A 48243-nucleotide genomic window follows, 5' to 3' on the forward strand; every position below is an offset into this window, starting at 1 on the left:
TGTGCTGTTGAGCTTATTGACACCCAGAGGGCGCTGGAACTTGGCGTAGTTCACTGCAGGCATGCTTGCAGCGTCTTCCACCGGAATGAATGCGCCCGTGAACTCAAACTGCCATTTCGGGATGCCTTTGGCGTCAATCACGGCCTTGCAGTTGCCGCGTGCGCCGCTCATCTTGTAGACCAGTTTGTCGAGCGTGGCGATGATGGTCAGGCTCTGCAGATTGTCCGTGACCGGGGCAAACACAGTGCCTGCCGTAGGGCTGGGCGCAGGCGTATTGGTGGCACTGGCTGCGCAGGCGCGAATCAGCGCTTCGTAGCCAGGCAGATCGCCTGCCACGCCCACACCGGCCAGGCCCACGCTGAATGCCACCTTGCGGTAGATGGTGACCAGAACTTTCTCAGAGGCACCAAAGTAAGGGCGGATCACGCCCTGGCTGGCCTCGTCGCCTTCCAGTGGCGTCAGCGTCACATCGCTGACTTCAATGGCGTGGGCAGCGGTGGGAGCGGCCAGGGTGCCGGAAACGGCTTCGATCATGGCCAGGATGGCCAGCTTGTTGATGTACTTCGCCATGTTTACTCCTCGGAAGTTACGGGCTTGTCGGCAACGAGCTGGCGTTTGCCGTCAATGATTTGGTAGAGGCCGCCCTGGCCATGGAACTCGTCCGTGGCGTTATTCGTGGCGGTCTGCGTGGGCTGAACCAAGGCCAGGGAGGCATCGGCTCCTGCGGCAGTGCTGGGCGTTTGCCCTTCTTTGGCTTTGCCATTGGCGGTACTCATTTGCTGCTCCAGTAATGCTCGATGTGGAATTCATCGCCCCACCAGACCCGGCCGTTGTCCAGGTCGATGAGCTGGCCCCTGCCTGCGGTCAGTGGGCTGTCAACACCGTCAGGTGCCCAGCCAAGCAGGGCTTTACGGATCTCGCCTCGCAGCCGCTCCAGCTCGTCGTTGGCAGCGCTGCCTGTGCTGTCGCGCTTGTTATCCAGGACCAGCACGATGGAAAGCGTGGTTTCGACGGCCTGCAGCACGCTGCCACTGAAGGCTGCATCAGCACCAGGTCGGTCAGCCATCGGCACCACAAAGGCAGCTGGCGTTGCCACAGACGGGGCTTTCAGCGCGGCCGCCAGCTCCAGAGCCCCATCCACCATGCGCAGGCTGGTTTGAGCTTTCAGGCGCTGTTTGACGGCATTCACCAAGCTCATCGGAAGGCCCCCAACTGGCGGCGGCTGAACACGGGGTCAGGGAAGCTGAAGCGCACGTCCGTATTGGCACCAGCGCTGCCACCGGCCTGCGGATCGTCCGCGCCCAGGCTGAACTTGCCCTCGGCCGTGGCCTGCAGCAGGCGCTGTGCGTCGCGGTAGTCGCGGGCAATGGGCGAGGTCTTCTCGTCGCTGATGCCGTCCTTCTGCAGCAGATAGCGGGCAATGGCGCGGGACCAGCCTGCAATCAGCTTTCGAGTGGATGCGGCTGTCAGGTCCATGGGCACGGCATAGCCACGCTTGGCCAGGTAGCCGTCAATCACGGCATCGGCCTCAGACACGGCGTCGTCAATGCGGCGCAGGGCTGCATCGGCATCCGTAATGTCTTCGGCACTCCATGCCCCACGGTCAAGCCCGCGCAGCGTGGCGTCCATCAGATCGTCCGCAATCACGGACTTACCGTCCGGTGTGGCTACCTGGGCCAGCTCACGAGCGCCTGGGCGCTCGGCCAGCTCTGCATGGGAGATGTAGGGCATGGTGGGAGCGACCTTTACAGCCAGGGCGAAACCAGAGACTTCAGGCGGTCCTTCAAGTCGTTGGACTCGGTGGCCGTGCCGTCCGCGTTGGGCACCAACTCAGCTGTCAGCAGCTTGTTCGCAACTCGCTGCAGCGAGGTAGGCACCACCAAGGTCGTAGCCCGCAGGCCCAGCGGACGACCGCCGTCACCCTTGCACTGCTCAATGGCATTGATGGCCGCCCAGACGTTGTCAGCGTTCAGAGGCTGGTTGCTGGCGAAGGCCATCTGCCAGAAGCCAAAGCCCACGTTGCAGCGGCTGTCCACGCCGTACTCGAACTGAGCCTTGCTGTAGACGTTGGGGTCGGTCTCAGCGGTCATTGCCACAAAGTTGGGCTTCTTGCGGTCCTGGAAGATCAAAGGCTTGATAGCGCGGGATGTGTCCAGCACAAACCACAGAGGGCCGTTGCCGCCCAGGTCGGCATTGGCCACAGATTCCAGTTTGCCCTGCGCATTCTTGACCGGGTGATTGGCCGCAAAGAAGGGCTTGCCGTCATAGCACTTCACTGACACGCCGTCCTTGAGGAGACCGAAGGTCAGTTCGTCAGGGTGCGCGGCGGCGGACCGGCCGAGTTCTTGCATCAACGGCGTGTAGGTGCCGTGGGTGTCGTCTTCGATGGCAGTCTTAGGAACTGCCACAGTCAGCTCAAAGGGCTTGTTCTTGATGCTGTAGCCGTGGTTTTCCAGGCCGTGAACAACACGTTCCGCGATCCATTCGCGCATGCCAGGCATCTGACCGAGCCAGCCGTACTCTTCGGTGCCGGTGGTACTGGGAACAACAGTGGCCAGTTGTTGGTACTGGCTGGCTGCCTGGCCCAGAGTGCCGACGAAAGCGGTCTTGTAGCCAATGAATAGGGTTTTCAGATTTGCAGGAGTGATCAGCATTGCTGTGCCTCTATGTTGATTGGGGGAATGGCCTGCGGGTGGGCTTAGGCCGTGGTGGGTACGGCTGCGGTGCCGATGGCCACCCACACGCCAAAGTCGTCGATATCGACGATCTCGCCTGCAATGCAGCTGCCGGTCTTGGATACGGTGTGGTCGTCGGCCACAAAGGCATTGCTCCCAATGTCGGGGCGCTTGATCTCACCCGCCCCCGCGCTGTTTTCGAAGCAGAAGACGGCCCGCTCGCCCTTGACCAGGTCGGCGCCGGCTTCGACACGCTCCACACAGACGGCGCGCACCGGCTTCTTGTCGGCCGCCACGGAGGGCTTGGCCGCGCCTGTGGCGTCCAGCGTGTACATGGCTCCGGCCATGATTGCGGCGGCGACGGTGTCTGCCACCATGAAGGGGGTGCCACGGCGTGGCGTGTTACGGTCTGCGGTCAGGCTAGGCATGTTGGTCCTCAGCGTTGTTGGTCAGGGATGGCGCGAGTTCAGGACTCGGCCTTGGTCTTGGCAAAGGCTTCGGGATCAACGCCCATAGCGCTGCACGCCGCCAGCTCGTCCTGGCTGAGACCGTGTGCGCCGGTGGCCAGTGCTGCAGGAGCCTTGCCCCCGGTCTGGGTGCTGGTGAGCGCTGCGACGGGCTGGGCTGTCTGCAGGTAGGCGGTCAGTGCGGCCATATTGGTTTTGCCCAGATCGCGTGCCCAAGGCTCCATGGCGGGCAGCAGACGGCCATCGGCCAGCGCGGGCTGGATCAGCTTGTCGACCTCTGTGGCATGGGCTTGCGCCGTCAGCGCGGCCAACTGGCCTTGCATGGCGGTGACCGTTTCGACTGGCACAAACTTAGCGGGGTCGGGGGCCTTGGCTGTCAGTGCGCTGCAGGCGGCCGCGACGGCGGTGGCACCGTCTTCGGCCTTCAGAACCAGGGCCGTGCGGGCGGCCTCGGCCACGTCCTTGTGGGTTTGCACGGCCGTCAGAGCGGCCTGTTCGGTGGTGCTGTCGGGCAGGCCGAGAACGGCCAGGAGGGCTTTGAGTAGGAGCATGGGTTCCTCGGTAGGTGCTGTGGTGGTGGAAAACTGCGCCGATGCGGCGGCCTGCATGGCGTTCAGCGCCTGCATTCCGTGGATGGCTGGGTGGTTCGTGAGCGCACCCATGGTCACTTTGAGCACCTCGCCCGTGCCTTCCGCATACAGGAACACGGGGCTGAAGTAGCGGTACTCACCAGAGGCAATGGCTTGCAGGGCGCGGGCGGTGAACTCAACTTCGGCAAACAGGCCAGAGCCCTCGGCCCAGCGCAGCCCATGAATCCAGCCAGCAGCAGGTGCGGGCTGACCGTTTGCTTCCTTGTGCAGGGTCTGGTGCTCGTAGTCGATGACGGGAGGCTGAGTCGCGTCGAATCGGCCAATGACCTGAGTAGCGATGGCTGCATTGATGCGCCAAGCCGGGACATCCATGGCGCGGCCGTCGCTGGGAGTGAAGTCCTGGCCTGGTGTCAGCTGTATCCAGTAGCGGCCATTGGCATTGGCCTGCTGTGTGCTGATGTCACCGAGCGTGAAGCTGCAGGCAGCCACAGCGGCACCGAGGGCGGCAGCGGTCAGGACAGCGAGGCGAGCGGTTTTGGAAGGCATGCCCGCCATGGTCTGCGGGCGGGGCTTCGCGGTCTTTTGGCCGAGGGCACAAGATGTGCCCTCGCTGGGGGATCAGTCGGGGAGACCGTTCATTTTTCGGTGCAGCCAGTCCTGGACGATGGCCAAGACTTCGGCATTGTCCTCGTCGGACACGCCCAGGAACTGTCGCTGCGGCATATTGCCATTGATGCCGCTCCCATTGCCACCCGCATTGTGGATGGCTGCATACACGCGGTTGCTGCCCCAAGCCACGGTATCAGCGGTCAGCACTTGGGCGAGGATGTAGCGCCGTAGATAAGCGTTGAGCGTCAGGATCAGGCTGGTGTTCTTCTTTTTGCGCTTGATGTAGCCAGGCGACAAAGGCTTCCAGGCTACGCCTTGTGGGTCTGTCTGGGTGGTGAATCGCTGTTGGGTGCTGCCCTGGAAGTACTCCCCCATGCGGTACATCAGCGGCGTCGTGTCTGGGCTTTCTGCCAAGTCCTGCAGATTGCGCAGCAGTTGGTCATCGCTGGCTGTGACGGTAATGCTTGCGCCGGTAAGGGTGGCCATGGTGCTTCCTGGCAGTCATCGTAGAATGGGTTCGTCACGTAGAAGGCAGCGCCTCTGTCCACCGACCCTGCGTGATACGGCCAGCCGGAGAGCGCTCCGCTGGCCTTTTTTATTCCTGGTCGTCCTGCAGACGGCGATATAGGTTCACCCCCACACGCCAGTCAGCCTCACTTTGCCCTGTGCCGGGGAATGTGGTCACACCAGCCCAGCCATCGCTGCCGACCTCAAACACGGCCAATGCGGGTGTTTCTTCGCCTTCCACCTGAAACCTTGCGATGTAGCGGCGGCGTACCACGGCCTTTTGCAGGGCGTGCATCCACTCAAGGCGCACCCAGATTTCGTCAGGGTCCTGCAGGGCCTGGGCCAGCAAGGGCATGAAGACCTCGCGGCCGCGCTTGGTGGCCTTGATGTTGCCTTTGGCATCGGTAAACAGCTCTGCGCCTACCGCCAGGCGCTCACCGATCACGTCCTGGTAGACGGCAGGCTGGGTGAGCGTGGCTCCAAACTTGGCCAGGTAGGCGCGTGCGTAGTCTTCGGCAGGGAGACCCGCAGGCAGCAAGTCCGCAGCAGCGAACGGGCGCGCAGCGGGTAGTGGCCAGTCTGGGCGCTGGTTGGGCAGGCCGTGGCCGCCTGCGCTGCCAGGCACGGGAGGATCTGGCCTCTCTGGCGGGATGGCGCTGCGCAGGCGGGCATTGCCTGGCGCGTACTCAAAGCCGGGGTCGATGCCCTCTGGCACTTTGACCGCGCGGGGACCATTGGGGCTGCGCACACCAATGATGTGCTCCGCATACTTGACCTCGGGGGCCTGGTCAGGCCCGGTTTTACCCAGCTTTTCCAGGTCACGGCTCCACAAGCCTTTGACGCTGCACTGGCAGCCCCAGCCATTGGGCGGGAAGTGGGTTTGCCAGAACGGATCGTCCTTGGCCAGGACCAAGCCATTCCAGGACAGGTGCAAGGGGCGCGGATGTTCCACCCAGTCCGCGTGCTGGTACTGCCAGTACGGGGCGTGCTGCAATTGCTCCCAGCGGCCCGCTGCATAGCTGGTGGAGAGGTTGGTGTCGTAGATGACGCGGCTGCGCCAGTTGCGGCCGCCGTTGTAGTCCCAGCCGTGCTTGGCCACGATGCGGTCAAAGTCGCGGCGAAACTCTTCCAGCGTGGTGCCGTCCACGATGGCCTTTTCCACGGCCGCGCGGAAATCGGAGACGATGGCGTCACGGTTGGCACCCGCCACCACAAACGCATAGTCATGCTCCTGGGTGTAGATGTCCGTCCAGGCCGTAGTCGGCAGGTTCAGCTTGCGCTGAAAAAAGCCGATCTGCTCTCTGAAGGGCAAGGCCCCAAACGCGGCGCTGGCCATCAGAGGGCTCCTGCTTCCTGCAACACCTCATAGCGCCCGGCCAGGCGCGCGGCCGCCATGGCCTCGCCCATGGCCAGGGCGAACTGGTCCAGCGTCATGTTGGGGATGAGTTGCTCTAGCCCGTCGCGGATCTGCTCCAGGCTGGTAGCCGACTCGACCAGTTTGCGAATTTGCGCAAACCAGGGGCTGGTGGCTTGCTGCACGTTGTTGGCCAGCTGCGGCTGCATGGTCTGGCTCACGGTCAGAGGCTGAGCAGGAGGGGCAGGCATAACAGCGGTCAGAGCCGCCGTGCCCGTGGGGGCTGTCTGGACCACGGGCGTCACGCCGAGCACCACCTGTCCGGGTTGGGGCATCGGGATACCCAGCTTCTGATTGGCCCAATCCTGCGGAACCTGCACACCGATACCCACCAGCTTGGGCAGCGCTTCCGACAGCACCTGGATGTCTTCAGTCTCGCCCGTGATCAGCCCGAAGCGTGGGCAGCGCTTGATGCCATCGGGTGCCAGGCCGTTCATAGCCGCAATGGCATAGACCAGGTCGCGGGTGATCGTGGCGTTGAGCTGGCGGATATCGCCGTCCCGCAGATCCTTGCGCACTTCGTTGTGCACATTGCCCAGGGCATTGGTGCTGGCCGCGCCATCTGCGCCGCTGGTCAGCGTGCCGCCCAGGATGACCTTGGACTGGTTGCGCTCGCACCAGCTGATCATCAGCTCAAAGGCCTTGGGGTCGCCGGTGGCAGCGTCCTTGAAGTCAATCAGCATGCCCTCGGGGATGATCCCGGCCGCGTTGTGGCCAATGCCCACCAGGGCACGCAGCAGCGTGGCCTTCTCGCGCTCACTGGCATTGGGCGGGTACTTGCCCAGGCGCACGGGGATGCCGTAGATCTCCAGAAACTCGGCCAGGTCGCCCACGCTGTAGTTCTTGAAAAGATAGGTCCAGACCAGCTGGCGGAACAGCGCCGTGCGCTCCAGGTAGCCGCTTTTGGCCTTGTGGATGTGGGTGACCCAGCCAAAAGGCCTGAGGGCCTCGCCCTGGATGCCGTCGGCGTCTGCGGTGTTGGAGCGCAGGCGCAGCTCCTGCCGGTAGCCACGATGCAGCTGGAACCAGGACTGGGGGCGATGCGTCAACGTCTTTGGTAGCCAGAAGCCTTCCACCCGGTGCCATTCGGTTTCAAGGCATGCAAAGCCTTTTCCGATGGCGTCGGTCGCATCAAAGATCACGTCTTCAAAGTCGGGGATGGACTGCACCAGCTCGCCCAGTTGCTCGGTGTTGCGCTTTTCCAGGGTACTGGCGTTGTCGGGGGCGGTGATCTCCCAGTCCAGAATCAGGGCGCGGCGGCGCTTGCCCATCTCGCTGGCAATGTGGCCGTCCTTTTCCTCCATGTCCTCAAACAGGTCGAACTGGGCCGTGAGGTCGCCTTGCTCGGCTGCGTCCAGGATGGCGGCCAGCTTGGAAGGCGTGAGGCCTCGGGTCGGGTGGCTTTGCAGTTCGCGCTGCAGATGGCCCAGCTGAGAGGTCTGCGGTGTGTTCACGCTGGCCAGGTCAATGGGCTGGCCGTCAGCGCCCAGAATCATGCTTTTTGCCATGGCGGCACCTCGCTTTGTGTTTTTGCATTGGGTGAGCTGCAGCAGCACGAGGCGGGGAGGCGTTTATAAACGCCGCAGAGGCCCCGGATGCAGCAAGCCGGGGGCATTGCATGTCCACCGGCTAAAAATCGCTCAAATCGCCGTTTTCGGGCTTGGCGGTTTTGCATCACCAGGCCTCGTGCTCGATGAGCGGGAAGTCCAGGTCTTCGCGCATGCCACCGGCCTGCAGGTTATCGAAGCCTCTGGGGTGCGTTGGTACGGCGATGTAGTCGATGGGCGCGTTCAGGTTGACCGAGGCATACCAGCCGAGGGCCAGCATCACTGCGCTGTCCCCGTGGCGCTGCAGCTCCGGGTCTTTCAAGTCCTTGCGGCGCAGCTTGGTCACCATGGGCACGCCGTCGACCTCTTCAATGGCGCGCAAGTCCATCGCCCAGTTGGCGTCCATTGGCAGATCGGTCAGGCCGTCTTCAAAGCCCTGGATGAACTTGGGCATCCACATGCTGTACCAGGCGCGGTTGAGGATGACCTGATGCACATGGCTGTGGCCAAACTCGTCGGCGGCTTCTTCGGCCAGCGCCTGGCCAGGGCCTGTAGCGTCCATAGCCCCGCCGCAGCGGTTGGGCAGGCGGCGGATAGCGTGAAAGATGATTTGCTTTTGCTGGGCATAGGGCACCTTGTGCATCTCAATGCCCAAGCGTGTTTGTCGGCGCAGTCCCAGCGTGAGCGCGTGGCCGCCCCAGACCGAGAAATCGCGGTGGCGCGCATAGTCTTGGGAAAACACATGGCGCACGCTTGGGTCCAGTTCGCCCAACACGGGGTCCAGCACGCGGGCAATCCAGTCAGCTACCCAGGCTTCACGCTCAGCAGGAGGCTTGGTCACAAAGTCATCATCAAGCGCCAGGCGCACCACCGTGGCCTCGGGCAACACCTGAGCGCGGTCAATCCACACGCCTGGCAGGCACACTCCACTGCCGTCGCGCGGGGTGGCGTCCAGCTCCTCGCGCATGGCGGCCTTGCGCACGCCATACCCGTTGCGAATCTTGGCGTACCACTTCTTCTTGCCCTCGGCCGTGGCTTCTTCACCCTTCATCCAGCACACGCGCTCATAAAGCCCATTGGCCACGGCATCGTCAAACGTGACCGTGAACACTGCGGCGTCTTCGCCATAGCGTCCGGCCTCGATGTCGCGGCAGAACTGTGCAAACGGGTTGTTCTTGCCGTTGTGCGAGCTGATGACCGTGATCTGGCCGCCCCAGATCAGCAGAGCAGTCGCGGCGTCCAGCACGCCCTGGACGTCCGGGTGGAATGCGGCTTCATCAATGACCACATGGCCCTGCAGGCCCCGGATGTTGGCTGGACGGCTGGACAGCGCACAAACCTGGAACCCGCTGGCAAAGCGGATGCGGTAGGCCGTGATGTGTTTGGTCTTGCCGGTTTCGGGGTCCTGGTCTTCAAACAGGAACTCTTCAATATCCGACACGGAGCCCTGAGCGCGGGCAATGATCTGGGCAAACTTGGCCACATAGCCAATCGCCTCCAGGCCCTTTTCGCGGGTGTCACCGATGTAGTAGACGTTGTCGCCGCCCGCCACCTTGCTGGCAGCAGCCACCAGGGTCTTGCGCAGCATGACCGCGAAAGTGATGCCTGTGCGGCGGCCCTTGGGGACGGCCACGATAGAGCGCTGCAGCTTCACCACCTCGCGCTGGTGGGCCATCAGCACGCCTTCGTCCAGCGGGTTGAAACCGGCCGGAATCTCGCGCACACGGGCGGGCAGCTCGTCCCACTCGACAATGCGGACAGTGCTGCTCAAGGGCTGGACAATAGAGGCCATCAGCGCACCCCCAGGAATTCCTTGACCCAGAAGTCCACCTGATCCTGGCTCATGCCTTGGGTCTTGGCGATCTTTTCCAGGTTGCCTTGCTGCTCCTCGAGGAGCCTGCGGCGGGCATGCTCTTCAATGGCCTCGCGCTCTTTCAGGCTCATGGTGCGGGCCTGCATGGCGGCACGGGCAGCGCGGGCCAGCTCGGACACTTCCTTGATGCTGACCTTTTCGTTGCCATGCGCGTTCAACGCCGCATTCGTGGCCAGCGTGGTCACGGCCTGGGCCAAGAGCGCCCCGGCCTTGTCGCCCACGCCTTCGCCCAGCTCGTCCACCAGAGCGGCCGAGGCCGTCTCAATCTCACGCATGCGGCCCATCATTTCGTCGAAGCCAACGCGGTAACGGTGGATGCCGCTGCGGCTGATGTCGGCTGCGGGGTACTTGGCGCGCATTGCGTCCAGCAGCTCGTCCAGGGTGTGGCGATCATCGCGGATGAGCTTTTCGAGGAACTTGCGGGCCTCGGGGTCTAGGCGCGATACAGAAGACTTGCGGCCCATATCAGGCTCCGGGGCGCTTGACGCCAGGCTGGACGACGCGGCCCTTGGCCACATCCATGCCGCGCTCGCTCAGCGTGGCCAGGAGCACCGACTCGACTTCTTCAACCTTGAGCAGCCCTTGCTCTTCCAGCCAGCGCAGATCGGTCTTGACCTGGTCACGGCTGGGCGAGTGGCCCCAGCGCTCCAGCAGCGTGCAGATGATGGAGCTATTGCTCTTGTACGAGGGCAGCTCGGCCAGCGCCCGCAGGATGACCAGGCGGCGGTCTTCGGTAAGGACTTGGGCGTAGTTGCTCATGTCTTGGCTCTATTTCGAGTTGTGGAGTAGATAGCTCTCGACACGCTCCAGCCCGCGTGCCATGGGGTCCATGCGCTGGCTGACGGCTTCAACAGAGCCCGCCAGCCTTGCCAGATTGGTGCCCAGCTCGTGCAGTTGCTGCTGGCTGGGAACCTGTTTCATCTGGGCTTCCAGCGTGGTGATGCGGGTGCGCAGGTCCAGCAGCTCGGCCGCACTGGCAGCTTGGCGGCCCACGAACCAGGAATAGACGCCCAGCGCGGCCATGACCAGCCAACGCACGGCCTCGGAGCTGAATGTCATATCGGAAAAATTCATGGTTTTTGCTGCTCAAAGGTGGACTGGCACTTCACACACCGCTGGCAACCTGGCATTGCCCAGCGGCGGGCTTCGGGGATCTGGGCATCGCAGTCGATGCACTCGGTGGCTGAGTCGGTCATGGTCTTGCCCACAAGACCTGCGCGGCGCGTCTGGTCTCGCAGCGCGTCCTCTCGCAACTGCAGCTCACGGGCCTGGGCACGGTCAAAGAAGTCGGTCAATCTGCAGCTCCTACGGCGGGCTGCAGGGCACGGCCTGCGTGGCAGACACTGGCAGCGAACTGCTGCAGTCCTGCGACCTGGTCTCGGAGCTGGTCAGCCTCTGCAGCCAGGTCGACATACGCTTCTGCGCTTTCTCCGAATAGCTCTCGGGCGGTGGCGGCTTCGCCAGCGCAGGCGGCAAGGCCGGCATCTCCAGCTGGGTAGGGATTGGTGCGCGATTTGAGGCGGGCAAGCTCTGCGCGCAGGCTGCGCAAAGAAGCGGCAGCAGAGTCAGCAGCAGCCTGGCTGGCCGCTGCGCGTTGGGTGTGGTCATGGGCGACTTTCTCGGCATTGCGTTGGCGCAGGGTGTTGCCTGCAGCGGTTACCTGGCTGCGCAGGCGTTCCTGGTCGTTCCAGGCTTTTTGCACGCGGTCTGCGCCCTGGGCATCACCTTGAGCAATCAAATGGTCCTGGTACAGGCCGAAGCCCCAGTAAGCTGCGGCCACCAAGAGGCCCACCAGCAGATAGCGCGCTGTGGGCTTCATAGGCCAGGCCCCCAGCTCAGATAGCGCGGCTGCAGCTCGACCAGGATGCGCTGGGGGTAGCCGAGGTTTTCACGGCAATGGACGGCCGCGCGGCGGGCTTTGCCGCAAGCCGCATCCACTTGCTGCCGTGTGGGCTGGGCGGCCCCGGAAACCGCTGCTTCACGTTGCCAATGGCCAAGCCCGCCGTTGTACCCGCGCAGGGCCACCCACATTCGGTCGTAAGCGCTGTAGTGAGTCGGCGTGCGGTCGTAGAGGTATTTGTCGTAGCCGACCAGGGCGCGCAATGCCCAGGTGGTGTTGTGAGGCTGACAATCGGCCGGGGCCAGCTTGTTCAGCTCGCACCACCAGGAGGCTGTGGTTGGCATGAACTGGGCCAGGCCACGTGCACCGACGCGGCTGACAGCCTCGGGCTTCCAGGCGGACTCCTGGTGCACCTGTGCGGCAAAGACGGCCACTGGAGCGCCCAGGCCCCAGGTGGCATTGGCGGTGCGCACCAACAAGGCCCTATGCGGCTGGGCTGCAGCTGGCACCTGGGCCTGGGCGCTGCGGCAGTAGCCCAGTGCGGCCGAGACCATCGCCACGCCTACCAGGATGGCTGCACGGATATGACGGCTGCGCATGGCTCAACCGCCCAGGCTGATGGCGAGAATGGCGGCCGAAATGATGAGCGCACGACGGAGCATGCAGCCCAGCATGAAGTACAGAGGGGCAGCGTCCGGCCAGGACACAAGCGTGCATGACTCGCCAGGAGAGGCTGGATCAGGGCTGTATTCGGCAGGCTCAGCTGTGCCGGGATGGCTCAGCAGGCGTAGCGCGTCCAGATTGGGGCGCGCATAGGGATAGACGGCGCGATCAATCCAGTAGCCAGCAAGGGCGGCCAGGGAGATCAGATTGAGCTTGTAGAGGCTGACCGGCAGTTGCTGTGGTGCGATCAGAAAGACGGCCAGGGACAGGATCGCGGCAATCAACCACCACGAGGTCATGCGCGGCAGCTTGGATTGGCGGAGGCTTTGGGCAGAAGTGGATGACATGAACGTCCTCGGTGTGAACTTTCGGGTTTGAAAGCCCACACTCTGGACGTCAGAGCGGGATTGGTCTTTTGGCCGAGGGCACTATGGCTAGGCCCTGTATAGGATCAGCTCGCGGTCTGCCTCTTGCAGTCTGCGTCCCAATGCACGATCTGGAAAACGCTGTTTCCGGGCGCAGGCTCAATCTCCAAGGAAAGCAGCTCTAGGTCTTTACTCCCTGCTGCTTTGCCAAGCAGGCCTACAAAGCGGATTCGCCCCTCATAAGCGCCATAGGAATTTTTAGCAGAAACGTCGCCGCATACCCGCCTTAGGTCGCTATAGATAGTGCTTTGCTCTTCAGGAGTGACGACAAAGGCCTCCCCAAATTTCGCAGAGTCTGGGTCCTTGAGCTTCGTTTGCACGGCCTTCTGTGTTTTGCCAATAAGGCCTGACTCGGCGCTGCCACACGCCGAAAGCGCGCAGGCCAGGGTGAATGCAATGATGCTTCTCATCTTGTTGACTCTCTCCTATGCCCTTTGGGTGGCTTCACGTTGAATGCAGGCCTCAAGATAACGGGTCGTTCTAAGGCATTCAAAGGTCGTCAGCTTCTTGACTCTGTCGGTCGAAAACTCGCGCCGCATAAAAACCACTGCTCGCGCCTCATTAGCAGGACTCAAGGCCATGAGCCGTAGCAAGTCGCGCTGAGACGGGGTTGTCTCGGTGGGCCTTTTGGGCAATGTCGCTGGGGCAAGTTTAGGCGTTGCCAAAGAGCTAGGCGGGGCCTTGGGAATCTCTTCAGCAGGGGCACTTTCAGCACTCACCACGACGATGTTGTAGATGGTCTGATTTGTCGTGTTCTGGGTACTGTTTAGATCGCCGTCAACCCGCCCCGCTTGGACATTACCGTCGCCAAGGTCCTGCATCTTCTGCTTTGGCAGCAGCTTGCTAAGCCACTGCAATATCTCCCTCAACTTCACCCTTGTCTCCCCTGCAGTCTGCGCTGTTGGTTACTTGGCTCTTTTTCTGCCGGGTTTTGGCTCGGGGCTGTAGTCGCCGCCGATATGGCCAATCTGCACTGATCCTGACCCGGTGTTTTTCATTACCTGGCCTTTGGCACCTACAGATCCGCCTTGAAGGGCACCGATTGCGGCTGCCTTGACTGACAGGGGCGCAGCACGGAATAGCGCCAGCAATTCACGCTCATCAGCGGTCAGAGTTTCGCCGCTGGCCGATGGCTTTCCGGTCACCACGTAGGCGACATCGACGCCCACACGCGCCCACACGTCAAGAGCCTTTGCATTGGGATAGGCGGTCTCTTTCTCCCAGGAGGCCTGAGAGCTTTTGGATGCCTCGGTCAATGCCGCAAAAGCCGGTTGGGAGAAGCCCAAGCGCTCGCGCTCTTCCTTCAGGCGTTCACCTATTCCAGTTTTCTGATCCATTTATGTTCCATGGCTCAGAATTCTGAGCTATCATTCGTTCACACAAGTTCAAACAAACGCGCACTAGCGCCAACTAGTACGCACTAACCGGGACGCAACATGCCAATCAAAAAACGCTCTGAGGTCCGCGCCGAGTTTGCTCGTCTGGGACTGTCGTACTCGGCCTGGGCTACGCACCACGGCTACAACGTGAACCTAGTGATAGCCATCGTCAACGATGACGACGAGAACCCGGTACGCAAGTGCGCTCGTGGTGCCTCGCACAACATCGCTGTGCAGTTGCGCATCAAGGATGGCGAAGTGCAGCAGGTAGCTGCTCCTCGCATGCCTGTTTTTGCTTGAGTGGCTGTTATGTCGCAACAAGATATTACAGGCAAAACTCGGGCCGATTTGGCCTCACCAGGCAAGGTTTTGGTGCTCTATCGCCTGAGCGATACATGGCTGGCGCACTGCCAGGCTATCAAAGTGCCATTCGCTGACGTTCAGGAACTGGCTGCCCAGGGCGCAGTGGTGGGGGCGTATCTCCGTCTATCAGAGCGCCTTGCTGGCACAGGTACTGGTGCCACTGCAGCTGCACTGCCTCCAGGCGTTCCTTTTGTTCGGGTGGCTCCAGTTGCCACATCTGCTCCAGTCGCTGGGCTGTTGCAAGCAGCGTTGCTCGCGGCAGTTGTCTCGTCATCTCAGTCAGCACCCAGTGGTGCGCCCAAAGCTGGTCTTGAAGCGGCTGCAGTTGCTTTTGCACAGCGCGCTCTACCAGTTTTTCAAGCAGGGAAGTCTCGACGTTTTCGGCCATTGGTTCGCTCCAGGTTGTTGCTGGTGGCCAGTGTCAGCGTGCCGCGGACTTCTATGCAGATTTTTGTTTTGAACCAGGCTCTGGGAGGTACTTCCAATGGCTGCGCGTAACTGGAAACGCTTTCGTGCCAACAACTTGCGTGATGCCATGCGTGCTTGCAAGGACTTTGCGCTGGAAAAGCGCCAGCTGTCTGTGCCCCGCATTGCCGAGTTGATGGGCGATGTGACTGAGGAGACGCTGTATGGCTGGCTGAGCAAGGGCCGCATGCCTGCGGTGCTGATCCCAACCTTTGAGATGGTGTGCGGGGCCTACTTTGTGAGCGAGTGGCTCGCTGCCTCATCAGGCCGGATGGTCATCGCCATGCCCAAGGGCCACAAGGCCAGCCAGGCAGAGCTGATGCAGATCACCACGGACTGCTCCAACGCCATGACCCAACTGGCTGCGTTCTACGCCGACCCTACCAAGGTGGACACCGCTGCGTTGATGGAGTTGCTGCAGCGCCACCTGGAGCAGGTGGCTTTTCAGCACCACAACGTGGGCCAGTTCATTGCGCCAGAACTGGAGTTTGGGTCATGAGCATGTCCCCCGCTACTACCAAGAGCGCCCAGCCTGTGTTGCTTGTGATGGAGGTCTTGTGCGATTTCGCAGAGCAAGGCGTCACCAACAAGGACCTGGCTGAGGCCTGCAAGACCACGGCCGTAGTGATCACCCGCGCTACCAAGACGCTGATCGCCTTCGGCTGGTGCCGCAAATGTGAGGAGACAGAGCGCTTCTACCCCACATCGAAGTTCACCCGCCTGACCTTCAAGGTCGCTGACTCATTTGACCGGGCGCAGCGCCGCTTTGACGAGCGCCGCCAGTCCATGACTTCCCACTAATTCAGGAGAAATGACCCATGCCCCGTGCAGCAACAAAAACACAAGAGCCCGTGACCGATATCGTGCTGAGCCCCAAGGCGGTAGCTCAAATCGAAGGTGCCCAGGACGCCTTGGCAATCGATGACATGCAGATGCAAGCCCGTGTGCGGGCTGTGGCCCTCCAGGTTGGCTACCAGCTCCCTGGTGACTGCATTGACGCCGACCTGATTCAGCGCGATATCGCTGCCAACATGCGTCGAAGCGTGGAGGCTTGCCTGGAGGTGGGCCGTGGTTTGGCAACGCTCAAGGCAGCTTGCCTACATGGCAGCTTTGTGGCCCGTTTGGAGGTCTTGGGCGTCGAGGCACGAGTTGCACAGAAGTTCATGCAGTCGGCGGTGAAGTTTTCAAAAGCGTCGACGTCGACGCTTTTGAAGTCGGTCGACTCCCAATCCAAGCTGTTTGAAATGCTCGTCCTGGAGGATGAGCAGATTGATGAGCTGGCACTCACTGGCGAAAGCGGTGAACTGAAGCTGGACGACATTGCGACCATGTCCGTCAAGGAGCTGCGCTTGGCCTTGCGCCAGTCCAAGCAGGACCACAAGTACGCCAGCGAGCAGCAAACCAAGGAGCGCGAGCGCGCCGAAAAGGCCGAGAAAGCCCTCAAGGCTGGCGGCCCCAAGGCCCCGCCACCGCTGTCGGAGCGGCTGGAAGAGATCAGCGAAGACGTTGACAAGGTGCAAAAGGCAGCCTCTGAGGCCTTGCTGCAGATCAGCGGCCAGATTAAGTCTATCGACCAATGGTGGATGGACGAGATGGTCAAGCAACCAGGCTATGAGCCCGGAGACGCTGTCCCCATGCCCGCCGAGCTGGTGGCCCTGGCGCAGAAGCTGCACGACAACGCCGAGCGCATCGCAGCAGCAGTTGGCAGCCTGCAGCACCTGGTCTTTGACCGCTTCGGCCACGAAATCCAAGCCGCTCATACCTATGTGATGCAGCCCGGCGTGATCCCCGGCCAAGTTGGCCAGGCAGTAGTTGAGTAAGTCATGGCGGAGGACGATTCCATGGCACTCACACCAGCGATTTGTGACTACCTGCGGGAGCTGGCGCGCAAGCTGGATGCGGCCCCCCATGGCGGCGCAGGCCAGTTGCTGGACGACGCTGGCCAGTTTCTGGGCATGAGCAAGCAGACCATCTATCGCCATCTGAAGGCGGTGGCTGGCTGGGAAAGCGGCCGCAAGGCCCGCGCCGACAAGGGCAGCACCAGCGTGGACAGCGATGCGCTGCTGACCCTAGCCACGATGCAGCGCGAGAGCGTGCGCGACAACGGCAAGCAGACCATGAAGACGCCTGTGGCGCGCAGCGTGCTGGAGGCCAACGGCCTGGAGGTTGGTGTGAGCAACGCCCACCTGAACCGCCTGATGCGCGACCGCGCCCTGAATGTGGAAGCCCAGCAGCAGGCAGCTCCTGCGCAGCAAATGCGTGCGCTACACCCGAACCATGTGCACCAGGTGGACCCCAGCTTGTGCCTGGTGTACTACCTGAACGGCCGCCAGCAGATCATGGAGGACCGCGAGTTCTACAAGAACAAGCTGGAAAACTTCGCCAAGGTGAAGTTCAAGGTCTGGCGCTACGTGCTGTGGGACATGGCCAGCGGCGCGATCCAGGTCTGGTACTGCGAGGCTGCAGGCGAGAGCCAAGCCAATATGTTCAGCTTCCTGATGCATGCCTGGGGCCAGCAGGAAGGCCGTCTGTTTCATGGCGTGCCCAAGTACCTGTACTGGGACAAGGGCAGCGCGAACATGGCGACGGCGATCCAGTGCCTGCTGCGCAGCCTGGAGTGCGAGAGCCGCACCCATGAGGCGGGCAACGCCCGCGCCAAGGGCGGCGTGGAAGGCGGTAACAACATTGTTGAGACCCAGTTTGAATGCCGCCTGCGCTTTGAGCCTGTGGACGATGTAGCTGGCCTGAACCACGCCGCGCAGGCCTGGAGCGAGTCCTACAACGCCAACCTGATTCCCGGCCAGGACACCCGTCTGCGCCGCACCGGTCTGACGGTGCCCATGGCGCGCTATGACCTGTGGCAGTTGATCAAGTCCGACCAGCTGCGCCTGCTGCCCCCGGTGGATGTGTGCCAGGCCCTGATGACGGGCAAGGAGGCCGAGCGCAAGGTGGATGGCCACCAGTGCATCACCTTCAAGCATCCCAAGGCCGACCGCTCCATGACATACAGCCTCAAGGGCATGGATGGCGTGAACGTGGGCGACATGGTGGCGGTGCGCCCCCTGGTGTACGGCGAGCTGGCCATCCAGATTGAGCTGCCGCGCTATGACGGCGAGCCTCTGGTGTACCGCGTAGAGCCTGAGCTGGAGTTCGACGCCTTCGGCCGCTCGCTATCTGCCGCAGTGTTTGGCGAGGAAATGAAGTCCCACGCCGACACGCCCGCCGAGAAGTCTGGCAAGGCCATGGACGAGCTGGCTTTCCCTGGCCAGGACGCCGACCAGGCACGCCAGAAAAAGGTGGTGCCCTTCGGCGGGGAGATCAAGTCGCACAGCTACCTGCAGGAAGTGCAACAGCCCAGCTATCTGCAGCGCCCTGGTGTGGATATCGCCACCCCGGCCCACGCCCAGCCTGCAGCGCCTGCGCTGCTGAGCGCGGTGACCGTGATGCTGCGCATTCGCACCGAGCTGGGCCGCAACCTGACCACTGCAGAAAACCAGTTCATGCGCAGCCGCTTCAAGGATGGCGTGCCTGAGGACCAACTGCAGGCTCTCATTGAGCAGTTCAAGAACCCGGCCCATGCCGACCAGGATCAGCCGATTCGCGCTGCCGGTGGCCTGCGTGCCGTCTGAAGGAGGAGCCCAACCCTATGAGCAGTGAGTACGTGAAGTTGAACCTGTATCCCACCTTGGTACAGCTAAAGCAGTCCCAAGCCCACCTGGCCCGGCACTGCCGCGTGTCCCCGGCCACGATCAACTTGATTTGCAAGTTCGGCAAGTGGCCCAGAACCGTCAGGACCAACGAGACGAATTTACGGTCGCTTATTGAAGAGTTCCTGCGGTGCCACGGCGCTACCGAAGAACAGGTGCTTCACGCCTTTGACGAGCTATTCGAGGGAGAACACCCGATGCGTTGCAGCGCACCAGGTGCCCTTCATTCCCACGGCCAGCAGGCCACAACACAAGAGGACCAAGAGATGTATGTTCGCCACCAACGCCTGACCCAAGAGGCCCGCCAACACTTCAAGATTCTAAAGGACCCCTTTATTGACGAGCTGCGCTCCAGCGCTGACGTCTTTGAGAGCGAAGACATCCGCTATGTCCGGGCAGCCGTTCGCCAGACCGCCAGCCATGGCGGCATGCTGGGTGTGGTTGGTGACTCCGGCGCGGGCAAGAGCACCATTCGCAAGGACTTGCAGGAGTGGATCAACACCAGCGGCGCACCCATTACGGTGATTGAGCCCTATGTGGTCAATACCAGCAGCGCTTCCAAGTCGGGCCGTCCCTTGGTTGCCGCCGATATCACTGGTGCCATCATCCGCAACATTGCACCCGGCAAGAGCGCACGCGTTTCGGTGGAAGCCCGCACCGAGCAGATGCACCAGCTGCTAAAGGACAGCGCCCGCGCTGGCCGCAAGCATGTGGTGATCATTGAGGAGGCCCACGACCTGGCCACCCCGACGCTGAAGGCCATGAAGCGCTTCTACGAGCTGGAGGACGGGTTTAGCAAGCTGCTGTCCATCATCCTGGTGGGCCAAAGCGAGCTGGCCGAGAAGCTCAGCGAAAAGTCTGCAGAGGTGCGCGAGGTGGTGCAGCGCTGCGAGCTGGTGACCCTGCCGCCCCTGGATCAGAACCTGGGCGCGTACTTGCAGCACAAGTTCAAGTGCGCTGGCCATGACATGGCGCGGGTGCTGGAGCCTGACGCCATCGACGCTATCCGCACTGCGCTGCGCCGTACCGAAAACCGCACTTTCGGCGGCAAGCGCACCGCCCAGGACGTGTCCAAGTGCCACCCTCTGGCTGTCAACAACCTGGTTACCCGCGCCATGAACCAGGCCGTGCTGATTGGTGCCGAGAAGGTGGATGCAGCCTTGATCCAGGCAGCGTTTCAAGGGGCAGGCGATGCATAAAAAAGTGGCATCCATGGCTGCTTACAAGGCCTTGCGCCTTGTATGGATCAAGCGGCGCGCCCGCGTGTTGCAGCGCGCATTCAGCGCAGACCGGGCCACGGCCGTTCTGGAGGCCACCCAGGACTGGTATCGCTTCAACGGCAAGGCCCTGCCTAACCGCGCAATCCGTCGAGTTCAAGAGGAGGTATCTGCATGAAGCGCTATTTCTTTGAGCCTGGTGCAGTCCAGTGCTACCGCAAGCGCGGCCTACGCGCCCGCTTGGAGCGCGGTCTGCAGGCATTCAAGGGCCTGCTCCAGGCGGCGCTTGGCAGGCATCCCTCTGACTCCATCGGCCAATTTTTGCTGCTGGGAGCGATGGTGGCGGCCGCCGCCGCTTGCCTGGGTTCGCTGGCGGGCTATGTGCAGGTTGAGCTGGGAATGGGGGTGATGTGATGGCACTGAAAAAAAACCGCCTGAGCGAGGACAGCAAGCGTCTGCTGGCGCACATCCTGGAGAACGGCCCTCAGAACCTGTTCCAGCTTCGACCTGTGACAGGTGAGCTGGAGAGCGACCTGGTCAAGCGTCTACGCAATCTGCGCACTGGCGGCTGGCTAGAGCTTGTGGATGACAGGCCGCAGCTGTGCTGGGGTATCTGCAAGGACGCCATTCCGTTGTTCAGTCAAGGCCTGGCAGCAAGGAGGCCAAGCAACGGCGAGCCTAAGCCCATGGGCGACATGCCCGAGCGGCGGCAGATCAATGTGATGGAGGGCGATTACAAGCCCGAACCGTTCACACCGCCCCGTCAGGGATCAATGGATTTCAGCGCAATCGCCAGCCATGGCGTGCGCTGCTGATAGGAAACGTGATGACTCAAATTCTGACTATTCCCCGAGAAGAGGCCTCTAAACGTGTCGCGGCTTTGTGCCAAGGCATCACACAGTTGATTGCCGACAGCGGAGAGCTGGTGGATCTCAGCATGGACGCATTGCTGAGTTCCTACCTAACTATTGCTGAGCAAACAGGACGCATGCATGAGGTCCCCGCGGTGCTCTCTAAGGTCGCCCAGGCGCTTTCCAGCGGCCTGATCTCCCCTCAATCCACCACCAAGCATTGATAAGAGTCACTACAAATGACACAGCAAAATATTCCTGAAATTCCTCTCGGCTACTGGGAGAACGCAAAGGGCAATCTGGTGCCCGAGTCCAAGGTCAAGCCCATCGACAAGCTGCGCGACCAGTTGGTGAAAGACCTGTGCGCCAGCGCCGAAGTCATGAGCCAGGCCATGGGCAAGTTCAAGCTGAAAACGCTTGGCGATGTGCATGCCTTCATTGAAGCGAGCGTGGAGCAATACGACGTCAAAATCGGCGGCAAAAAGGGCAACGTCACGCTGATGTCCTTTTGCGGTAAGTTGAAGGTGGTTCTGCAAATGCAAGACCGCATCACCTTTGGCGAGCAGCTGCAGGCGGCCAAGGTGCTTATCGACAAGTGCGTGACGCGCTGGTCAGCGGGCTCCAACGACAACATCAAGGTGCTGATCACGGACGCATTTCAGGTGGACAAAGAGGGTTTGATCAATACCGGCCGTGTGCTGGGCCTGCTGCGCTTGGATATCAAGGACGACGACTGGAAAAAGGCCATGCAGGCCATTGCCGATAGCCGTCAGGTGGCAGATACCAAGCCCTATATCCGCTTCTACAAACGCGCCGAAGCCAGCGCCGAGTGGAAACCCATCACCATGGATCTGGCGGCTGTATGAGCGAAAAGTCACAGCTCCTTCAATTTGTAGAAGGCATTCAGGAATGGCACGAGGGGCGGCTACAAGCAGCGCGTGGCATTCAATCCAATGCCAATGAAGGCACGTCGGTCAAAGTCATTGGAGACTCAGGCAAGGAGATTCAAGTCGAGCTCACCAAGCGTGAAGCGATGATCTTTTCTATGGGTATGGAGGCCGGCATCGCCCATTTTGAAAAGCTGCCGTTCACCGTATCCACCAATTCAGAGGACGAAGACGATGAAGAGCTTTGAAGCCATTGCCCGTGAGGCTTACTCAGCATTCCAAGATGCCATTCCGCAAAGCTCGGGCTGGACTCTGCCCTGGGAAAAGCTGCCCGATACGACCCAGGAGGCCTGGCGCGTAGCGGCTCGCAAGATGGCCGAAGAGATCCAGCAAGTTCACTGACCCACAGAAATGATGGCCCCCATGCAGGCGAGCAGCCAGCTGGGGGCCTTTTCTTTGCCCAAAGGCCACAAATATGACGACAAAGACCCAGAAAGAATATCGAAACCGCCTGATAAAGCTGATCCAGGTGGCCCGCCGCGACCTGAACCTGGACGAGCCCAACTATCGCGCCATCCTGTTTGCCCAGGGCGGTGATGAATCCTTGGCAGCGCTGCCCATCGACGGCATGCAAAAGGTGCTGGACTACCTCAAGGCACAAGGATTCAAGGTGCGCAAGACCAGGACGGACCGCAAACAGGCCACAGGCATAGACGCCAGAAAAGTGCGCGCCCTGTGGCTGTTCCTGCACGAGCTGGGAGCTGTGCACGACCCGTCAGAAGCGGCGTTGACGGCGTATGTGAAGCGCATGGTCAAGGTGGATGACGTGCAGTGGATGCGCAGCGGCCGACGCGTTGAAACAGTGATTGAGTCCCTGAAAAAGTGGGCCATGCGCTACTTGCCTGGGGCCGTGGCCACACTCAAGGAGGAAGTGCGCGATAGGTATCACAAGGGGCTGATGAGCGAGGCACAGACAGGCTGCGCTGCTCGCGGTTTTGAGCGCTCAACCCAGGGCGAAGGGTTTGATGTGCAGTGGGAAGCATGGGAGAATCTACGCACTGCCGCAGGGCGTCCATTCCCCACCTGAAGACCCGATTTCAATGGCCACTCACGTCGACCGTGACTCCAACATGGCGATCCGCAGGAACCAGTTCCTGGCGGACCTGATGGACGTGGCCAAGAAACACCTGCAGGAGCATGTCTCCGGCCCAGCGGCCGACCTGGTTGCGGGCTCGCTGACAGACCACCTGGCTGATTACTGGGGCGGCCAGCTGATCAACATCCCCAAGGACTACCGGTGGAAGCTCAGCCAGCGCGAAGCTGAGATCTACGCCGAGTTCAACGGCTACAACATCGCGGACCTGGCCCGAAAGTACGACATGCACGAACGCAGCATGCGCAAGCTGCTAGACCGGGTCAGAAAGCGCATGGCGGCGGCAACTGACCGGCGCAACAGAGACCTATTCAACGACTAAGGCCCCATATCTGGGGCCTTTTACTTTTTCTGGCTATTGCCGGGAACTGAGGGCATTCTCAAATGCATGCCTAGTCTCCTAAGAACGTCCTTTGATAGGCGTCTTGTTGCAACTTGAGATTAAGCGGGACCTATCGCTCGTGATATCGATCTTTCTGGATTTGCTCCTCAAGAAGGGCTCGGACGTAGCAGCTCTTAATAATTTTTCCGAAGGGAATTCGTGTACGTACTTCAGGTATCGCATCAATAGGCAAAGTTGCTTGGGCACTCACGACACCGACCAGCCGATCATTGGCCACAACAGGCCCCCCGCTATTGCCTGGAAAGATACTCATATCAACCCAGTAAAACGGTAACTGTTCATGGAGCATTGATACACGCCCGAAGGATGTGACGGGAACGGAAAAATGGCTAGATGACCAGTGAGCCGTCGCAGGATGTTGACTTACTTGACCAATCAATGCTGTTGAGCTGGGAAAGCCCACAGTGATGACCTCCTGGCCCTCTGAGTCGGGCCAATCAGCAATGTCGTCTGACGCTATTGGAGCGAAGCCACGAGCGACGAGTTCGTCCGCAAAGCGAGAATCACGTTGATCGAGAGAGATGAGGGCCAAATCAAGATCCGGACCAGAGAAAGTGTATGGAACGGTAGCGGATGTTCTTGCTCCGAGATTCATCAGAAACTCTTCACCCTTTTGATTGGCCAACACCTCTTCAATTGAGGGCACGCGAAATATGATGTTGAAAATTCGGCTCTGTGCTCGCTCCGTCGCTGTTTGATGCAGGTGTTCGCGCATGTGTTCCGGCCAACCCATCATGCGTTGAGCATCTTCCTCCATCTCTCGCTTAGCCGATCGCTCGTCCCACACGACGTGTCGTGCTGTCAAGAGAAAACGGCGTCCGGCATGGGAGAGGAACAAGGCAGTTCCATGGAATCGGATATCCCTAGATCGGCCCGATAACTCTTCGGCGAACTGCTCATGTGTAATTTTTTCTTGTTCAAGCAGTGCGCGCATCTCATCTATTCGTTTGATCCTGTCATAGAAATGCTCGCTGTCTGTGGCGCACTCTAGGTGAACCACCGCACGCTTCCATTTTTCTAGCATTTGTGCTCCCTCGGTGAGTTGGACGTAGCCTAATGTAGGACCAATCATCCCAAAAGATATGTCTTACTTCTCGTCCCACCGTTGTTTCAACTGATGCAACTCATTTTCAAGTCAGTATTGCGGTACGTCACGCTATGTGCCGCTACGTCTCGATTTATCTCGCCACACCTACTACCTTTATCTCACTCTCTTTCAGCCACAGCCAGCAAGATCGCTGCACCCACGGTCGCCACAGCACTGACGGGCACGCCCAGAGGCTCCAGAACAAAAAAGCCAATCAGAAGCAAGACCAGCACGACCCAGCCGGCCCGGAATGTGGCCCGGTCTTTGATCGCAGCCGAAGGCTGTTTGAGCTGGGCCACGTCGTAGGTGGCAGGAATATCGCGTCGGAAAAACAGCAGCAGCACACCGAGGCTGGCCAGGACCGAGGCGATGTTGACCGGCACCATCACCGATGCGTAGTCGTTGAAGCCGATCTTGAAAAAATCGGCGGAGACGATATTCACCAGATTGGAGACGATCAGCGGCAAGCTCGCAGTGTCGGCAATAAACCCGGCGGCCATTACGAACGCCAGCGTTGCCGCCGGAGAAAAGCCCAGCGCCACCAGCATGGCCATCACGATGGGCGTAAGAATCAGCGCGGCTCCGTCATTGGCAAACAGGGCCGAAACGGCGGCACCCAGCAGCACGATGCAGGCAAACAGCTTGACTCCGCTGCCGCCACCCCAGCGGGCAAAGTGCAATGCAGCCCACTCGAAGAAACCAGCCTCATCCAGTAAAAGGCTGGTGATGATGATGGCGACAAAGGTCGCCGTGGCATTCCAGACGATGTGCCAGACAACCGGAATATCAGCTAAGTGCACGACCCCCAGCAGCAAAGCGACAGCGGCCCCGATTGAAGCGCTCCAGCCAATGCCAAGGCCGCGCGGTTGCCAGATGACCAACGTCAGTGTGAAGATGAAAATCAGGATGGCCGTCAACATGGTGAACTGTTCCTAGCAACGAGCGCTTCAGCACTGGCACAAAGCTGCGGCGTCTGGCGTGCAGGCAGCTCCCTGGCAGCAGTTCTCGGTGAGATATGCGAGCAGACCATTCATGACGGGAAATGCAGCGCGATAGAGCACATTTCGGCCCTGCTTCTCTTGACTCACGAGTTCAGCATGGAACAGTTCCTTTAGGTGAAACGACAGTGCATTGGGGGCAATACCCAACTGTTCCGCCAATGCACTGGGAGTCAGGCCTTCAGGTCCTGCAACCACCAACGCACGAAAAACGCGCAGGCGTGCTTCATGGGCCAAAGCTGAGAGGGAACGGATAACTTGGATTTCTTGCATTAATCAATAATACAAGAAATATTGAATAATTGTGCGATTGAGATGCGGGATCGGGATTGCTGTCGGGCTAAGGGATGACCGCTTTATGGATGCTCGTCAAATGGCTGCTTGTGGTCGATAGCGGCCTGCAGTAGGGCGTACACCCCTCTAGGGTTCGACCATTGAGTCCAGCCCCGGAACACTCCGGGGCATGAAAAAAGCTCTCGCATCAATGCTGGCGCTGCTGGGCATTCACCAGCATCTGAGTGCCGAGCAGAAACAAGACATTGTGGTCGCGGCCGCACAAGCCACGCCGGGGGCAGTAACAGCCGGAGGCTTCCGGCTCGCAGGCCTGCCCCTCAGTGACTGGCTGGTCCTGGCATCGATTGCCTTTATGGCATTGCAGGCAGCCTACCTGGTCTGGAAATGGCGCCGTGACTATGTGCATGAGCAGGTGCGCGGAGCTGCGCGATAGGGCCAAGGCTGCCGTAGGGGGCACGCCATGAGCAAGATTCACCAGCATTGGTGCCTTGCTGGTCTTGACCGGCATTGGTGGCGGCAGCTACTACGTGGATCAGGCCGCGACGGCCGAGGTCCAAAAGAATCAGTACATCCAGGCAGTCGTCGCCGATCCCGATATGCCCGATGGCATGCGTATTGCCATGTCCGCGGTGAATACCAGGAGCCACTTGCCGCCTATGGTGCTTTATCTACCTTCGGTAACAAGGCCATTGAAACCTGCCTCCATATCCCCCAGTCATCGACGAAAATAGGACATGGCCGAGGTGATCCAGGTATGGGGTCCATGAAGGCTCGGATACCAAGCCTGCATTGCCGCCATCGAGCAATCATTGATAGAGAAGTACAGACAAAAGCCATGCTGCGCAGCAAATTGGGAACACTGCTAGTGATCAGTGCGGCACTTTCTTTTGCGGCAGGATTTGCTCTGGATGCCCAGGGCAGCATCGCGAACCTTGAGCTTTGGATAGCTTCGGCAGTCCTGCTACTCTTAAGCGGTGCAGTTCTGATCGTCTTGGGTCAGAACGACTAGCAAGGAACCGGGGAGCGCACCACACTTACCGGGCCTAGCCCGAAATACACGAGGCCATCCTCACGGCTGGTCGCCAGTAGCCATCCCGGGTGGGCTTCGTCTCTCAGTCGCCTTCAGCGAGAGGCATTTCCGTCTCATCGACCGCAAGCATCACGCACCCCATCACTGATGGGGAATTCGTATTAGCCAATCCATAGCAGTGACAGGCCTGCTCCTGTCACCATAGAGGCTAGTCCCAGACTGATTCGTGTTCCATATTTGGCTCCCCCGGTGGTGAACGCCAGTACGGATTTGGCGATTGCGCTGGAAGCAAGAATCACAACCAATCCCCATTGAGCGGTGGACAGGGGCAAACTACCTGACGCAAAAAGCTGGCCTAAGCTCGCAGCAGCGGCATGCAGTTCGGCCAAAGCTGCAAATGCCGCCGCGACCAGCACGCCAGTGCTGCCAAAGACATGCTGGAGCCAGGCGCCTAAAACTAACATCAACGCAATGGTGCCGGCAATCAGCAATGCAGTGGAAAGCTTAAATATCCGTTCGGTCTCAAATTCAGTTTGCGTGGCAGTTTTTTGTCGATTCAGCAATCCTGTGGCTGCAGCCAACACAAGGCAGAGAGCTGCAACTAGTAGAGGGAGTGCCATAGACAGCATCAGAGCTATGGATGTTGTCGAGAGAATTGCTATGAACAGGCATAGCGAGGCCAACTGAGCCAACATGGCACAGCCAAAGGCTTGCGCCTGCTGATGTTCGTCGGACTTGGCCAGCTGGCCAAGGCTGGCTATAGCCGCGGTAGATGACACAAATCCAGAAAAGAATCCGGTCACAGGTAGGCCCCAGTGCGGGCCCAGCACTCGAGTCAGTATGTGTCCCAGCATGCCAACAGCCATGAACAGCACGACCACTTTCCAAAGGGCTGGGAGGCTTAGCACACCCCATGGATCTACAGGCGCTTGCGGCAGAAGTGGCATCACGACCAGCGCCGCAGCGCCCAGCAGAAGGCCATCCCTCAATTCCTTCTCTCTGAGTAACTCACGACTCCAGCGTTGTATGGGGCCTTTGGAATGCACCAGCAAGGCACAAAGAATGCCCAGAGCTGCCGTCAAGGTAGGGCTCTTGTGCGATAGGGCGCCCAGAGTTAGTGAGAAAAGTAGAGTCACTTCACTGGTCAGGCCTGGGTCATTGGGGGCTGAGTGCCAGTAGGCTGCAACGGTCAGTGCCCCGACCAACAGAAGTACAACGGCGAAGGGCAGCACGCCTAACCACCAGGCCGCGCAGCCAAGCAACGCTGCTATGGCGTGGGTACGAGTTCCTGCGATGCTCTCGCGCTCACTCCCGCGACGCTCGCTTACGAGACCGATAAGCAGACCACAGCCTAATGAGACTACCCAATGGTCGACACCGGCCCAACTTAGCTGCATAAGTCTCAACCCCTCGATCTGAATAAGGCTCGTCCGATTGATGGGACTTCGCCTTAGCTACTACGCAGCATAGTCGAGCACGAGATGACGCCGCAAGCAACAAGAGCTGGGACGCAAGACGCTCAAATCTCACCTATCTAAGGCACCCTGTGTGAAGGAGCGTGACAGAGGAGAAGTCAAGTCTGCGCGCTCCCTCAGTAGCCTCGACCAAAGGCATTTCCATCCCATCGACCGCAACCATCACGCCCGTGGTGTTGGGGTCGATTTCTATTGGGACGCCCCACAGCTCATTGGGCTTGCCGAAGGAGTTGACGATGTTGAACTGCCGACATCCGTTTCATGAGCCCGAACGTCAGCAATGCAGCGACTGCTGCCGCTAACGCCCGTCATGCATTCATTTCGTTAATGGACAGGCAGACAACCTTGGTCTACCTTTGGACTGCTCCAGTGCGATAGGCAACTCTAAGCTTCATGCTCGAGCACCCTCAAATTTCCGTGGTTGTCCAAACCTTCATCGCTTGGAGAGCAAGTCAACAAAGCTATGAATTGCTCGGCAGGCAGCGCTTTCGCATAGAGCCACCCTTGGCCAAACTGGACACCTGCATTTTTGAGATAAGTCTCCTGCTCACGTGTCTCGACGCCCTCTGCAATCATGGCCAACTTCAATTCATGCGCCATGCCGATAATGTGGCGCGTGACAATGTTTTGTGCAGCGTCGTGACCAATTGCATCGACGAAAGATTTGTCGATTTTCAATGCATCTAACGGTAGTCCGTCAAGGAGTGCAAGGCTTGAATAGCCTGTTCCGAAATCGTCGACCGCAATCCTGAACCCTGCGTCTCTAGCGGCCGCGATTGTCCTCCTTGCAGCTGGAACATTCATAAAGCTACGCTCCGTCACTTCAAGCCAGATCTGCGATGGATCAATTCCAGCCTTTGCGGTGGCCGCGGTAAGTCCAAGCAGAAATTGCGCACTCTCTATATCGTGAACCGAGATGTTGATGGAGACATGTAGATCCGACTTACTGCGGAGCAATGTCCCCATTTCGCTCGTAACGGTCTCGACCACCAAATTAGTCAACGAAGGGATCAGGCCACTCGCCTCTGCCAGAGGGATGAATTGATCGGGCGGCACCAGCCGACCACCTTGCTGCTGCCAGCGCACTAGCGCCTCAGCTGCGATGCACCGCCGAGTCGAGAGTTCAATGATCGGCTGATAATGAACAACGAATTCGCGGTTTCGTATTGCCTGCTCCAGTGTCTTTGCAGGGGAAAGCTGTAATCTTGAGAACCAGACGATAAATCCAATAAGAGTGAACGAAATTCCACCGCCGACTAGCAGGATGTAACGCCAGTCCACAGAGGTTTTGTATCGGGCATGTTCACGGTCGATGAGTGCAAAGGCAACCAGATCATCATTGACTGCATGTGTCGCATACACATATCGGGAGCTCGTTACGAAAGGTTCGCCAGAGATCAGTGCCTTGATGATTTGCGAATCAGCAGATCCAGAAACTTCCAGTACATGCCCCTGGTTGGTCGCCAGACCTAGCGTCGTGTCGGGATGCCCAACCAAGTCGGTAAACCGCCCAGGCATGATGAGCACCCCGTAGTCGCCGCGACGCAGTTCAATGCGTGGCTTGCCTTTAAACAGTATGGGCTGCTCGGCAAAGTGAAGTGAATATTCGTCGCCGAGATCCAAATCTCCAGCGTGTGCCCTAGCGGGCGGGGAGATCACGCCTAATCGTGTGCAGACCAATTGTCCGCTTCTGAAATAGCCAACGTCCTCAATGCTATGTGCATCTACGGCAACCTGGCCCATTTGACCCATGTGCTCTGGTGAGCAGTCCGCCCCGTCTATCGCTTGAGCGCGGACGAGTGCCTGCTTTGCATTCTCCAATGTCCGTTCACCCCGGAGTGCTGTATAGGATGCGCGGTCATTGACGTAGAGTTGCAGCGTCTCGTTAGCGTTGTCTTGGTCAATCGCGAACATGGCGACTAACGGCAGGGTGCTGGCGAGAATTGCAAACAAGGTGGCAGCACTAATAACTATCCATCTTCTCATGCGTTCTAGCTATACAGAGGGTTCCAAATTAACCCATTGATGCTCTGCGCATGACTATTAACATGCACACATAGTGGGCGCTTTAATGGTTGTTGCTCCCAGCATTTAAACTCAAAAATCTTCCCGCTCGCCTTTAGAACAAGAATTTTGTAATGGCTTTTTCCATAATTCCATGATCAAAAATTCAGATTTCTTGTGTAAGAAACTCATTGATCGGAAAAAAATGATCAGTGGAATGTCTTTGTTTTTTGCTGCATGCGTCATCCAACCGATCCAACAGAAATCGGAGGCAGCGATCATAGGCTTGCCAGATCTCAGCAGCTGCAAGTAGTTTGAAGCCGACACTAGCAATCGTTGGCTGGAATTCCGCTTCTGGCCGAAGCCGGGCCTAGCTACTGGTGAGTACAGCACCGCAAAGCTGACCTTCGGGGCTGTGCCTTGAGCGTCCGGTTCAGGACAGGCAGTCAACGGGTGCAGGGCCGTCGCCAGTCGGCCAGGAGCAGCCGTTCGCGAAGGCTGCTTGGCCAACTGCTTCAAGCTGAGAGCTGACGTAGGGGCTTCAACATCGAAGGTCGGCGGCGATCAACAACTGAACTTGATGGTCTCTGGCTGCAATCTCCAAGAATCGGCATTCAAGGATTTCCGCAGCCCTTGTCGGCGACCACCCCGATCCGGCCCCTTGACGACGAATCACCGTGCCTTCAGGCAAAATCCAGAGGATCGGGGCAAGCCTGGCGTCAGGTCTGCCGGGAAGCCCACCTTGAAGAATGGAACAGCATCAATGGCACTGACGAAGAAGGGCGAGTTCATGTACGGGACGACGTCCGGCGACACCCAAGCCGAGCTGCGCAGCTACAGCGTTGCGAATCGCCATGAGGCCGTCCGGTTTGCCTCGTCCAAATGCAATTGCGGGTGCCGGACTTTTGCGCTGCAGACTGATGAAGAAGCAGGCGTGGCAATCCGCACCTGCACCGACTGCGGGCAGAGACACCTGATGGGCGACAGCGCGGACTACGTTGAAGAGGCCGCCCCCGAGGCGCACGAGTGCGTGTGCGAGAACGAGGTGTTCGAGCTGATGTCCGGCGTCTCCGTGTACGAGGGCACACATGACGTGCGCTGGTACTACATCGCTTGCCACTGCGTGGAATGCAATCTGGTTGGGGTCTTCGCAGACTGGAAGTGTGAAGCGGGTGATGCGGCGGCTTTCCTAGCCAAGGTATGAGCGCGTGCCCTCCGCAGAGATCCTGCTCGCAGGCTCGAGCGGCCGAGTAGTGTCATGAGGTGGCCCGGCGGACTTGGCTGTATCAATGACGGCAATCGCTGCATAGCGAAAGTAGATGTGTGAAGTAGCTTTTGCAGTCGTTAGGGCTCTGCTCGGTCTGCGACGGAACATATCAACGCGGACATTTCCCTGTTTGTTAATTTCCACGCAGAACTGACCTGCAGGGGATGCTGTCGATGCTGGCCGGATCGATGCCTGTTTTCTGCAGTGCAAGTCGGCACAACAATGAATTGGCCGCGAAGGCGAGCATCGCCACCGCAGCGAGAGCGTTTGCAAGGAGGTGCGGCCAGTACGCGTGTCAACCATGGCTCATTACGATGATGGCAGACCAAGACAGCAGCGCGATACCTAGCGGCTTGCTGAGACGCCGGCCCCAGGGGATGTTCTTTTCGATCGCCATCACGGCCGCGAGCAGGAGCATCCAGCCGAGGCTGCCGGTACCGAGCGCAAACATCAACAGCATCAGCGCCCAGCAGCAGCCGACGCAAAACAGGCCGTGGTGAGCGCCAAGCGCGAACGCCTGCCGCGCTGGGTGCTCACCCCCATGCCAGTGCTCGATCACGAAGCTCAAGGGCGTACGACACTTTTCCAGGCATTGGTACTTGAGCTTGCTAAATTGAAAAACACCGGCCAAGGCAATGGTCGCCGCACCCAGCAGCCAGCCATGCCAAGCCAGCGTGGGTACGCTGGAGAGCAAAGACAGCACCGCAGAGTGAAGTGCGTGTGCCAGCAGCCCGAAGCCCCCCCATACCGCCATATAGCCCAGGCCGAGCAGCATGCAGAGGCGCCCATGGTCCGTGCGCCCGGTCGTCAACCGATCAAAGGCGTTGAACAGCGGCAAGGTGGTGGGTAGCATCATGGCCGCCGTCATCAGGATCCAGGCAACGGCGTAAAGCGCCATGGGTACGACCACATCGCCGGCGGGAACGACGCGGCACAGAAACGCTGCCGGCCCTTCCGCCGTCCAGTCACCGTGTTCGAGATAGCGACCGTAAGGGCTGCGCGCCCAAGCCCACAACGTCACCCAGGCAAGCACCACCAGTGCTGCCAAGACCGGCAAGAACACGCGACGGTGACGGGTGGCGCTGGTCAGCGTAGGGCTTGCCTGCGGCGTCATTGGGAAATCTCCGCGCTTGTGCTCCGATCGCTACTCGCCTTGGATTGACCCGGCGGCTCAGGCGTCAAAGACAAAGGTGCTCTGCAGGGCGTTGTGGTTCTTGATATCGAGGTCGATGGCGAGGGCGGCGTTTTTCGATCGGTAGGTCGGAGCCTTGCCCACAAAAACCGGTGCCCCGGGTACCGTCGAGAACACGGTATCGGAAAGCGTGGTCTGCCTATCCATGGCTCCACGATACGGCTCGAGTTCAGCGAAGTAGTCCTTGCCGATCTCCAACTGGCCCTTACCCTCCTTGACCGTGAAGCGGATGGGTGCTCGCTCCACGGATACCACCTCGCCGATCAGCTTGGCGAGATCGGCGACCGGCCCCCCGGCTTGGCCGGTGTAGACCTTGAGCAGCGCTTCCTCTTGTGCCTTGGAGGCCTGGTCGTCGACAAAAATCGCGGCCCTCCAGTTGCCTTCCAGGATATTGCCGGGAACATGGGCTACGGCAGCGATGGTATTGCCGCCCACGTCAACACCATCCACGTTTCCCTTGTCTATGCGCCAAGCGACGATGGTGTCGCAAGTGCCGTAGTCCGGGTCCTCGCCAATCCAGCAGGGGCACAGAACCTTACAGTTACAAACCTCGAGCAGGCGACCTTCCAAGTGATAGCTCATACGAACCTCCATGGGAGCCACAGGAACACGCACTTGTCGTCTTGGCTCGCGGCGGCAAGATGAACAATAATTCTGCGCAGCGTGGCGGATCAGGTCAAACTCGATGACGTGCCAATTGCGAGGTTATTGGGTTATTCAACCTCGGAGGCGAATGAGCACTTCGGCGTTGGCAATCTGCAGCGTCATTGAAAGACGGCCCGTGGGCGACAACGTGAGCTTGGTGTGCGCCCTGACAGCAGTCATTCGACTTGTGATCAGGAAATCGTTCGACAGGCCACTATCGGCGGCCAGTACGAAGTGGTGCTCTCGGCCAGGAGCAGACCTCTAACTTAAGGGCAGAATTTCGGCCATGAGCAACGACTTTAATGAAGAGCTGCCATGGGACGCGACCCTTGCGAACACGCTCCCCGGGCAATTGGTTCTCGTTGGACTTGCCTACTTTGACGTGGGTGCCGAGGAGCCTTTCGAGCAGCAACAACTGTTCGGTCGCGTCGTCCATGCCGATGAGCGCAAGGGAATTCTTTTATCACTGGAAGGCCAGCGAGCCGGCGAGCAGTTCCACCTACCTCCCGATACGCGTTCGTTTCGAAAGGCTGAGCCCGGCGAGTGCCGGCTTCGGACCACTGGCGAAGTAGTGGTGAACCCGGACTTCACGGTGACGTTCTCGATTCAGAAGCAAGCGAAGACTCAGCGCGACAACTGAAGACGGCCAGAAGCGGACTCCGACTAACGACGGCCATGAGGTGACGGAGAATCTGCGCATTGTGAACATGAATCGTTTACTTAGTGAAAGAGACAACACCGTGTCCAACATACGAGAGCTGCTGCGGAACCTAAAATCCTTGCCCGGCCCATATAAGCCTTTCGACATCACGCTTGCGCCCGCCAACCCCGAAGTCCTTTTCGTCGAATGGCTGCAGATGGCCATCGACGCTGGAATCCGAGAGCCGCACTCGATGACCTTGTCCACCGTGGATGCTGACGGACATCCCGATGCGCGTGTCTTAATCCTCAAAAATGTAGATGACCACGGTTGGCACTTCGCCATCACACGCAGCAGCCCCAAGGGCCACCAAATTTCCTACAAGTCCAATGTGGCACTGACCTTTTATTGGCCTGCACTTGGACGTCAAATCCGCATTCGTGGTGTTGCGCACGACATGGGTCCTCAAGCTCAAGCAGCCGATTTCTTGGCGCGACCACATGGCTCTCGCGCCGGAGCTCTACTCGGTCGGCAAAGTGATGTTCTGGACTCTGATAGGGAATTTGAAGATGGGTTGGCCAAACAACTGGAGCGGCTTGAAGAGAACCCGCAACTTATCTCGCCCGAATGGGTTGTCTATGCTGTGCGGCCTGACACCATTGAGTTCTGGCAAGGTCATGAACAGCGACGCCACATACGTCTTCGCTACAGACGCGACGGCGCTGTCTGGACAACCGAGCGCCTATGGCCGTAATGTTACGTAGCTCGGAGCGGGCAGCGGTTAGCTGGCTGCTCTTCGGCGGTCAATTCGCTAGGGCGACGGTCAGCATAGGGTTGTTTACGGACTTGGGTTGTGCCGAGGCTCGCATAAGGCTTTGCGCCAATCCCATGGCGCGATTGGCCCGGCCTCTCGCCAAAGTCCAACTTTTCGAGCCTTGGCCTCTTGCTCTGCAAACTCGTGTTGCCCGCGCTCCTGCGGTGACTGTTCGCGGGCATATGCGCGATACCAGCAGCAAGCAAGCGCGTTTTTGTGCATGGCACCGTCTTTAAAATCAAAGACTTAGGTGATTTTGATGCCGTCAACTGCAGAAAGCAGGGCTGATGGTATCGACGAGGTGGATGGTATTGGCGACGCTCGGTGCCATGCAAAGTGCCATCGAAACCCGCCGACTTCGCAAGACCGGCTAGTTCCAGATAGAGCTAGATAGAAATGAAAAAAGCCCGCGATATCGCGGGCTTGCATGAGAAAAGGTCTAAAGCTTGCGCGTCAGTTCACGACAGCGCTTTATTCCCACTCAATTGTCAATAGCTAAAAAATTGAGCCTTTCTCGAATGCTACAGCACGGTGCTGTACAGGTACTGGGGCTAACTGAGTAGAGCAGTACCGTCACTTCTACCGTCAAAGGAATTGGCTGTAGTCGCATGGTGCTGCACTCATGGCGTGGGCATGCTCATCAATACTGTAGCCTTTATTTAATGGCTTCACGCCTGAGCATACCTTTGAGCAACTGCACATATTCCGTCACTTGCAGCGCTGTGTCCGTGGCCCAGTCGGCCACATCAGCCAGACTCATACCGGAAGGATTCCACAGTCCATCACACCAGCCACAGCTGATTTCCCATTTGACGGGGCTGATGCGCTCACACATTGGCTGCTGGAGCCGGGCTGCTTTCCAGCGCTTGGCGATGTCCAACTGCAGCTGAGCGGGCAGCACGCCTTCGCCTTGTAGAAGCAAACGTAGCCCCAGCCCTGATCCACAACCTTGTTGGGATAGCTGCACCATGGTCAAGTTGGGCCATGCGGGTGCTGCACCAAACGCACGGGGCAGCTGAATCGTCAGCATGGGTTGTCCCTGGCGCAGGTGCACGGCCAGCGACAGCGGCAAAGGCTCTTTGACTCCCTGCACTTGCAGTTTGGCCGCTGTAGCGTTGGTCAGTTGGGTTTGCAAAGTGCGCTTCACGCACCGCCACCACGCCAGCCGTAGCTCTGGCACATCGCCCAATGCTTGAAACAGCCGCTCATGCCACGCTATGCGCCTGGCCAAAGCCTTAGCACTCAGGTTCATGGCTTCGGCCATTTCTTGCACTGCCAGCATGATGTGCCCATACGCCGGGGCTTGACCGAGCACCCGCCTTGCAAACGTCAGCACCCAAGGCACATCACAACGCACGCTGTCCAAGTGCCACAGCAAAGCATTGACCGTGTCTGGCTCCTGATGCGATGCACCGTGCACAACCGCTTGCGCATCTACCGAATCCCGCCACTGCAACCAGCTGGCGGCATCCGTGATGCCCTGGCTTTGCAAGAATGCGACCAGGTGGCGTAAACGCTGCACAGCCTTGAGTGCGGCTACTTGCTGAGTGATTTTTCCTTGCCACAGCAATACAGCCAGCTCAGCATCTTCATCAGGCCCGTATTGCTGCAGCAGTGCCACCAGCCGTGCAAAGCTGCCCAAACCCAACTGGGGCACCGCACACCGTGCAAATGCTTGCCACGCGGCTGTGCGCTGACTGATTGGCTCAACCGCCTGCAAAGCCGCATCGGCCAATTCGAGCACCATGGCCGACTGCGGCTCCATGCATGGCCTTGAAGCATGCACATAGCGGCCAGCTTCGGCACAGCCATTGAAACAGCACGGCCACTGCCCACTGAATTCATGCGGAACAAGCGTTGAGGTATCCAGTGCAGGCAAAGTCATCACCGCCGCCAACAAACGCCGGTAGCGGTACCACCTCAAGTGATAAGGGTGCATGGTCAAACTTTCAAAACAGGCACGCCGCAACGGCACCTGAGTGCAGCCTCCAAAGCCAAGCACCAGGCGCACAACGTGCACAAGGGAAATCAGGTAAGAGAGATCGAGAACTGAAACTCAAGCCAGCGCAATGGCCGTGCCACGGCGGCTGCGCAAACCGACTTGCACCACCTTGTCCAAGGTGGCTTTTTCTGACCAGCGGGCGTTGGTGTTGCGCAGCTTTTTGCTGCCCCAATGCTCCAGCAAGGCATTCCAGGGAGTGAGCGGCACACCTTCCATCAAAGGGTCGAGCACCAGCAAAGAATCTGGCTTGCCATCGGAATACATCACACCCACTGCCAGCACCCAATGGCTGTAGCTGGGCGAAGTGAAGCGCACCAGGCACACATGGTCAGATTCCAATGCAGCCACCGTGCGGGCCTCGACATTACGGCGCAATTGGCGGCACTGCAGTTGTTCAGAAAACGGGGCAAACTGTTCTCTGATGGCTGCGCTGCTACAGCCGCTAAAGTACAGAGCTTGGCCCATGGCACTCACTTCCATCAGCCGTGCATCAAGGTCGCCTTCATACAGGTCATCGCGTGACACCTGGCCCAGCAGCATCAAAGCCATCAACACGCAGTGGTGCCCGCAAGCCATGTCGTTTTCGCCCTGGCGCAGCAGCAGCTTGTTTTGATAGGCCATTGCACCTGAGCGGCCCACGCTCAGCTGCGAGTGCACCACAAAGTGCCGCCCCAGCATCAGTACTCCTCGGGCAACAACAGCGTGGTGCTACTACGGTCAGCTTCCGTGATGATCCACAAGCGTTCTGCCTTGGAAATCACATACACCGACATCAGCCTGTAGCCATACTGCAAAGCGTCAGCATTACTTTGCCGATCTTCTGCACAAATATCGCCCCAATCACCCGACTCATGGCGCAGCACAAACGGCAGTGCTGTCAGTTCATGGGTTTCCAGAAGCTCCAATGCCCCAGGTGTGGCCAGTACCTGGCCCAGGGCAAACAAGGGCGTACCAGCAACGGCCTTGTGATGAGAAGCAGGAGAAGAATCGTTCGGGCATGCGGCGGCCTGACCTGTATCAGTCATAGAAAACTCCAAAGGGGGAAAGTGGAAAAGAAGTGCCCTGTGCTACCCAATTCTTCCCAAGGCTCACGCCCTCAAATTGACAGGCACGGCTACGCCGCACAAGCGTTCAAAACGCATGCGCGAGCAAACTACCTGATCAAATCAGGCGCACAAAACGGGGGGGAAGCTCAGGACGTCGAGCGAGAGAAGCGGCCGATCAACAACCAAGCTACTGGTTGCGCTGCGTGGCACTACTTATGACTATTTTAAATAATATTTAAAATAACATATCAAATATATTTGATATATTTAAATGGATATTAAAAGTAAAGTTGAACCAGTGGCAAATAGGCTAAATAGCCGCTTCAGGCTGATCTGAGTCATTCACCGTCCAGTGCCTAAGCGGCAGCAAAGGCTAACACCAGCCGTTGAACGCAGCCTGTTCATCCTCGGGACCTGCCGCTCGATTGCGTGGTTTGCTGTGTACTGGCTCGAACGACCACTCCTACGTTCTCCGGAAGGCTTGCGTCGACCCAAAACAGCCATTCTGAATCAGCGCAATTGAGCTCTCAGTCTTTTCGCTATGTACTGAGCATCTGGCCCCACACCGCGCAATGTGGCCGATGCAAAGCTGCGCTGCTTGGGCAGCCCAATGAAGTACAGGCCCGGCACCATGGTCGAGACACCGTTTTTATGAGCTACCCGGTTTTGATGATCGAACACTGGCAGTTGCCCGAGTGCCCCCAGGTTCGGGCGAAACCCTGTGGCAAAGATGATGCTTTGAACCGGCTCATGAGTTCCGTCTTTCCAGACCACACCATCACGCGTCACTTGATGGAACATGTCTTTGTGCCGAATCTGCCCAGAGTGCAGCGCACGCCGATAGGTCCCGCGATCGAGCACAGGAGTACTTTGGTCGTTGAGCCATTTCGTCTTCTCTAACCCTGTCCATTTCAGCCAAGCGTGGAAGTCGATACCCAAAGGCCGCTGAGGAAAGAAGCGCACAGGTTCTCGGGTCGCTAACGTCACATTCGCCACTTGGGCCAGCTCATGCGCTATCTGTACCGCAGAGTTTGCAGCGCCTACCACGATGACACGCTCTCCAGAAAACTCTTGGGCTCTTGCATAGCTTGCACTGTGGAGCACCCGGCCTTCAAAGTCCTGCATGCCTGTGATTTCGGGAATGTAGGGTTGGCTGAATGCCCCCGTGCCCACCACGACGGCTTTCGAGAAAAAGATCTGTCCATCTGCTGTCGCAACGCGAAAGCCTGTCCCCTCTCGCTCCACCAGGACGACCTGTGCTTTTTGCTTGATTGGCAACTGGAAGTGATCACTGTATTGCTCCAGGTACTCAACCACCTCATCGCGCAGGGGGTAGCGACCTGGATCTCCCGGAAATGCCATGCCAGGCAATCCCGAGTACCTTGCCGGCGAAAACAGCGTGAGGCTGTCGTAGTAGTTGCGCCAGTTCCCCCCCGGCCTGTCTTGCGCATCCAGAATTACGAAGTCACGCCCTTGGCGCTGCAGGTGCCACCCGCACGCCAATCCAGCCTGACCGCCACCGATCACGATCACCTCGAAGTCATTTCTGTTCATTTGTGCGCACATATACACGTATTGGGTGAAATAAAAACTACCCTTGATTGCCAGGGCAGCAATACGCTGCAATGCCCTTCGTGTGAGAAAGCATGTCCTCAAGCCGCTGGATGATTGAGGGACCGTCCACCTCGTAGAACATCTGTCGGCCCACCTTCTGTGCGCGCACGATCCCAGCCTCAGACAGGATCTGCAGATGGCGAGAAACCACGGATCTCTCCTGCGGCAGCTCGGCAGCGATCTCCGTAACGTCAGCGCTCCCCAACTGCATCACTCGCTTGAGCACTGCAATCCGGGCAGGCTCGCAAAGCGCTTTGAAAAAGCTGCTTTCCAAAGACGCAATGGCGGCGTCAATGGCATTCGTGCGGTTGAGAGGCGAGGAGGACATGCTCCGAATAATACGTGCATTCTCATGCACATGTAAACCAACGCATTAGACGGAACCTACGCAAGCACTTGTGCGGTAAGGTACTGGTCAATCTCGGTTGCAGTTGAGCGCGCCGTGCGCATGACGCCAATGAGAGTGGCTGATGCGGGCCCGGTCCACTCGCCGTAGCCGACCAGCCAGAGACCTGGCACATCGCACGCGCGTGTCCCGTCTACGATGACTTTGTTATCGGAAACCACGCCGAGAGACTCCAGATGCTGGAGTGCGGGCTTAAACCCGGTGCACCACAAGATGGCGTCAACCGTGCGACTGGTGCCGTCCGCCCACTGTGCGCCTTCGGCCGTCAGCCTCTCAAATGTTCCTACGGCATGAAGCACGCCACGTGCGCGGGCCTCCACGACAGGGGGCACCATGACGACATCGCCAAATCCCCCGGGCAAGTCCGTCGGGTCACGGCCTTCTTGGATAGCTTGCCATCGTACAGTTGCGCGTTCAAAGAGCACTCTCCCATCCACATGGTCTGCCAGAAAGGCAGGCGGGCTCAAAGTGGCCCAGGTAGTGGACGCAGCGACCTGCGAGACCTCAGCCAAGATCTGCGCGCCCGAGTTACCGCCGCCGACCACCATGACGCGCAATCCTTGAAATGCGCTGGGCGACACGTAATGTGCGGAGTGAACCTGGAGACCGCCAAACGCGGACCGACCTTCGAGTTCCGGAATAACCGGATTTCGCCAAGTCCCTGTGGCACTCACCACCACGCGCGCATCCCACGATCGATCACCTGCTTTTACGGCAAAGCCGTGGTCTCTTGGTTCCACCGCCGTCACCAGCACAGGCCGCTGCACCGCGAGGCTGTAGCGGGCTTCGTACCGGCGCAGGTAGCTAACAACATGGTCACGGCTGGGGTACTGCTCCCCGGAGCTGGGCATGGGCCAGCCAGCAATGGAGCTCCAATTTGCAGGAGAGAACAGGCGCAGAGAGTCCCAGCCATGCTGCCAGGCACCTCCACCCGCATCCTCAGCGTCCAAGATCAGCACTGAGCGGTTTGTGCGTCTCAGGAAGTAAGCAACGGACAGTGCAGCCTGGCCTCCTCCAACAATGATCACGTCATACAGCGTCATGCTCAATCGACCTCCAAATTCATGATGCACTTGCCGCGCGCGGCTGAATGCGCATGGCCCACAGCGCCAAGAACGCGGTGATGCCGAGCATTGAGGAAAGCCACAATGCTCCCAGCGCCCAATGGGATACAGCCATTCCGAAAAGAAACGGGGAGCCCGCTTGCACGATGCGCGCGGGCACCATCAGCCAGCCTTGCCGCTGCCCATAGCCCTGTGCACCGAACACCCTGAGCGGCAACGTGCCCACGGCAATCGTCAAAATTCCGTTCCCAAGCCCGTGCAAGACGGCAAACAGGCTCACTGCAGGCGCTCCAATCAGATACAGGCACAGCGCTGCAGCGGGATGGGCCAAGATTGCCAGCTTGGCAGACAGCAGAGGGTGTGCGTTTTTCAAGAACCCGTATTCCACCAACCGCCCAGCCACCTGCGCGGGTCCCACCAGTGCAGCAGCCCCGATGGCAACGCCTATCGCAGCTCCGGTCGTCTGCAGAAGCTGCGGCAGATGGGCCGCCATTGCCGTGCTGATGAACCACGAAACCGCAAACACATATGCCATCAGATAGGCAGTGGATCTGTGCGGCTTGCCAACTGAGCTTGAATGGTCGTAGGGGCTTGCGGCAGGTTGTTCATCGCCTTGTGCCGGCTCGGCTGCGCGCGGCAGCAGCAGGTTGAGTGGAAGCCCCAAAAGAAGGTGCAGCAGTGCCCACGCCAGACATGCCTCGCGCCAGCCAAACTCATGCGCGAGATAGCTCGAAAGCGGCCAGCCTACGGTACTGGCGAACCCGGCAAACAGCGTGATGCCAGTGATGGCACGCCGAGCGTCCTGACCATACAGGCGAACGACCGTGGCAAAGGCGGCTTCGTACAGACCGCTGCCCATGGCTATGCCCATGACGGCCCAGGCCAGGAACACATGGCTGGCCTGCGTGGCTAGACTGAGGATCACCAGTCCAGCCGAGAACACCAGGTTGCTGGCGATCAATATCGGACGACCACCGAAGCGGTCAATGAACCGTCCTGCAATGGGTCCTATGGCAGCGGAAACCAAAAGCGCCACCGAGAAGGCCGCGAACACAGTGGGGTACGCCATTCCGACTGCACTGCTGATCGGCTCCGCTAAAACGGCAGGAAGGTAGTACGACGAGGCCCACGACAGCGTTTGAGCCACGCCCAGCATGGCAGTGATCCGGGTGCGGCGCTGCATAGTCTCGGTGCTTTAGATGCTTCGCTGATTGACGCGTTTTGAGAGCGCTTCTGCAGATTCACGCCGCTCGCTGTATCGGTCCACAAGGTAATCTGCAGTGTCGCGAGTCAACAGCGTGAACTTGACCAGCTCCTCCATCACATCGACCACCCGCTCATAGTAGGCAGAGGGTTTCATGCGGCCGGCTTCATCGAACTCCAAGAATGCTTTGGCCACCGAAGACTGGTTGGGGATGGTGATCAGGCGCATCCAGCGACCCAGCACGCGCATTTGGTTGAGTGCGTTGAACGACTGCGAGCCTCCACTGACCTGCATCACCGCCAAGGTCTTGCCCTGGGTCGGGCGCACGGCACCCACAGACAGCGGAATCCAGTCAATCTGGGCTTTGAGGATGCTGGTCATTGCGCCATGGCGCTCGGGTGAAGTCCACACCATGCCTTCGGACCATTGCACCAACTCGCGCAGCTCCTGGACCTTGGGGTGGCTCTCCGGCGCATCGTCTGGCAGCGGCAGCCCACGTGGATCAAAAATCCGAGGCTCGGCCCCTAGTTTGCGAAGCAGCCTGGCGGCTTCTTCCGTCAGCAGTCGGCTATAGGAGCGCTCACGGGCCGATCCATAAAGCAGCAAGATGCGCGGTGCGTGCGTGGCGCGCTGGGCAGGCAGCAGCCGAGTCAGGTCCGGAGTCTCGAAGGACTGTTCGTCGAGGTTGGGTAAATCAGTGCTTTGCAACACGTTGTCCTTTCGCGTCGATGACGGCCTCACCGTCTTCTTTGGTGAATGCGCCTAGCTGAGGGCTGGGCAAGATGTCCAGCACAGCCTCAGACGGCCGGCACAGACGTGTACCCAGCGGCGTCACCACGATGGGTCGATTGATCAGAATTGGATGCGCAAGCATGAAGTCGATCAGCTGCTGATCGGTCCACTTGGGATCGCTCAGACCTAGTTCATCAAACGGCGTGCCTTTTTGCCGCAGGACCTCGCGCACGGGGCGGCCCATATCGGCCAGCAAACGCTCCAAGGTGGCGCGGTCTGGCGGGGTTTGGAGGTATTCGATGACCGTGGGGTCCTCACCGCTGTTGCGGATCAGGGCCAGCACATTGCGGGACGTGCCGCAGGCGGGGTTGTGATAGATCGTGATGGCGCTCATTTTGGCTCCCGTGGAGAGGGATGGTTTACGCAAAGAGGCTTAGGCGCAATGCCAGGGCCGCCAGGGTGGCCAGCAGGACCGGCACGGTCAGCACGGTGCCGACCTTGAAGTAGTAGCCCCAGCCGATGGTCGTGCCTTTCTTGGCCAGCACATGGAGCCACAGCAGCGTGGCCAAGCTACCGATGGGTGTGATCTTGGGACCCAGGTCACAACCGATTACGTTGGCATAGACCATCGCTTCTTTGACGATGCCGCTGGCACTGGAGGCGTCGATGGACAAAGCGCCCACCAGCACTGTCGGCATGTTGTTCATCACGGACGACAGCAAAGCAGACAGCAGTCCCGTGCCAATGGCTGCACCCCATACACCGCCTTGTGCAAAACGCTCCAGCATCGCCGCCAGATAGTCCGTCAGGCCGGCATTGCGCAGCCCATAAACCACCAGATACATGCCCAGCGAAAAGATCACTATCTGCCAGGGCGCACCGTGCAGCACCTTCTTGGTACTGATGACCGAACCACGGCCAGCCACGGCCAGTAAGATGACCGCGCCCACTGCCGCCACGGCGCTCACAGGCACACCCAAGGGCTCCAGGCCAAAGAAGCCAATCAGCAGCAACCCAAGTACTACCCAGCCAGCGCGGAATGTGGCTGGGTCTTTGATGGCATCGGCTGGGCGCTTGAGCTGGCCAAGGTCGTAGGACGCGGGAATATCCCGGCGAAAGAACAGCATCAGCATGGCCAAGCTGGCGAGCACCGAGACGATATTGACCGGCACCATGACAGAGGCGTACTCGTTGAAGCCAATCTTGAAGAAGTCGGCAGAGACGATGTTGACAAGGTTGGAGACGATCAGCGGAAGGCTGGCCGTGTCCGCAATGAAGCCTGCCGCCATCACAAAGGCCAAGGTCGCTGCCGGTGAAAAGCCCAACGCCACGAGCATGGCCATGACGATGGGCGTGAGGATCAGCGCGGCCCCATCGTTGGCGAACAGTGCCGACACGGCGGCACCCAGCAGCACGATAAAGGCAAACAGCTTAGAGCCTTTGCCACCACCCCAACGTGCGAAGTGCAGCGCTGCCCACTCGAAGAACCCGGCCTCATCCAACAGCAAGCTGATGATGATCACCGCGACAAAGGTTGCCGTGGCGTTCCACACGATATGCCACACCACGGGAATGTCGGCCAGATGCACTACCCCCAGCAGCAAGGCGATGCCTGCCCCCAAAGAGGCACTCCATCCGATACCCAAGCCGCGTGGTTGCCAGATGACCAAAATCAGGGTGAAAACAAAGATCAGAACAGCCGTGAGCATCGTGATGGAGACTATGGGTAAGTGATGGGCGTAGAAGGGTGAGGCAGTGGATCAGTGCGCGGAAAGTTCGCGGGCTGTGCCCTGCAGCCGTGCCTTCTCCAGCTTGTCTGCGGGCAGATTCACCAGCAGCTCCAGACGGCGGCGAATCATGTGCATGGTCTGGCGGAAAGCTTCGAGCTTGGCGTCGTCAGCAGCATCGCCTTCCGAAGGATCGGGGTAGCCCCAGTGTGCAGTAGCGGGGTGTCCGGGCCAGATTGGGCAAACTTCGCCTGCGGCGTTGTCGCAGACGGTGATGATCAGATCCATCTTCGGCGCATCGGCCACGGCAAACTCGTCCCAGCTCTTGCTACGCAGCCCCTCTACGGACACGCCTGCGCGTTGCAGCACTTGCAAGCCCAGCGGGTTGGGCTGCTGATTGGCTCGTGGGCTGCTTCCAGCCGAGTAAGCCTTAAAGCGCCCCTGACCCATGTCGTTGAGCAAGGCTTCCGCCAGGATGCTGCGCGCCGAGTTGTGGGTGCACAGAAAAAGAACATTCAGGGGCATTGTGGTGTTGGTCATATCGTCTCAGCAGCAAGACTTGGAGTTGGAGGTTTGGGTTTGGGGTGCACAGCATGAAGACGCCGTGGTTGTCGCCGCTGCAGCAGGAGTGCAGCAAGCGCTGGCCTTGGGCGCCGACTGCGCCGCTTCATTGAACACAGGGATGTTTTCAAGGGAATGAAAGTGCTCCCAGGCGATGCCTTGGGGGTCGGTGATCCAGTGTTTGTCACTACGGGCGTAGCAGCAGGTGGTAGTGCCTTCATCAAGCAGCGCCATGTCAGCAGCCTCGGCACGCGCCTTGAGCTCTGCCAGCTCCTCAGCTTCATCCACCTGGAAGCCCAAATGATCCAGTCCAGGCTTATTGCCACGGGTCGAGATGGCGAAGTTCACCCGGGGCTCATCAATCATCCACTTGGCGTAATCGCTTTCCACGCGGGCAGGTTCTGCACCAAAGAGCTGGGAGTAGAAGGCGATGTTCTTGGCCAGATCATCGACATGCATGTGGACGTGAAAGCGTTTCATCGTGTGCTCCGTTAGCAGTTGCAGGAAGAGACATCTGCCGGAGTGCACACAGCGCCCTGGCAGCAGTTTTCGGTGAGGTAGGCCAAGAGGTTGTTCATCGCAGGGAACACAGCCCGGTACAGCACGTTGCGCCCCTGACGCTCCTGGCTGACCAGCTCAGCATGGGACAACTCTTTGAGATGGAAGGACAGCGCATTGGGAGCGATGCCCAACTGCTCGGCCAAGACACTGGGTGTCAGCCCTTCGGGGCCTGCCACCACCAGGGCGCGAAAAACGCGCAGGCGGGCTTCATGGGCCAGAGCAGAGAGGGAGCGTATGACTTGGGCTTCTTGCATTTGTCAATAATACATCAATTGTTGAATAAATGAATTTATTTGATAGAGTGACATTCGCAAATGACTGCTGATGCGCCGCAAGTGCTCCAGAAGCTCCTTCTTCATGGCCCCGCGTGTTTGGACGAAGAGCGTGCGGTAGATGGCTTCGTGAGACACCTGCAAATCCTTTTCGCCGGGGTAAGTGCGTTGGAGCCACCCCGCTATTTGCTCGTGCAACCACTGACTCTGTAATTTAACCGCCACGATGTGAGCCAATGCCGGATTGCTGGCTAACTTGCATGTCTTGGGGCGGCGTGCTCGCGTCCAAGCTGCCTCATCTGCTTTGGCTGCTCGATAGCCAGCCTTGCCTCGATTGCCCAGGAGCTCGCGGCTGATGGTCGACGCAGCTCGCTCCAAGCGGCTGGCAACGCAGCGGATAGATTCACCTGCGGCCAACGCCCTGGAGATTTCTTGTCGCTCAGACATGGTCAATGCCCAGCGAGACCGACGGCTCGCTGTTGGCCGGATGCCACCCGTCGCACTCAAGATAGTGTGAATGGAGGTGTGCGGTCGGTCAAACAGCTTGCCGATTTCGTGCAAGGTATCGCCAGCTTTCCAGCGATCCCACATCAGGGCCTTCTGGGCTTCGGTGTAGTAAATCCGCAGTCTTTGCCTCATGCCAACACAATGACCGCCAGAGGCGGTCATTGTGTTGAATCGACTGGTTGAATCCACAACCAAAAGCAGCCATCCAGCTCAGCTATCCCCGGTCACATTAACCATTGCGCTTTGCATCAAACAACTTCTTGTTGACCTCAGGCTTTTGCGACTTATAGATGCTGGTGTTTCCTGATAACAGGTAGCTGACTGAGCAGGCCAGTGCTGCAAACACACCAATGTCAGCACCAAACAATTCCATGGCCATCAGTGTGCAGGCAATCGGGGTGTTGGCTGCAGCAGCAAAAACAGCCACAAAGCCAAGAGCTGCCAGCATTGGGAATGGCAAGTTGAGCAGTGGCGCGAGGGCATTTCCCAGAGTTGCTCCCACAAAGAACAAAGGCGTGACTTCACCACCTTTGAAGCCACTAGCAAGCGATGCAATGGTTAGTCCCATCTTGGCGGCGAAGTCCCAATGAGCTACAGGCTGCTCAAACGCATGGACTATGGATGGAAGTCCCAAACCAGCGAACCGCCAAGCGTCTGCGAACCAGACTACTGCCGCGATAGCGATGCCGCCAAACAACGGGCGTAGGGGCGCATATGCAATACGTTGCTTGATGAACGCACCAGAGACTTGCAAGCCTTTTGAGAAAACCATGCCTGCCAAACCAAATACCGCTCCGGCCACCACCACGGCTGTGAGGTTCAAGGCTGAAGCAGTCGGAATCGAGGCAACTGCGTAATGGGTGTGATGGACGCCCAATAAGGTTGTCACCCTGTCAGCCCAAATTGCAGCGATAAAGCAAGGTAAAAGCGATTGGTAGCGGATGCGGCCTAGCATCACGACTTCAAGGCCGAACACCGCTCCAGCAATGGGTGTCCCGAAAACTGACGCGAAGCCTGCACTGATACCCGCGAGGAGCACTGTGCTCCGCTCCTCCTGAGATAGTTTGAAAGGTTTTGAAAGCTGGTCAGCAATTGAGCCGCCCATCTGGACTGCCGTTCCTTCTCGGCCAACAGACGCTCCAAATAGGTGAGAAATCACTGTTCCCAGGAGAACCATGGGAGCCATGCGCAATGGCACAGTACTCTTTGGCTGGTGGATTTCCTCAATCAGCAAGTTGTTGCCTGCTTCCACGGAGCTGCCAAATTTGAGATACAGCCAGCCGACAGCGAAGCCTGCGAATGGGAGTCCCCATATCAGCCAATGATTGGCGTCCCGCGTTTGGGTGGCCCACTCCATCGAGTGCAAAAAGATGGCGGATGCACTGCCAACCAGCATGGCAATTGCAATGCAGATAACAAGCCAGCGACCTAGATAGGTCAGCGCAGCAAGCTGGTCATGGAGGTGGAAACGTGGCTTCATCTGTACAACGAGTTAGATCATGAACCCGGACGATGAAAGCTGGAGGCGAACGCACCTACACAGCCCAGTCTCCGGGGCAATGTAGGCATCATTAGCGTCACTTAGTGAGGCGGTTTAAGGAGGAATGCCATCTCCTAAAGAATGATTGTAGTCCTCACACCACTCCAACGTCTGCTTATGGCGGCGGATTCAACCGGTCGATGCAACACACTATGACACGGCCCAGGCCGAAGGAGTGCTGCAGATGGCCGCCGCCTTCGAGCACTTCAACGAGGTGCATCCGCACTCGGCGCTGAAGATGAAATCACCCGGAGAGTTAAGGCAGCATCGTGCCTCCCCACAGCCTCTTGCTCAGAACGGGCAGGCGCTACATTGCGAATAGTCCGCGTCCTGAAATACGGGGGCAAGATCACCGGGGATTCAGGGGGCTAGCTCACCCGGCTGCCAAAACCTTATGACTGTCAATTTCCTGGCGGAGCCATGAATTCAACATCTCGGCCAGAAGCTGACCTTGAGCCACAACTTAAGTAGTCCGCTCTAGGCTCTTAACTTAATGAAGTTGTACGTTGCTAGTGCTTTCACTTTT

General features: G+C 59.2%; 62 protein-coding genes, 4 pseudogenes and 1 riboswitch (1 of these 67 cut by a window edge). Of the genes and pseudogenes, 22 read left to right on the forward strand and 44 right to left on the reverse strand.

Annotation, left to right across the window (positions count from 1 at the left end; translation table 11 throughout):
• The 20 genes from CSE6_RS20805 to CSE6_RS20900 form a co-directional block, all read right to left on the reverse strand.
• Positions 1 to 570, reverse strand: partial view of a hypothetical protein gene (locus CSE6_RS20805; protein ID WP_059441360.1) — the 5' portion only. The gene continues 369 nt to the left of window position 1, outside the view; only the first 570 of its 939 coding nucleotides appear in the window; the start codon lies at positions 568 to 570; the stop codon falls past the left edge of the window.
• A gap of 2 nt (positions 571 to 572) precedes the next feature.
• Positions 573 to 776 carry a hypothetical protein gene (locus tag CSE6_RS20810; protein ID WP_059441361.1) on the reverse strand — a complete coding sequence of 68 codons (204 nt, stop codon included), beginning with the start codon at positions 774 to 776 and terminating at the stop codon, positions 573 to 575.
• The gene (locus CSE6_RS20815) at positions 773 to 1198 is read right to left on the reverse strand and encodes a hypothetical protein (protein ID WP_059441362.1); all 426 of its coding nucleotides are present in this window, start codon (positions 1196 to 1198) and stop codon (positions 773 to 775) included. Before CSE6_RS20815 ends, CSE6_RS20810 begins: the two co-directional genes overlap by 4 nt.
• Positions 1195 to 1731, reverse strand: a complete 537-nt coding sequence (locus CSE6_RS20820; RefSeq protein WP_059441363.1) for a phage protein Gp36 family protein — start codon at positions 1729 to 1731, stop codon at positions 1195 to 1197. Before CSE6_RS20820 ends, CSE6_RS20815 begins: the two co-directional genes overlap by 4 nt.
• Before the next feature lie 14 nt (positions 1732 to 1745).
• A complete protein-coding gene (locus tag CSE6_RS20825; RefSeq protein WP_059441364.1) occupies positions 1746 to 2654 on the reverse strand; it encodes a Mu-like prophage major head subunit gpT family protein in 909 nt (302 codons plus the stop codon).
• A gap of 44 nt (positions 2655 to 2698) precedes the next feature.
• The gene (locus tag CSE6_RS20830; RefSeq protein ID WP_083994776.1) at positions 2699 to 3103 is read right to left on the reverse strand and encodes a hypothetical protein; all 405 of its coding nucleotides are present in this window, start codon (positions 3101 to 3103) and stop codon (positions 2699 to 2701) included.
• Between the two features lie 38 nt (positions 3104 to 3141).
• Positions 3142 to 4278: a phage protease gene (locus CSE6_RS20835; RefSeq protein WP_059441401.1), complete on the reverse strand. Its 1137-nt coding sequence runs from the start codon at positions 4276 to 4278 to the stop codon at positions 3142 to 3144.
• Between the two features lie 72 nt (positions 4279 to 4350).
• Positions 4351 to 4827: a phage virion morphogenesis protein gene (locus tag CSE6_RS20840; protein ID WP_059441366.1), complete on the reverse strand. Its 477-nt coding sequence runs from the start codon at positions 4825 to 4827 to the stop codon at positions 4351 to 4353.
• Positions 4828 to 4936: 109 nt separating this feature from the next.
• Complete coding sequence (locus CSE6_RS20845; protein WP_059441367.1) at positions 4937 to 6184, reverse strand: PBECR2 nuclease fold domain-containing protein; 1248 nt, start codon at positions 6182 to 6184, stop codon at positions 4937 to 4939.
• Positions 6184 to 7770: a DUF935 domain-containing protein gene (locus CSE6_RS20850; RefSeq protein ID WP_059441402.1), complete on the reverse strand. Its 1587-nt coding sequence runs from the start codon at positions 7768 to 7770 to the stop codon at positions 6184 to 6186. The genes CSE6_RS20845 and CSE6_RS20850 overlap by 1 nt, the downstream gene beginning before the upstream one ends.
• A gap of 166 nt (positions 7771 to 7936) precedes the next feature.
• The gene (locus tag CSE6_RS20855) at positions 7937 to 9601 is read right to left on the reverse strand and encodes a hypothetical protein (RefSeq protein ID WP_059441368.1); all 1665 of its coding nucleotides are present in this window, start codon (positions 9599 to 9601) and stop codon (positions 7937 to 7939) included.
• Positions 9601 to 10146: a phage protein Gp27 family protein gene (locus tag CSE6_RS20860; RefSeq protein ID WP_059441369.1), complete on the reverse strand. Its 546-nt coding sequence runs from the start codon at positions 10144 to 10146 to the stop codon at positions 9601 to 9603. The genes CSE6_RS20855 and CSE6_RS20860 overlap by 1 nt, the downstream gene beginning before the upstream one ends.
• Position 10147: 1 nt before the next feature.
• Positions 10148 to 10441, reverse strand: a complete 294-nt coding sequence (locus CSE6_RS20865) for a hypothetical protein (RefSeq protein ID WP_059441370.1) — start codon at positions 10439 to 10441, stop codon at positions 10148 to 10150.
• 9 nt (positions 10442 to 10450) lie between these two features.
• The gene (locus CSE6_RS20870; protein ID WP_059441371.1) at positions 10451 to 10756 is read right to left on the reverse strand and encodes a DUF2730 family protein; all 306 of its coding nucleotides are present in this window, start codon (positions 10754 to 10756) and stop codon (positions 10451 to 10453) included.
• Positions 10753 to 10977: a TraR/DksA family transcriptional regulator gene (locus CSE6_RS20875; RefSeq protein ID WP_059441372.1), complete on the reverse strand. Its 225-nt coding sequence runs from the start codon at positions 10975 to 10977 to the stop codon at positions 10753 to 10755. Before CSE6_RS20875 ends, CSE6_RS20870 begins: the two co-directional genes overlap by 4 nt.
• A complete protein-coding gene (locus CSE6_RS20880; RefSeq protein ID WP_059441373.1) occupies positions 10974 to 11501 on the reverse strand; it encodes a DUF2514 family protein in 528 nt (175 codons plus the stop codon). Before CSE6_RS20880 ends, CSE6_RS20875 begins: the two co-directional genes overlap by 4 nt.
• Positions 11498 to 12121 carry a transglycosylase SLT domain-containing protein gene (locus CSE6_RS20885; RefSeq protein ID WP_059441374.1) on the reverse strand — a complete coding sequence of 208 codons (624 nt, stop codon included), beginning with the start codon at positions 12119 to 12121 and terminating at the stop codon, positions 11498 to 11500. The genes CSE6_RS20880 and CSE6_RS20885 overlap by 4 nt, the downstream gene beginning before the upstream one ends.
• Before the next feature lie 3 nt (positions 12122 to 12124).
• On the reverse strand, positions 12125 to 12532 hold the full coding sequence (locus CSE6_RS20890) for a putative holin (protein WP_059441375.1): 408 nt from the start codon (positions 12530 to 12532) through the stop codon (positions 12125 to 12127).
• Between the two features lie 104 nt (positions 12533 to 12636).
• Entirely contained in the window at positions 12637 to 13020 is a 384-nt protein-coding gene (locus CSE6_RS20895) for a hypothetical protein (RefSeq protein ID WP_059441376.1), read from the reverse strand.
• Between the two features lie 495 nt (positions 13021 to 13515).
• The gene (locus CSE6_RS20900; RefSeq protein WP_059441378.1) at positions 13516 to 13947 is read right to left on the reverse strand and encodes a helix-turn-helix domain-containing protein; all 432 of its coding nucleotides are present in this window, start codon (positions 13945 to 13947) and stop codon (positions 13516 to 13518) included.
• A 99-nt stretch (positions 13948 to 14046) separates the two neighbouring features.
• Between CSE6_RS20900 and CSE6_RS20905 the strand changes: the two genes are divergently transcribed.
• The 16 genes from CSE6_RS20905 to CSE6_RS20975 all read left to right on the forward strand — a co-directional run bounded on the left by CSE6_RS20905 (position 14047) and on the right by CSE6_RS20975 (position 22954).
• The gene (locus CSE6_RS20905) at positions 14047 to 14289 is read left to right on the forward strand and encodes a hypothetical protein (protein ID WP_059441379.1); all 243 of its coding nucleotides are present in this window, start codon (positions 14047 to 14049) and stop codon (positions 14287 to 14289) included.
• Between the two features lie 9 nt (positions 14290 to 14298).
• Positions 14299 to 14850: a hypothetical protein gene (locus CSE6_RS20910; RefSeq protein WP_152668617.1), complete on the forward strand. Its 552-nt coding sequence runs from the start codon at positions 14299 to 14301 to the stop codon at positions 14848 to 14850.
• On the forward strand, positions 14837 to 15316 hold the full coding sequence (locus CSE6_RS20915; RefSeq protein ID WP_059441381.1) for a hypothetical protein: 480 nt from the start codon (positions 14837 to 14839) through the stop codon (positions 15314 to 15316). The genes CSE6_RS20910 and CSE6_RS20915 overlap by 14 nt, the downstream gene beginning before the upstream one ends.
• The gene (locus CSE6_RS20920; protein WP_059441382.1) at positions 15313 to 15618 is read left to right on the forward strand and encodes a hypothetical protein; all 306 of its coding nucleotides are present in this window, start codon (positions 15313 to 15315) and stop codon (positions 15616 to 15618) included. Before CSE6_RS20915 ends, CSE6_RS20920 begins: the two co-directional genes overlap by 4 nt.
• A gap of 17 nt (positions 15619 to 15635) precedes the next feature.
• Positions 15636 to 16637, forward strand: coding sequence for a hypothetical protein (locus CSE6_RS20925; protein WP_059441383.1), 1002 nt, complete (start codon positions 15636 to 15638; stop codon positions 16635 to 16637).
• 3 nt (positions 16638 to 16640) lie between these two features.
• On the forward strand, positions 16641 to 18446 hold the full coding sequence (locus CSE6_RS20930) for an integrase (RefSeq protein WP_238585754.1): 1806 nt from the start codon (positions 16641 to 16643) through the stop codon (positions 18444 to 18446).
• A gap of 344 nt (positions 18447 to 18790) precedes the next feature.
• A complete protein-coding gene (locus tag CSE6_RS20935) occupies positions 18791 to 19723 on the forward strand; it encodes an ExeA family protein (protein ID WP_059441384.1) in 933 nt (310 codons plus the stop codon).
• Between the two features lie 13 nt (positions 19724 to 19736).
• Entirely contained in the window at positions 19737 to 19919 is a 183-nt protein-coding gene (locus CSE6_RS20940; protein WP_152668618.1) for a hypothetical protein, read from the forward strand.
• Positions 19916 to 20155 carry a hypothetical protein gene (locus CSE6_RS20945; protein WP_059441385.1) on the forward strand — a complete coding sequence of 80 codons (240 nt, stop codon included), beginning with the start codon at positions 19916 to 19918 and terminating at the stop codon, positions 20153 to 20155. Before CSE6_RS20940 ends, CSE6_RS20945 begins: the two co-directional genes overlap by 4 nt.
• Positions 20155 to 20556 carry a hypothetical protein gene (locus CSE6_RS20950; RefSeq protein WP_059441386.1) on the forward strand — a complete coding sequence of 134 codons (402 nt, stop codon included), beginning with the start codon at positions 20155 to 20157 and terminating at the stop codon, positions 20554 to 20556. Before CSE6_RS20945 ends, CSE6_RS20950 begins: the two co-directional genes overlap by 1 nt.
• A gap of 11 nt (positions 20557 to 20567) precedes the next feature.
• Positions 20568 to 20816: a hypothetical protein gene (locus CSE6_RS20955; protein WP_059441387.1), complete on the forward strand. Its 249-nt coding sequence runs from the start codon at positions 20568 to 20570 to the stop codon at positions 20814 to 20816.
• Positions 20817 to 20831: 15 nt separating this feature from the next.
• Positions 20832 to 21458, forward strand: coding sequence for a DUF3164 family protein (locus CSE6_RS20960; protein WP_059441388.1), 627 nt, complete (start codon positions 20832 to 20834; stop codon positions 21456 to 21458).
• Positions 21455 to 21727 (forward strand): hypothetical protein, encoded by a 273-nt coding sequence (locus CSE6_RS20965; protein WP_059441389.1) that lies wholly within the window; start codon positions 21455 to 21457, stop codon positions 21725 to 21727. The genes CSE6_RS20960 and CSE6_RS20965 overlap by 4 nt, the downstream gene beginning before the upstream one ends.
• Complete coding sequence (locus CSE6_RS26205) at positions 21714 to 21881, forward strand: hypothetical protein (protein WP_193751154.1); 168 nt, start codon at positions 21714 to 21716, stop codon at positions 21879 to 21881. Before CSE6_RS20965 ends, CSE6_RS26205 begins: the two co-directional genes overlap by 14 nt.
• Positions 21882 to 21954: 73 nt before the next feature.
• Entirely contained in the window at positions 21955 to 22566 is a 612-nt protein-coding gene (locus CSE6_RS20970; protein ID WP_059441390.1) for a gp16 family protein, read from the forward strand.
• Between the two features lie 13 nt (positions 22567 to 22579).
• Positions 22580 to 22954, forward strand: coding sequence for a Mor transcription activator family protein (locus tag CSE6_RS20975; RefSeq protein ID WP_059441391.1), 375 nt, complete (start codon positions 22580 to 22582; stop codon positions 22952 to 22954).
• A gap of 130 nt (positions 22955 to 23084) precedes the next feature.
• On the opposite strand, the gene CSE6_RS20980 is transcribed toward CSE6_RS20975, so the two are convergent.
• From CSE6_RS20980 to CSE6_RS20990, 3 genes and pseudogenes are all read right to left on the reverse strand, one after another.
• On the reverse strand, positions 23085 to 24059 hold the full coding sequence (locus CSE6_RS20980; RefSeq protein ID WP_059441392.1) for a serine protease: 975 nt from the start codon (positions 24057 to 24059) through the stop codon (positions 23085 to 23087).
• A 188-nt stretch (positions 24060 to 24247) separates the two neighbouring features.
• A pseudogene (gene arsB, locus CSE6_RS20985) lies at positions 24248 to 25042 on the reverse strand (arsenite/antimonite efflux transporter); the annotation flags it as partial.
• Between the two features lie 27 nt (positions 25043 to 25069).
• Positions 25070 to 25393, reverse strand: a complete 324-nt coding sequence (locus CSE6_RS20990; protein WP_059441393.1) for a helix-turn-helix transcriptional regulator — start codon at positions 25391 to 25393, stop codon at positions 25070 to 25072.
• Positions 25394 to 25583: 190 nt separating this feature from the next.
• Between CSE6_RS20990 and CSE6_RS26210 the strand changes: the two genes are divergently transcribed.
• Positions 25584 to 25847, forward strand: a complete 264-nt coding sequence (locus CSE6_RS26210) for a hypothetical protein (protein WP_052087157.1) — start codon at positions 25584 to 25586, stop codon at positions 25845 to 25847.
• Between the two features lie 27 nt (positions 25848 to 25874).
• Positions 25875 to 26423, forward strand: coding sequence for a hypothetical protein (locus CSE6_RS26215; protein ID WP_165571926.1), 549 nt, complete (start codon positions 25875 to 25877; stop codon positions 26421 to 26423).
• A gap of 182 nt (positions 26424 to 26605) precedes the next feature.
• Here the strand turns inward: CSE6_RS26215 and CSE6_RS21000 are convergent, their stop codons facing one another.
• The 3 genes from CSE6_RS21000 to CSE6_RS21010 form a co-directional block, all read right to left on the reverse strand.
• Positions 26606 to 27526 carry a DUF4010 domain-containing protein gene (locus tag CSE6_RS21000; protein WP_238585755.1) on the reverse strand — a complete coding sequence of 307 codons (921 nt, stop codon included), beginning with the start codon at positions 27524 to 27526 and terminating at the stop codon, positions 26606 to 26608.
• A gap of 777 nt (positions 27527 to 28303) precedes the next feature.
• Positions 28304 to 29872 (reverse strand): EAL domain-containing protein, encoded by a 1569-nt coding sequence (locus CSE6_RS21005; RefSeq protein WP_193751155.1) that lies wholly within the window; start codon positions 29870 to 29872, stop codon positions 28304 to 28306.
• A 144-nt stretch (positions 29873 to 30016) separates the two neighbouring features.
• The gene (locus CSE6_RS21010) at positions 30017 to 30442 is read right to left on the reverse strand and encodes a hypothetical protein (RefSeq protein WP_152668619.1); all 426 of its coding nucleotides are present in this window, start codon (positions 30440 to 30442) and stop codon (positions 30017 to 30019) included.
• Positions 30443 to 30686: 244 nt separating this feature from the next.
• Between CSE6_RS21010 and CSE6_RS21015 the strand changes: the two genes are divergently transcribed.
• Entirely contained in the window at positions 30687 to 31127 is a 441-nt protein-coding gene (locus CSE6_RS21015; protein ID WP_034355577.1) for a hypothetical protein, read from the forward strand.
• A gap of 358 nt (positions 31128 to 31485) precedes the next feature.
• Here the strand turns inward: CSE6_RS21015 and CSE6_RS21025 are convergent, their stop codons facing one another.
• Both CSE6_RS21025 and CSE6_RS21030 read right to left on the reverse strand, forming a co-directional pair.
• Positions 31486 to 32304 (reverse strand): DUF2182 domain-containing protein, encoded by an 819-nt coding sequence (locus CSE6_RS21025; protein ID WP_059441395.1) that lies wholly within the window; start codon positions 32302 to 32304, stop codon positions 31486 to 31488.
• Between the two features lie 57 nt (positions 32305 to 32361).
• Positions 32362 to 32964 carry a DUF1326 domain-containing protein gene (locus CSE6_RS21030; RefSeq protein WP_034355609.1) on the reverse strand — a complete coding sequence of 201 codons (603 nt, stop codon included), beginning with the start codon at positions 32962 to 32964 and terminating at the stop codon, positions 32362 to 32364.
• A gap of 349 nt (positions 32965 to 33313) precedes the next feature.
• Between CSE6_RS21030 and CSE6_RS21035 the strand changes: the two genes are divergently transcribed.
• Entirely contained in the window at positions 33314 to 33667 is a 354-nt protein-coding gene (locus tag CSE6_RS21035) for a hypothetical protein (RefSeq protein ID WP_059441396.1), read from the forward strand.
• A 67-nt stretch (positions 33668 to 33734) separates the two neighbouring features.
• Positions 33735 to 34421, forward strand: a complete 687-nt coding sequence (locus CSE6_RS21040; protein WP_034390401.1) for a pyridoxal 5'-phosphate synthase — start codon at positions 33735 to 33737, stop codon at positions 34419 to 34421.
• An 84-nt stretch (positions 34422 to 34505) separates the two neighbouring features.
• Here the strand turns inward: CSE6_RS21040 and CSE6_RS26550 are convergent.
• The 16 genes and pseudogenes from CSE6_RS26550 to CSE6_RS21120 form a co-directional block, all read right to left on the reverse strand.
• Positions 34506 to 34676, reverse strand: a pseudogene (locus CSE6_RS26550) (thermonuclease family protein); the annotation flags it as partial.
• A 460-nt stretch (positions 34677 to 35136) separates the two neighbouring features.
• Positions 35137 to 36228, reverse strand: coding sequence for a hypothetical protein (locus CSE6_RS21050; protein WP_238585756.1), 1092 nt, complete (start codon positions 36226 to 36228; stop codon positions 35137 to 35139).
• Between the two features lie 309 nt (positions 36229 to 36537).
• Complete coding sequence (locus CSE6_RS21055) at positions 36538 to 37161, reverse strand: hypothetical protein (RefSeq protein ID WP_034383914.1); 624 nt, start codon at positions 37159 to 37161, stop codon at positions 36538 to 36540.
• Complete coding sequence (locus tag CSE6_RS21060; protein ID WP_034383916.1) at positions 37161 to 37508, reverse strand: hypothetical protein; 348 nt, start codon at positions 37506 to 37508, stop codon at positions 37161 to 37163. Before CSE6_RS21060 ends, CSE6_RS21055 begins: the two co-directional genes overlap by 1 nt.
• Positions 37509 to 38039: 531 nt before the next feature.
• Complete coding sequence (locus tag CSE6_RS21065) at positions 38040 to 39155, reverse strand: NAD(P)/FAD-dependent oxidoreductase (RefSeq protein WP_238585757.1); 1116 nt, start codon at positions 39153 to 39155, stop codon at positions 38040 to 38042.
• A complete protein-coding gene (locus CSE6_RS21070; protein ID WP_238585758.1) occupies positions 39121 to 39501 on the reverse strand; it encodes a helix-turn-helix transcriptional regulator in 381 nt (126 codons plus the stop codon). The genes CSE6_RS21065 and CSE6_RS21070 overlap by 35 nt, the downstream gene beginning before the upstream one ends.
• Positions 39502 to 39527: 26 nt before the next feature.
• Complete coding sequence (locus CSE6_RS21075; RefSeq protein WP_059441397.1) at positions 39528 to 40592, reverse strand: ArsO family NAD(P)H-dependent flavin-containing monooxygenase; 1065 nt, start codon at positions 40590 to 40592, stop codon at positions 39528 to 39530.
• A 19-nt stretch (positions 40593 to 40611) separates the two neighbouring features.
• A complete protein-coding gene (locus tag CSE6_RS21080) occupies positions 40612 to 41796 on the reverse strand; it encodes an MFS transporter (protein WP_059441398.1) in 1185 nt (394 codons plus the stop codon).
• A gap of 12 nt (positions 41797 to 41808) precedes the next feature.
• Complete coding sequence (gene arsH, locus CSE6_RS21085) at positions 41809 to 42525, reverse strand: arsenical resistance protein ArsH (RefSeq protein WP_059441399.1); 717 nt, start codon at positions 42523 to 42525, stop codon at positions 41809 to 41811.
• Positions 42512 to 42943 carry an arsenate reductase (glutaredoxin) gene (gene arsC, locus CSE6_RS21090; RefSeq protein WP_034383135.1) on the reverse strand — a complete coding sequence of 144 codons (432 nt, stop codon included), beginning with the start codon at positions 42941 to 42943 and terminating at the stop codon, positions 42512 to 42514. Before arsC ends, arsH begins: the two co-directional genes overlap by 14 nt.
• Before the next feature lie 25 nt (positions 42944 to 42968).
• Complete coding sequence (locus CSE6_RS21095; protein ID WP_034383137.1) at positions 42969 to 44258, reverse strand: arsenic transporter; 1290 nt, start codon at positions 44256 to 44258, stop codon at positions 42969 to 42971.
• 51 nt (positions 44259 to 44309) lie between these two features.
• Positions 44310 to 44816, reverse strand: a complete 507-nt coding sequence (locus CSE6_RS21100; protein ID WP_034383139.1) for an arsenate reductase ArsC — start codon at positions 44814 to 44816, stop codon at positions 44310 to 44312.
• A gap of 6 nt (positions 44817 to 44822) precedes the next feature.
• Positions 44823 to 45317 (reverse strand): ArsI/CadI family heavy metal resistance metalloenzyme, encoded by a 495-nt coding sequence (locus CSE6_RS21105; protein ID WP_034383142.1) that lies wholly within the window; start codon positions 45315 to 45317, stop codon positions 44823 to 44825.
• A gap of 11 nt (positions 45318 to 45328) precedes the next feature.
• Positions 45329 to 45652, reverse strand: coding sequence for a helix-turn-helix transcriptional regulator (locus CSE6_RS21110; protein WP_034383145.1), 324 nt, complete (start codon positions 45650 to 45652; stop codon positions 45329 to 45331).
• A 42-nt stretch (positions 45653 to 45694) separates the two neighbouring features.
• A pseudogene (locus CSE6_RS21115) lies at positions 45695 to 46309 on the reverse strand (transposase); the annotation flags it as partial.
• A 97-nt stretch (positions 46310 to 46406) separates the two neighbouring features.
• Positions 46407 to 47657 carry a voltage-gated chloride channel family protein gene (locus CSE6_RS21120; RefSeq protein WP_034383148.1) on the reverse strand — a complete coding sequence of 417 codons (1251 nt, stop codon included), beginning with the start codon at positions 47655 to 47657 and terminating at the stop codon, positions 46407 to 46409.
• 75 nt (positions 47658 to 47732) lie between these two features.
• Positions 47733 to 47801, reverse strand: a riboswitch (Fluoride riboswitch).
• A 70-nt stretch (positions 47802 to 47871) separates the two neighbouring features.
• Here CSE6_RS21120 and CSE6_RS26555 point away from each other — a divergent pair.
• Positions 47872 to 48039: pseudogene (locus CSE6_RS26555) on the forward strand (IS3 family transposase); the annotation flags it as partial.
• Positions 48040 to 48243 lie beyond the last annotated feature (204 nt).

The sequence above is a fragment of the Comamonas sp. E6 genome (genome assembly GCF_001010305.1).
GTDB classification, from domain to species: domain Bacteria; phylum Pseudomonadota; class Gammaproteobacteria; order Burkholderiales; family Burkholderiaceae_C; genus Comamonas; species Comamonas thiooxydans.

What these genes read in the sequence shown, in the direction of transcription:
- CSE6_RS21110 (WP_034383145.1), bottom strand. Translation starts at nt 45,652, where the DNA reads ATGCAAGAAGCCCAAGTCATACGCTCCCTCTCTGCTCTGGCCCATGAA.
- CSE6_RS20925 (WP_059441383.1), top strand. Translation starts at nt 15,636, where the DNA reads ATGCCCCGTGCAGCAACAAAAACACAAGAGCCCGTGACCGATATCGTG.
- CSE6_RS20980 (WP_059441392.1), bottom strand. Translation starts at nt 24,059, where the DNA reads ATGCTAGAAAAATGGAAGCGTGCGGTGGTTCACCTAGAGTGCGCCACA.
- CSE6_RS20835 (WP_059441401.1), bottom strand. Translation starts at nt 4,278, where the DNA reads ATGCCTTCCAAAACCGCTCGCCTCGCTGTCCTGACCGCTGCCGCCCTC.
- CSE6_RS20815 (WP_059441362.1), bottom strand. Translation starts at nt 1,198, where the DNA reads ATGAGCTTGGTGAATGCCGTCAAACAGCGCCTGAAAGCTCAAACCAGC.
- CSE6_RS21100 (WP_034383139.1), bottom strand. Translation starts at nt 44,816, where the DNA reads ATGACCAACACCACAATGCCCCTGAATGTTCTTTTTCTGTGCACCCAC.
- CSE6_RS21095 (WP_034383137.1), bottom strand. Translation starts at nt 44,258, where the DNA reads ATGCTCACGGCTGTTCTGATCTTTGTTTTCACCCTGATTTTGGTCATC.
- CSE6_RS26215 (WP_165571926.1), top strand. Translation starts at nt 25,875, where the DNA reads ATGAGCAAGATTCACCAGCATTGGTGCCTTGCTGGTCTTGACCGGCAT.
- CSE6_RS21030 (WP_034355609.1), bottom strand. Translation starts at nt 32,964, where the DNA reads ATGAGCTATCACTTGGAAGGTCGCCTGCTCGAGGTTTGTAACTGTAAG.
- CSE6_RS20885 (WP_059441374.1), bottom strand. Translation starts at nt 12,121, where the DNA reads ATGCGCAGCCGTCATATCCGTGCAGCCATCCTGGTAGGCGTGGCGATG.
- CSE6_RS21105 (WP_034383142.1), bottom strand. Translation starts at nt 45,317, where the DNA reads ATGAAACGCTTTCACGTCCACATGCATGTCGATGATCTGGCCAAGAAC.
- CSE6_RS21040 (WP_034390401.1), top strand. Translation starts at nt 33,735, where the DNA reads ATGAATCGTTTACTTAGTGAAAGAGACAACACCGTGTCCAACATACGA.
- CSE6_RS20930 (WP_238585754.1), top strand. Translation starts at nt 16,641, where the DNA reads ATGGCGGAGGACGATTCCATGGCACTCACACCAGCGATTTGTGACTAC.
- CSE6_RS20970 (WP_059441390.1), top strand. Translation starts at nt 21,955, where the DNA reads ATGACGACAAAGACCCAGAAAGAATATCGAAACCGCCTGATAAAGCTG.
- CSE6_RS20945 (WP_059441385.1), top strand. Translation starts at nt 19,916, where the DNA reads ATGAAGCGCTATTTCTTTGAGCCTGGTGCAGTCCAGTGCTACCGCAAG.
- CSE6_RS20955 (WP_059441387.1), top strand. Translation starts at nt 20,568, where the DNA reads ATGACTCAAATTCTGACTATTCCCCGAGAAGAGGCCTCTAAACGTGTC.
- CSE6_RS20845 (WP_059441367.1), bottom strand. Translation starts at nt 6,184, where the DNA reads ATGGCCAGCGCCGCGTTTGGGGCCTTGCCCTTCAGAGAGCAGATCGGC.
- CSE6_RS20890 (WP_059441375.1), bottom strand. Translation starts at nt 12,532, where the DNA reads ATGTCATCCACTTCTGCCCAAAGCCTCCGCCAATCCAAGCTGCCGCGC.
- CSE6_RS20975 (WP_059441391.1), top strand. Translation starts at nt 22,580, where the DNA reads ATGGCCACTCACGTCGACCGTGACTCCAACATGGCGATCCGCAGGAAC.
- CSE6_RS20880 (WP_059441373.1), bottom strand. Translation starts at nt 11,501, where the DNA reads ATGAAGCCCACAGCGCGCTATCTGCTGGTGGGCCTCTTGGTGGCCGCA.
- CSE6_RS20940 (WP_152668618.1), top strand. Translation starts at nt 19,737, where the DNA reads ATGGCTGCTTACAAGGCCTTGCGCCTTGTATGGATCAAGCGGCGCGCC.
- CSE6_RS20920 (WP_059441382.1), top strand. Translation starts at nt 15,313, where the DNA reads ATGAGCATGTCCCCCGCTACTACCAAGAGCGCCCAGCCTGTGTTGCTT.
- CSE6_RS21015 (WP_034355577.1), top strand. Translation starts at nt 30,687, where the DNA reads ATGGCACTGACGAAGAAGGGCGAGTTCATGTACGGGACGACGTCCGGC.
- CSE6_RS20900 (WP_059441378.1), bottom strand. Translation starts at nt 13,947, where the DNA reads ATGGATCAGAAAACTGGAATAGGTGAACGCCTGAAGGAAGAGCGCGAG.
- CSE6_RS20950 (WP_059441386.1), top strand. Translation starts at nt 20,155, where the DNA reads ATGGCACTGAAAAAAAACCGCCTGAGCGAGGACAGCAAGCGTCTGCTG.
- CSE6_RS26210 (WP_052087157.1), top strand. Translation starts at nt 25,584, where the DNA reads ATGAAAAAAGCTCTCGCATCAATGCTGGCGCTGCTGGGCATTCACCAG.
- CSE6_RS20830 (WP_083994776.1), bottom strand. Translation starts at nt 3,103, where the DNA reads ATGCCTAGCCTGACCGCAGACCGTAACACGCCACGCCGTGGCACCCCC.
- CSE6_RS21035 (WP_059441396.1), top strand. Translation starts at nt 33,314, where the DNA reads ATGAGCAACGACTTTAATGAAGAGCTGCCATGGGACGCGACCCTTGCG.
- CSE6_RS20965 (WP_059441389.1), top strand. Translation starts at nt 21,455, where the DNA reads ATGAGCGAAAAGTCACAGCTCCTTCAATTTGTAGAAGGCATTCAGGAA.
- CSE6_RS21055 (WP_034383914.1), bottom strand. Translation starts at nt 37,161, where the DNA reads ATGCTGGGGCGGCACTTTGTGGTGCACTCGCAGCTGAGCGTGGGCCGC.
- CSE6_RS20870 (WP_059441371.1), bottom strand. Translation starts at nt 10,756, where the DNA reads ATGAATTTTTCCGATATGACATTCAGCTCCGAGGCCGTGCGTTGGCTG.
- CSE6_RS26205 (WP_193751154.1), top strand. Translation starts at nt 21,714, where the DNA reads ATGAAGAGCTTTGAAGCCATTGCCCGTGAGGCTTACTCAGCATTCCAA.
- CSE6_RS20855 (WP_059441368.1), bottom strand. Translation starts at nt 9,601, where the DNA reads ATGGCCTCTATTGTCCAGCCCTTGAGCAGCACTGTCCGCATTGTCGAG.
- CSE6_RS21050 (WP_238585756.1), bottom strand. Translation starts at nt 36,228, where the DNA reads ATGGTGCTCGAATTGGCCGATGCGGCTTTGCAGGCGGTTGAGCCAATC.
- CSE6_RS21120 (WP_034383148.1), bottom strand. Translation starts at nt 47,657, where the DNA reads ATGAAGCCACGTTTCCACCTCCATGACCAGCTTGCTGCGCTGACCTAT.
- CSE6_RS20810 (WP_059441361.1), bottom strand. Translation starts at nt 776, where the DNA reads ATGAGTACCGCCAATGGCAAAGCCAAAGAAGGGCAAACGCCCAGCACT.
- arsC (WP_034383135.1), bottom strand. Translation starts at nt 42,943, where the DNA reads ATGAGCGCCATCACGATCTATCACAACCCCGCCTGCGGCACGTCCCGC.
- CSE6_RS20825 (WP_059441364.1), bottom strand. Translation starts at nt 2,654, where the DNA reads ATGCTGATCACTCCTGCAAATCTGAAAACCCTATTCATTGGCTACAAG.
- CSE6_RS20935 (WP_059441384.1), top strand. Translation starts at nt 18,791, where the DNA reads ATGTATGTTCGCCACCAACGCCTGACCCAAGAGGCCCGCCAACACTTC.
- CSE6_RS20840 (WP_059441366.1), bottom strand. Translation starts at nt 4,827, where the DNA reads ATGGCCACCCTTACCGGCGCAAGCATTACCGTCACAGCCAGCGATGAC.
- CSE6_RS20820 (WP_059441363.1), bottom strand. Translation starts at nt 1,731, where the DNA reads ATGCCCTACATCTCCCATGCAGAGCTGGCCGAGCGCCCAGGCGCTCGT.
- CSE6_RS20860 (WP_059441369.1), bottom strand. Translation starts at nt 10,146, where the DNA reads ATGGGCCGCAAGTCTTCTGTATCGCGCCTAGACCCCGAGGCCCGCAAG.
- CSE6_RS21080 (WP_059441398.1), bottom strand. Translation starts at nt 41,796, where the DNA reads ATGCAGCGCCGCACCCGGATCACTGCCATGCTGGGCGTGGCTCAAACG.
- CSE6_RS20895 (WP_059441376.1), bottom strand. Translation starts at nt 13,020, where the DNA reads ATGAGAAGCATCATTGCATTCACCCTGGCCTGCGCGCTTTCGGCGTGT.
- CSE6_RS20865 (WP_059441370.1), bottom strand. Translation starts at nt 10,441, where the DNA reads ATGAGCAACTACGCCCAAGTCCTTACCGAAGACCGCCGCCTGGTCATC.
- CSE6_RS20910 (WP_152668617.1), top strand. Translation starts at nt 14,299, where the DNA reads ATGTCGCAACAAGATATTACAGGCAAAACTCGGGCCGATTTGGCCTCA.
- CSE6_RS20850 (WP_059441402.1), bottom strand. Translation starts at nt 7,770, where the DNA reads ATGGCAAAAAGCATGATTCTGGGCGCTGACGGCCAGCCCATTGACCTG.
- CSE6_RS21025 (WP_059441395.1), bottom strand. Translation starts at nt 32,304, where the DNA reads ATGACGCCGCAGGCAAGCCCTACGCTGACCAGCGCCACCCGTCACCGT.
- CSE6_RS20990 (WP_059441393.1), bottom strand. Translation starts at nt 25,393, where the DNA reads ATGCAAGAAATCCAAGTTATCCGTTCCCTCTCAGCTTTGGCCCATGAA.
- CSE6_RS21075 (WP_059441397.1), bottom strand. Translation starts at nt 40,592, where the DNA reads ATGACGCTGTATGACGTGATCATTGTTGGAGGAGGCCAGGCTGCACTG.
- CSE6_RS20905 (WP_059441379.1), top strand. Translation starts at nt 14,047, where the DNA reads ATGCCAATCAAAAAACGCTCTGAGGTCCGCGCCGAGTTTGCTCGTCTG.
- CSE6_RS20960 (WP_059441388.1), top strand. Translation starts at nt 20,832, where the DNA reads ATGACACAGCAAAATATTCCTGAAATTCCTCTCGGCTACTGGGAGAAC.
- CSE6_RS20915 (WP_059441381.1), top strand. Translation starts at nt 14,837, where the DNA reads ATGGCTGCGCGTAACTGGAAACGCTTTCGTGCCAACAACTTGCGTGAT.
- CSE6_RS21060 (WP_034383916.1), bottom strand. Translation starts at nt 37,508, where the DNA reads ATGACTGATACAGGTCAGGCCGCCGCATGCCCGAACGATTCTTCTCCT.